Here is a 56242-nt window from a genome sequence, read left to right as displayed (position 1 = left end):
ATTCCGCTCGGATGGAATGTCACTCAGGTATTCGACAAACTCTACTTCAAAACCCGCCGGATCGACAAAATAGACATTCTTACGAAACGGCTCTGGGGCGCCGGGTTTGGCAACGGCATAACCGGCTTCGTTTAATCGAGTGACAACGGCGTCGAGGTTATCGGTCACATAGGCAAAATGGGCCAGCCCAACGCTGTGGCCTTTTAGATCACGGTTCTCCCCTTCCCCATGATCGCTTAGCGCCAGGTAGTGATCATCGTCTCCAAAGTGGATCCATTTGCGTGGCTTGCCATACCACTCGCCATGACCCTCATCGCGTATCCGCCAGTGCGGGAAGACAGCGCGGTAAAATTTCAGCATGGCATCCATATCAGCAACCACCAGATTAACGTGTTCCAAGTACATGAGACTCTCCTTGCGTTAAGTGAGATGGCAGGATAAAACCTCAACTTAACTTGAGGTAAAGCGATTTTTGCGGAAAAATGGCAAAAAAATTTAGGTGGTAGTCATGGCAGAAACTGTCTGGAGTGTTGGCAAGGTCGCCAAGCGTTGCGGGATTAACGTCAGTACCCTGCACTTTTACGAGCAGCAGGGGCTAATTCATAGCTGGCGCAATGCGGGCAATCAGCGCCGCTATAAACCAGAAGTGCTAAGGCGGATTTCGGTGATCAAAGCCGCGCAGAAAGTCGGTGTCAGCCTGGAAGAGATAAAGCAGGCCTTTGAATCTTTACCCAATAACCGCACACCGACGGTTGAAGACTGGCAGCAGCTCTCAAAAAACTGGCAGCAGATGCTTGATGGTCGGATTGCCTACCTACAGAAGCTGCGCGATAACCTGGCGGGCTGCATCGGCTGTGGCTGCCTGAGCATGACCCGTTGCCCGCTCTATAACCCAGACGACATACTGGCCGAATCGGGTAGCGGCCCGGTGCTTCTGGATCAGGCTGAGCAGCGGGCTCGGGTGGATCAATAGACCGATCAACGTGCATAACTCGGCCTTGTGCTGATTAATGTCAGAATCGTGACGCCAAAGATGGCCTCTAACGCCGCAAGCAGGGGGTTAGGTCACAACACTATGACGCAGATTGGATAATTCGAGAAACGAACGGCGGCTCTCGCGCTATACTGCACCACTTTTTATTTTCGATACCCCTCACGACTTTCTATCAGAGCGCCTTATGCCCTTTTCAAAACTGGGATTATCCAGCCCGCTTGTTCAAGCGATTACCGAACTCGGTTACAAAACGCCAACGCCCATCCAGGAACAAGCCATTCCTGCCATTCTGTCGGGTAACGACTTGATCGCCACCGCACAAACCGGCACAGGCAAAACCGCTGCTTTTGTGCTGCCTCTGCTGGAACGCTTCAGTAACGCGGAAACCTTGCGCGGCAAACGCATCCGAGCGCTGATTCTCGTGCCGACCCGTGAGTTAGCAGTTCAGGTCGAAGCCAGCGTGGCGCAATACGCCAAACACACGCCTTTAACCTCGATGGCCGCATATGGCGGTGTGGATACCGCGCCTCAAAAAGAGCGCTTGATCGAAGGCGTGGATATTCTGGTTGCTACACCGGGCAGGCTGCTTGATTTAGCGCATCAGCGAGCACTGCACTTTGATGAGCTGCAAGTGATGGTGTTGGACGAAGCAGACAGAATGGTCGATATGGGCTTTGTCGATGATATCCATAAAATCATCGTGCGCCTGCCTGAAAACCGTCAGAACCTGCTGTTCACGGCCACCATGACCAACGACGTGCGCGCCATCGCCCATGCGTTTTCAGACAGCAAGATGACCGACATGGCGGCTAACATCTCGATTACGCCCAACGTCCGCGCCGCCGCCACTATCAACCAATGGCTCATCACGGTGGACAAAGACACCAAGTCCGCCCTATTGAGCCATTTGATCAACGAACAAGCGTGGGATCAGGCGCTTATTTTTGTCGAGAAAAAACACAGTGCGGCCAAGCTGGTGGCCCAACTGGAAAAACGCGGTATTCAAGCGGATTCCATCCATGGCGGCAGAAGCCAGGCCATGCGTGAGAAGGTGTTGGATCAGTTCAAAGCGGGCGAACTGAAGTACCTGGTGGCCACCGGGGTGGCCGCTCGGGGGTTGGATATTGGTGAACTGAGCCGTGTGGTGAATTACGATTTACCCTTTCAGCCAGAAGAGTACATCCATCGCATTGGCCGCACCGGCCGCGCGGGTGCCTCCGGTGAAGCCATCTCGCTTGTCGATATCAGCGACTTTAAAAATCTGTGTGCGATTGAAAGGCGTTTGAAAAACACGATTGAGCGCAAAGAAGTTGAGGGCTTTCCGGTTAAAAAAGCCGTGCCCGCTTCTAATCTGGACCATATCAAAAAAAGCAGTCGTTAAGACTCAAAAAAAGAAGCTCGCCTCTTGAACGAATACAAGGGTGAGCTTCACCTCTACTCAGCGGGCGAGAAAGCATCCAACAGCTCGGCATTCGTGGGGTACTTTTCCAACAGCGCAAGCAGCTTCTGCGCGCCTTCTATTGGCTTAAGATGCGTTAGCGCTCTGCGCAGTGTGCGTACTTTCTCAATATCTCTTTCATCAATCAAAAGCTCTTCTCGCCGGGTACCGCTTTTGGCAATATCGATCGCCGGGAAAATCCGTTGATTAGCCACTTCCCGAGATAGCACCAGCTCCATATTGCCCGTGCCCTTGAACTCCTCGAAAATCACCTGATCCATACGGCTTCCGGTATCCACTAGCACGGTAGCCAGTATGGTGAGCGATCCGCCGTTTTCGATCTTTCGCGCAGCGCCAAACAGTTTTCGCGGTATTTCCATCGCTCGGCTATCCAGCCCACCCGACATCGTACGACCATTGCCCCGCTGCTCCGAATTATGCACACGTGAGAGTCGTGTAAGCGAATCGATCACAATCATCACATCATGCCCCTCGCCTGCTTGTTTACGCGCCGTCTCAAGGAGCTTATCGGCCATACGCACATGGTGTGTGTAGGTTTCGTCTGAAGACGATGCATGTACCTCAGCCGACACGCTGCGCTTAAAATCGGTCACTTCTTCAGGGCGCTCATCAATCAGCAAGGCATACAGCTTTATATCAGGATGAGCCTCAGCCACGGCCTGACAGATATGTTTTAACATCGTCGTTTTGCCAGAGCCTGGCGGCGCAACAATCAACCCGCGTTGACCCATCCCGATGGGCGTAATCAAATCCATCGCCCGCACCGTACGCTGCTGAGAACCAGACTCTAAATCAATGCGTGGGGAAGGATGAATAGCAACGCCATTTAAAAAACGTTTTTCGGGATCATTAGGGAATTGATCTTCGACTTCGTCGGCGGGCTGGGTGTCTACCTGCCTTTTTGTTTTCAAGCCTAGTGTTTTTCTGGTCATAATATTGGTTGATCGCCTTGAGGAACCTGGATTTATAGAATGACTGCATTATAGGCCAGCAGAACTGTCGCACCGTTGCAGTGCTTGGGATGAAGAACTGGCGGGGCGAGATGTACTCAAACAGGTAATTTACAGAGTGTTCAAAGGTGCCTGGGTAGAGCTAATCTTGGTAGTTGATCACCGCCATGGCGTTCTGATCGTAGTTATAAGCCTTGAAGCGCGGCATGCTGACCACTCCTCGTCTTTTTCCTCGATACTACCAAAGTTAGGTGTTAGTGGATTTTTCTACAGTCTCAACGCCCCAAGCTGGGGCAGATTTTCCATTTTGAGCTTTGCGAGGCAAAATCTGACTCACTATCTTGACTTGTTAAATTTTCTCATATGGCTAAAACGCCTTGCCGACTTTCTACCCGGGAACCAAAACAGAGACAGAGTTTATTTTCCGTTTTCAGGATTCTTTGCAGAACGTTTCAGGTCTCAAAATGAATCTATCTTGGTTCTCTAATTGGCAACTTACATCTGAATACTTCTAATTAGCGCCACCAATATCTGTGAAGCATTTCGCGAGATATAACATATTCCAGCTTAGCCCCGCCATTATTAAATACGAAATCACAATCAAAACCATATAAAAATAAAAAGTATCGCGACGCCCTCTCAAGTCTTCATTGATTCTTCCGTGTATTTCCTTTCTAGAAAAATACTCTCTAGTTATTTCAGACCACTTCTCAAGCTCTTTATCGGAAAGCCATATATCTCTTAAAGCAGAAGTCGACTGAAAGAAAGCGGAAACGATAAAATAAATAGCTAAGGCCTTAAAAAAAAGAACACCGGCACCCGACATAAGAACATCTGCATTAGAACCAAGCCGAGAACTTAACGAGAGCGCAACAAACACGAAAGCAGCAAGTGTATCCCTGAGCAATCCAGCTATTAACCCCCTTACTTTCTCTGCATACAAATCAGCTTGTTGTCTTAAATCTTTTAAAAGATCTCGCAATTCCTTTGCATATTCGTCTTTTCGATCTAGAATTACAAATCGATATTGGTCCTTTGATTGTTTTAACGAGTCGTCCAAATGCTGGACCAATAAGGAGATAAAACTGGCTTCATTATCTGACTCCAAACATAATCTATCTGAGAGAAGCCTTTTCCTTGTATCTACTCTTTCTTCATATACCCACGACAAAGCACTTTGTATTAAAGTTAGTGAATCTTTATCGGGTACTTCCTCAGATTTCTCCAGCAGTGGAATCTCTAGGTGCCGAACACCTTTAAGAACTATTTTTTCTTGACCATAGATCACATCAGCTAAGCCCGCTGCTGCACACATTCCGGACATTCTACGAAATAAACTAGCCAAGTCACAGCCAAAGTCACCCCATGTGAGTTCAAAAGATTGAGGAGAAAGACTAATTGGCTCAGAAGGAACTAAATGCACATGCTCTCTGAGAGTATTCTCTTGGGGTAACTCACTTTTAAATGGCCACCAGCTGTCGATAACTTCACAACTTTCAAAAGGTAAAACAGCAAGTCTGGGTCCCCCAAAGCCAGCCTTTAGCCCAACTACGAATATTAAAACGGATTGGTTTTCAACGAATAAATTATTAATGCTTTTCAATGGATCCAAAGCGGAAAGCCAAGCTTTAAAAACCTTTTCGTCAAAGAAAAACAGCATGGAAGTATCGTCGTCTTTATTTTTTAAACCTTTCGACAAAACTAGCTTACTAATATTTAAGCACCATTTCGAAAACCCATACGTTCCATCTAGGTAAGGCTCTAAATCATCGATTTCCGTATATTCTTCATCTATCTCAAGTCTGATAGATGTATGTACGTCAAGATTTTTAGCGAGAAGAATTATTTCCGACGCCAACTGTAGGAGTTCAACATCCTCCTCGCCATCAATGCGCACATCTTCAACGCCGTCTTCAGATGAAGCGGCTTTCGCATAGAGATCAAAGATCTTGTCTCTTAACTCGAAAATCAGATTCTTTTCTTTCATTTAATTCTATTTCTCGGGTTTGACTTTGTTCTAATGTGAATGTCGATCATCCCATTCTCATCGGGATCACTGATTCTAATGCCAGCGGCTTCCTCATCTCCCGACCAGATAACCTGGACATTTTTGTCCGTCACAATCTTGTTTCTCTTATCTGCATCAAGAATTGAAGCAGGCTTTGGAGAAAATCTCTGCCCAGCTACACCAGTAACTGAAAGTTCTTCATGTAGACTTTCCATAAGCCGAGCTTTTCTTTCCTCATCATCATCTTTCACAACCGTATTAATAAAAGTTGCGGTGTCAAAATGATCATGCATTTCTAAGTAGGCGATGGCTCTATCTTTATAGTAACGAGGCAACTCGGCCAGATCTTGAGTGTTGGTACGTGCCCACGTGAAAGTTGAACTCACTGCCTTCCTTGTCAGATTGCTCGCATTATCAGCCTCTAAGACCTTAAGAAAGACCCTGAAGTAGTCTGCGATACCCACCTTCTTTCGCTTCTCAAAAGCGAGAACATCCCAGTCGAAAGTATCCCCGACATCAACGATAGCGCATTTTTGAACAGCAGTTTTACTCTCTACAAAAGAATTCAGTATTTCGCTTATCTTGGCTACAGAACCACCAGCTTCCTGCTTAATTTTGTACTCTAGAACTCGGCTATGATCCATTTTGATCATAGCAACCATTGGCACCCTTTGCTCCGCTACTTCGATTGTAAAAAATGCAACAATGAAGGCACCGTCCGTCACGTTACCTTTGTGTTCTTCTTGAAAATCTGTCGCTAGGCTAATTGATTCAGCAAGAAAGTATTCATCGGGATTCTCAATGATTCGCTTGCAACGGAGTGCTGTCCCCATGTCTTTCTCTCGGAATTTAAATTGCGTCCCTTCAGCAGAATCCGCAATTCGCTGACAGAAGAACTCTCGTTGATTCGGCTCCAGATCGACCCTTGCCATTGTACGGGGCTCATCCTCGCCTTTGATAACAACGTGGAAAATGAACTTCTCAATTACTACTGACTCTTTGACTTTGTTAGATAGAGAACTCTCTTTTGGCATTTTCCCACCTTGTTTTTAGGTCGATTCCTTTGGAGGCGCTGCCTGCCAAAACACGATGTAGCCATTATCCTTCATGAAGGCAGGTTACTTCCAGATTGGCTAGCGAACAAGCCTTGCTGGTGGCACACCAACAACACTTGCTCGAACAGCGCTTTAATCTCATCAGCATGGCGGCTGACGAAGCTTGCCAGGCTGGTGAAGTGGGGCACGGTATCGCAGGAAAGCGCTTTGAAAATGATGTTGGTCTCGCAACACCATTGCATCTCGCGGTTGGAGGTGATGCCTTTTGAGTAAGCAAACAGAATGATCTTGAGCAGGATGGCCGGATCATAGGCCAGTCGACCCGTCGCGTCGTTGCGATACTTGGGATGAAAAACGGACAAGTCAAGCTTGTGCTCGATCAGGTAGTGTACGGCGTGTTCAAAGGTGCCTGGCTGGAGCTGATCCTGGTAGTTGATCACTACCATGGCGCTCTGATCGTAGTTATAAGCCTTGAAGCGCGGCATGCTGATCACTCCTCGTCTGTTTCCTCAATCCTACCAAAACTTAGGGGTCAGCGGGGTTTTTCTACAGCCTCAACGCCCGGCTCACGCGCCGTTTTGGAGCCGCGAAGCGGCGGAAAATCGGTCGCTGTGCAGCCGATTGTTAGGCAGTTGGCGGTCAAAAGAATGGCTCCTCAACGAGTTCCGATGGGCTAACCTTTACCTTTATAGAGTACTTGTCATTTATGTCATTCACCAAAGCAACGAACCAGCTTGGTGCACGAGGGGAAACAAATACCTCTTCTATAAGAACGTTAAGATCGCAGGGAGTAAGCTTCCCGGTTTTTTGACATTCAAAGTCCGAAAAAATAGCCCTGACCTCTCTTTCATGCTCAAAGGATTTCCGCTTCCTCCAGAACGCATCGTTGACTCCAGCATAATTTCTTTTCATATCTATATACTCGATGCGACCGATATTTATCGACGGATTTCTTCCTAGAGCTGTATACAGGCTTTGATATGACGTTCGTATTGCTACTGCGTTATCGATAAAACTTGAGTAAAGTCGCCACATTGCTTCCGACTCATGCTCACTTTCATGCCAGCAACTTACAAAAGTCCGCTTTCGTTGAAGTTCTCCCCCGGATTCCAAATCTCGAAGCAACTTCTGGGCTTGCTCTTCTATCTCACTTTTCGAAAGCTCGCACTCATGGCCTTCTGGTGGGTTCTTTATTGCCTCACGAAAGAATTGTAAGTAATGCTCGTCCCAGCGTGCTTTGTTCCGCCTAAGCCCCTTTGCACCCTCAAAGGTATCTTCAAAGCAATCGGCACGCGCGAAGTACAAAGCTCCCGAGGAGAGCAAGGCTGCATACTTCGTAAAATCCATATACCTCCATAGTTTGCTGGAGGGGTCGGGAACCTCATAGGGTCTGGGCATAAAATAGTGGCGTACTGCAGTTTCTTTAAGCTGCGCTGAGCAGTGGTCACATACGTATAGGGGCTTATCATTCTGGCTATACCCTAGGTGGGATGTGTCAGCCTCTTTGAACTTATAGTTGCAGGAAACACAGTGGTCGTGATGCTCGAATGCCAAGCGCCGAAGCTCTGTCGTCAACCTATGGGTCATTTTCTGCATGATATGCCTAACGCTGCCAGCAGAGGCGCGAGCTTGCGAGCGTCCTACTGACTGGCTTTGTTAAATTACTGCTCATTGGAATCAACGAGGTCAATTAACGATTCCATTCGTCTTGCAATATGCTTGTCTGAAATTTGCGCCTTTACTAATTTTCTATCTTTAGATGCGTGTACATCCTCACGAATTGTCGGTGCAAATTCTTCTACTATTTCCCTGATTATTGGTGCAGCCGTATTGCTATAAAACACATTTCGAACGTTTCCGTAGCTCGTCCGTCCTCCACGAGTTCCAATGTATGTCAGAACTAACCACAAGACGATTTCTTTACGAATATCTGCTGGGCAATATTGCAGGGCCCCGACTTCTCGAAACGAACGAAGCAATTCTCCGTGCTGATTGTATGCACCCCAATCTGTCCCCACCTGCTTCATCTGCGCAAGGACTTCTGAGTAAAAATCCTTGATTTGACTCTGCCGCAAGTAGGGTAATGTTCCGCTAGCAATAGCAACCCTGACATGCCTACGCTCAAGCTTTGCCCGGCCTATTTTTGTTTGCATGTGTTGCGCCATTTCGAGCTTGACAGCATTTTGAACATGCGGCTCTAGCGACTTTAAGACTGTAAACGAGTTTTGTTGCACGATATCTGATTTGGATTTGTCTAATGCGATAGAGATGAGAAATTTTAGGATCTCTAACTGTCTAGGCTGGGGCGCACATGCAAAATCTCCAATTAAGCTATCGGAGGGCGTGACTGGCTCTGCTTCTTCTACGATCTCTTTAACATCTGTCACTTTAAGCAGGTGTATAGGATCTCGTTCTAGTATGACTTCGATACATGTTTTGAATATGTACACGCAGTCTTCTACGCCCGCCTCGTACTCGTCATCCTCATGTTCAAGATCTCGACGAATTTCGTAGCACCGAGATACGCGGCGCCACTCAGGCCTAGTTAAGATGCCCATTCGGTAAGCAATATCAATAGCTTTGGATGTTGAATACGATTCGATATCTTCCGCACTTTCAATCGGTGGCAACTTGTATTGCTTTGCAGCCTCTCGAGCAATATCTATCCCTGCTATCACGATCTTCTCTTTTAAATCATGAATGGCGGCGTTCAATAATCTTTGACAAGCGCTGCTAGGGTCTACCTCAATTAGACGCTGCACCCGCGCAATTAAGCTTTTCGCCTTCCAGGCCGGCCTTATTTGATTGAGCATCGCGGGGACACCTGATGCCGCCACCAAGCTAGCGTTCGGGGAAATTACGGCGACCTCTGTTCGACTGCTCATGTCTTCTCCTGGAATTTAACGCAGAAGGCAGCGGCGCGCTTTAGCGCGTCCGCTGACCTGACTTGTTAACTGTTTTTTGACGCTATTTTATCCAACTCTAGAAGGTAACTCATGCCAGATTCTTGTTTTAAGGCTTCTACCTTTCGAAGTTGGTTTGCAAAATCCATTGCTGCATCGGCTCCGCCTAGCAATGAGCCAGAAACTAGTCCGGCTAAATCTGTTGGGGGTCGACCGGCAAGTACTCTTAGCCCTTTAGCAGTTGATGTTAAGATTCTTCTAAATCTATTCTTTCTCTCCATTTCTAATTTCTGACTCAAATCAATTAGCGCTGGAGTTACCGTAGCAGTAATCAATTCATCTATTTGATGCTTGATTTCCAAAGGTGAGGCGTCTGGCTCTATTTTCGAATTAACTTCTGACGAAAGCTTTAACATTGAAGACCAGAAATTGGGCAAATGATCACGCAACTGTTCTCTAGCCTCCATTATGTCATCTGGCCTCGCTGCTTTGGTTGAGGGTAGCACCATGGCTACAGAGCTCAGAGCAATGTTTGCTGCAATTTGTTTTGTATTTGGCACACCGCCCGTCTTTCTGGGAGTGAATTGGGCGCCACTCATGAATATAGGAACGCAGCCAGAATTGATGAGACCTGCCATCTCATCTTCTGATCCTGTGCATACAACCAATTCATTCCTTGTGACTTTATATAAATTTTTCTCTCCCTTTTTACCCTCCTCGATTAATTCCACGGACACGGGACCATCGTCAGGTAAAAGGCTACATTGAAATAAATCTGAAAAAAGCTGAGAGTTTCTGTAAAAAAACTCGCCACTTGCAATGAGATATTTATGGACCGTTTCTTTTTGCTCCGTTGTTAATTCACTCAGCGGATCTTCATCCGAGTTTGGATCACTGGGTGTCAAACGGATTTTCGGAAGATTTTCTTCATTATTAAGTGTTAAATGATATTTCTTCGAAAACTCAATCACGTATTCAAGCTGGTTTAAAAAATGAACCTTGTCGAAAAGTAACGAGAGAGCGGTGACGTGCCTTTGGTCTGGAATCAAGAACCCAGAACAAAATATTCCTTCGAACGTGGTTATTCTTTTCGACAAACTCATATACTCAAACACCTACGACAGTTAACGCGGAGCTAACCGGCGCCGTAGCGAAGCGGAGGGAACCAGAAGCGGCCACGCTTTTGGCGTCCGGTTGAGCGACTGGTTATACACCATTGACCTCTACCTGGACCGAAAGACCCGCAGACTGCACGCTACTCTGCTGATCCGCTTTTTGGAGAAACTCGCAGTTGCACGGATTGTTGATTCGCTTAACTGAATACCCGTGTTTAGCACTGTATCCTTTCACCCAATTCAGGGCATGCGCGAACGCATCTGATGCGCTCTGAAACTGCTGATGAAAGGAGACGTTTGATTGAAACGGCGGGTTAAATTCAGAATCGTAAACTAGAACCTCCACAGAGAACGGCGCGGCACCAGTCGGCGCGATGAGATGTAGCTTGTAGAAAACATCTTTGTCTGTGTGAATGTCTACTTCTTGCAGCGGAATCATTGTTTCTCCTTGTGTTTATAACAGTGATTATACGCCCGGCTGCATAATATCAATGAATGTGCCGACGCGTTTATTGACATTATCTAGCCAGCCACATACTCATAACCCATTGTTTTACAATGTATCAAACTGATTACTTGGCAGCATATACAAAATTCGCGTGCCCGCTTGTTTTGCTCTGTTCACTAATACTCTATTCATAAAATTGGCTTAGGTCACGCGTCGGGAAGGTAAATTTTGTAGGTGGTGTGTTTAGGGTTGGAAAGGCGAGGAAGGAAAATCTGTACAAGTGATTGTTTTCGTTGTCTTATTTAATGCTGATCGCCTAATAAATTGGGCTCCTACAACCCCCTCGACGCAGGCATTGATGACGTGATGATTTCTTAAATGGCAATGGATGGCCCCTTGCAACCCCATTGCAGAGGGCTTCTGTAAGAGCCCGACTTCGTTGGGCGATCGTTTTTGGTGGCTGATTACACTCTGATCGCCCAATGAATTGGGCTCCTACAGCCCCGCATTGCGGGCTTGGTGGCACGATGGCTGTTGGTCGTGCAATGAATTGCACTCCTGCAGGACACCGTGCTTCGCTGGGTGGGCGTATTAGGCTTTGAGGACGTAACGGAGGGTCTCGACGACTTGGTCGGTGGTGGTGCACCAGGCGTTTGCGCCTGCATCGACTTCTTTCAGCGGGTGGACGATGTCTTCGCTGTGCAGGGTGATGTAGGGCTTGGCGAGGGCGGCGCAGTAGCCTGCGTCGAAGGCGGCGTTCCACTGTTTGTATTTGTCGCCGAAGCGTACGACGACCAGATCAGCCTGTTCGATCATGGTGCGGGTGCGGATGGCGTTAACCTTGGAAGACTGGTGGTCGCGCCAGAAGCCATTTTCGGGTTTGCCGAGGTGGTCACCGGCGGCGTCCGAGGCGTCGTGATCGGTCACCGGGGCGGTGAAGACGATATCCAGGCCTGCCGCGTCGGCGCCGCGCTGGATTTCGTCGCGCCAGTCGGTGTGGATCTCGCCGGATAGATAAACGTAAAAGCTCATGGTCGCTCCTGATAACGCAGTCATTTAGTCGATGCAGTTATTTTATGGAAAAACATTCCATATTGATACCGGCGTCATATCAGCGGCTGCTTGGCCAGCAGGTAGATATCCATGATCCAGCCGTGCTGTTCGCGCAGGCGGGCGCGGCGTTGGATGATCTCCTCGCTGACCTCGCTTAGCCGGCCTTTGATCAGGCACTGTTTCTCCATGCCCAGGTAGGCGCCCCACCAGATGTAGGTATCGTCGGCGGGCAACGCGGTAAAGGACCCACCGCTGTCGAGCATGACGGCGACGGTGGCGGCGTCGCTTGGCCAGCCGCGTTCGCGTAGGCGGCGGCCGGTGGTGATCTGGATGGGCTCGGCGAGCGCATTCAGCGGTATGCGGTGTTCGGCGGTGAGTACCTGCAGGCTGGTGATGCCGGGCACCACCTCGACGTCTACCTGCCGCCCGACCGCACCCAGGCGTTCGGCGATGCGCAGGCTGCTGTCGTAAAGCGAGGGGTCGCCCCAGATCAGCATGCCAACCCGACCGCCTTCCGGCAGGTGGCGCGCCATCAGCGACGCCCACACCTCGGCAATGGCGTGGTGCCATTCATCGACGGCGCCCAGGTAATCGCCCCGCTCGCCTCGCTTAGGCAAATCGAACTCGACGATTTGAGCCTGCTCGGGCTCGCGCAGCAGGGTCTGGCACAGCAGGCGACGCAGGTCGACCAGGTCGCTTTTGGCTTCGCCTTTGCGCGGCATCAGGATCAGGTCGGCGTCGTTGAGGGCGCGCACGGCGGCGAGCGTGACGTGGTCTGGGTTGCCCGTGCCGATGCCGATCAGCGAAAGCGTCGTCATCCGTCGCGGCCCTCCTCGTCTGGCAGGTTGGCAAACGGCGAGTCCGCGGACTGTGGCCGAAAACGGCGATCGTAGCCCACGGCGTACAGCGCGCTTTCCTGGAAGTCCTGGCTCTCGAGCACCGGCCCGACCAGAATCAGCGCCGTGCGTTGCAACGTATTGGCGGCCAACGCCTCAATGGTGGATAGGCGCCCTCTGATGATTTTTTCATCGGGCCAGCTGGCTCGCCATACAATGGCCACGGGACAGTCACTGCCGTAGTACGGCGTCAGCGACGCCACCACGCTTTCAAGGTTGTGTACCGACAGGTGGATGGCCAGCGTCGCGCCGCTCTGGGCAAAGTTGGCCAGGGTTTCGTTGTCCGGCATGGCGCTGGCGCGCCCGGAGGTTCGCGTCAACACCACCGATTGTGCCACGCCCGGCAGGGTCAGCTCCTGGCCCAAACTGGCCGCAGCGGCGGCAAAGGCGGGCACGCCGGGGGTGATGGTGTAGGGGATTTCAAGCGCGCGCAGGCGCCGGGTCTGCTCCCCCACCGCCGACCATACCGATACATCCCCCGAGTGCAGCCGCACGACATCCTGCTCTGCCGCGTGGGCGGACTGGATTTCCTGAATGATCTCGTCCAGCGACAGCGGCGCGGTGTTGACGATGCGCGCGCCTGGCGGGCAATGCTCAAGCAGTTCTTGCGGCACCAGCGAACCTGCGTAGAGGCACACCGGGCTCGCGGCAATCAGGTCGCGGCCGCGCAGCGTAATCAGGTCAGGGGCGCCCGGCCCGGCGCCGATGAAATGAACGGTCATTCTGTGATTCCTTCTGGTACTTCTGACAACGCCAGGGCGGCGGTGGCCTGCCTATCCGCTGAGATTATCCGGGGCCCTAGCAGCGTTGACCCTGGGCCCGCCGCTATCAGCGCCACGGCCTCAGCCACGCTGCCCGTACCTCGGGCCTGTAAACTTTGCGCGGAATGAGTCAGCGTTGTCACCGTCGACAGCTCGGCGTCCGCTACGGTGATGACTTCAATGTTGCGCAGTCGTCCTAGCTCTTCGACTAGTGGCAGCATGGAACGAGCCGCCGCCAGCTTATCGATAGCGCCAGCGCCGCATTGGTAAATAGCCCCGTACTGCTCGGCAAGCTGATCCAGCGCCTGACCAAGGGAGGCAAGCGTGGCCTCGCGGCGAAAGCCAAATCCAACGACATGCAGCGTCTGCGCCTTCATCGAACGCCCCGCCACTGCACGATCGGATAGCTGGCCTTCCAGCCCCGTCGGGTGCCGATGGGTGCGGCGTTGGCAAGTTCCAGGCGCATCAGTTCGCCACCTGCTTTTTGTTGCCATTGCGCCAGCAGCGCTTCGGATTCAAGTGTCACCGCATTGGCGACGACGCGCACCCCTTCGGGCAGGCGCTGCCATAAATCGTCCAACAGCACTTGGGATAGCCCGCCGCCGATAAATACCGCATCGGGCAGCGGCGTATCGTTCAGTACGTCCGGCGCGCTGCCCTCTTTGACCTCAAGCCAATCAACGCCCAGGTTCCCTGCGTTGCTGCGCGCTCTTGCTGCCCGTTCTGCGTTTTGCTCAAAGCCCACCGCCTGATTATCCGGGTGAGCGAGCAGCCACTCAATGGCAATCGAGCCCGAGCCAGTGCCGATATCCCACAGCCGCTCGCCGGGCCTGGGGGACAGCGCGGCCAGGGTCATGGCACGAATGGGTTGTTTGGTGATCTGGCCGTCGTGTTCAAAAAAGCCATCGGCAAGCCCGGGCGTCAGCGGCAATGCGGGCCCCTCGCCTGCAACCTCAAGCGCTACCGCGACCGGATGCGTGATGTCATCGGGAAGCGTCGCCGCTGCCGGAAAGGCACGCACCCGTTCGTGCTCGCCGCCCAGGGCTTCCAGCACCGTTAGTTTTGAGTCTGCAAAGCCGAATTGGCAGACCCACTGGGCAAGCTCCGCTACCGCGTCACCGTCGCGTACCAACACCAGCACGCGCCTGCCGGGATGCAGGTAGGGGCGAACGCGGGTTAACGGCTTGGCATGCAGGCCCAGGCAGGTACAGTCCTGAATCGGCCAGCCCAGGCGGGAAGACACCAGGCTGAACGTGGAGGGCGACGGCAGTGCCTGCCATTCCTGGGGATCAAGGTGGCTAACGATGGAGGTGCCCGCGCCAAACCAGAAGGGGTCGCCGGAGGCCAGCATCACCACGCGGCGGCCGCGCTCGGCGAGTAGCTGGGGGATGCCGTCGGCAAACGGCACCGGCCATTCACGCAGCTTATCTTTCAGATCGGCTTGCAGGTCGGCGTTCAAGTCAGTGCTCAGGGGTTCGAGCAGGCGCAGGTGTCGGCGCGCGCCAAACACTACCTCAGCACGCGCGAGGGCCTCGCGGCTTGCCGCCGTGAGACCCTGTGTGCCACTCTCCCCCCAGCCTATTATCGTCAGCCAGGGAACCTCGTTACCGTTAACCACTATGAACATCCTGATTCTTGGCGGAACCTCAGAGGCCAGCGCCCTGGCCAGCCTGCTGGCCGAGCGATCGATCCCGGCCATCTATAGTTATGCGGGCCGGGTCAGCACCCCCAAGCCGCAACCCTTGCCGATGCGTGTTGGCGGTTTTGGCGGCGTTGCTGGCCTGGTCGACTACCTTCAGCAAGCGGGCATTACCCACCTGATTGACGCGACCCACCCTTTCGCCGAGCAGATGAGCCGCCACGCGCTGGCCGCTGCCGCGCAATGCGATATTCCCCTGATGGCATTCACCCGCCCGGCCTGGCAACCCCAGCCCGGCGATCACTGGACGCACGCTGCCAGCATCGACGAGGCAGTGGACCAGTTGGACGGCCCGCCCCAGCGCATCATGCTGGCCATCGGGCGCCAACACCTGGAAGCCTTTGCCGCGATGCCCCAGCATCACTATGTACTGCGGCTGGTCGATCACCCCGAGCAGCCGATACCGCTGCCCCACCAGACTATCACCGTCGCGCGCGGCCCGTTTACCACGTCGGGCGATCTGGCCTTGCTCAAGGACCACGCCGTTGAGCGTCTGGTGTGCAAAAACGCCGGCGGCGACGGTGCGGTGTCCAAACTCACCGCCGCCCGCACGCTCGGCCTGCCGGTGGTGATGATCGAGCGGCCTAGGCTGCCCTCACGCCGGGAATGTCACACCGCGGATGACGTGCTGGCCTGGCTTTTGGCGCCCACCGAGCGAGGGGTATAAACCCACGGTTCGCTCGGTTCATGGCCTTGCCTTTCAATGCGCCGCGTCTGGCTGGAGCCCACGATGACCAGGGTGCGCATGTCCGCCATGTCCGGCGTCGCCTCGCCCAGTGTGGTGACTCGAATCGCTTCCTCAGGGGTTGAAACGGCACGGGCGAAAATGATCAGCCTATCAGGCCCGCAGGCGTCAAGCAGTACCTCCAGGGTACGCGCAAAGCCCTCCGGCCGCGCTCTGGAGCGGGGGTTGTAGAACGCCATGGCAAAGTCGGCCTCTGCGGCCAGGCGCAGGCGCTTTTCAATCAACGCCCAGGGCTTGAGGTTGTCGGATAGATTAATGCAGCAGAAGTCGTGCCCCAGCGGCGCACCGACGCTGGCACTGGCGGCCAGCATGGCGGAAATCCCCGGCAGTACCTGAACGTCCAGCGACCGCCAACGGGCATCGCCTGCTTCCAAGGCTTCAAACACCGCCGAGGCCATGGCAAACACGCCCGGATCGCCGGAGGACACCACCGCCACGCGACGGCCGTCAGAGGCCATCGTCAGCGCCTGCTCGGCGCGCTGGATTTCTTCCCGGTTGTCCGAGCCATGGCGCACAAGCCCCGCCCTGGGCGCGACGCGTTCCACGTAGGGCACATAGCCCACCACATCGGTGGCCTCGGCAAGCACCGCCGACACCTCGGGCGTTACCAGTGTGTCGCTGCCCGGCCCCAGGCCGACGATTTTCAGCCAGCCGCTCATGGGCGCCTCCCATGGCCATGAATCAGCACAATCGAGAAGTAGGGCACGCTCTCGCCCACGTCCTTGAAGGGCTGGACCCGTTCCTGGCGCATGGCGGCGTATTCGATCAGCCAGGCTTCATCCTCGCGCCCGGCGTGGGCAAGCGCCCGGCGCAGTTTGTCCAGGTTGCGGCCGATTTTCATCACCACCAGCGCATCGGTCTCGGCAATGCGTTCGGCCAGGGACGACTCCGGCAGCGTGGCCATGACCACTGTGAGGATATCGTCGCCCCAGGTGATCGGCTGGCCGGTGGCGGTCCAGGCCGCCGACATCCCGGTGATCCCCGGCACCACGGAGACCGGCACGTGGTCCAGTAGCCGGGTATAAAGATGCATGAAGGAGCCGTAGAAGAACGGGTCGCCTTCGCAAAGTACCACCACATCACGCCCCGCCTCAGCCAGCTCGATCAGCAGCGCCACGCTGCGTTGGTAAAAATTGGCCAGCAACTCGTTATAACGCGGGTCGTCGAAGGGGATTTCCGTGGTCACCGGGTATTCCATGGCAAGCTCGGTGACCTCGGGGGCCAGCATGCCCTCGACGATGCTGCGCGCATGCCCGGTACGCCCCTTCTTGCGAAAGTAGGCCACGTGCGAGGCGCCGCGGATCAGGCGGTCGGCGCGCACGCTCATCAAGTCCTGGCTTCCCGGGCCAAGGCCGACCCCGTAGATGATTCCCCGGGTCATTCTGTTCGGTCCGCAATGGCATTGAGGGCGGCGACGGTCACGGCGCTGCCGCCCAGACGTCCCTGCACCATGCAGCAGGGGCTCACCTGGCTCTCCCAGAGCGCCTGTTTGGATTCCGCCGCGCCGACAAAGCCCACCGGGCAGCCAATAATCGCGGCGGGCCGCGGGCAGTCAGGGTCTTCGAGCATATTGAGCAGATGAAACAACGCCGTGGGCGCGTTGCCAATCGCCACCACCGCGCCTTCCAGGTGCGGGCGCCAGAGTTCAAGCGCCGCCGCCGAGCGGGTGTTGGCCATCTCTTTGGCCAGTGCGGGCGTGCGCTCGTCATTCAGCGTGCAGATAATCGGGTTATCCGCGGGCAGGCGTTTACGCGTGATGCCTTCTGACACCATGCGGGCATCACATAAAATCGGTGCGCCGGCTTCGAGCGCTTTGCGGGCGTGGCTGACCACATCGCCTGCAAAATGTATCGAGGCGGCAAGCTCTACCAGACCGGCGGCATGAATCATGCGCACGGCAATCGGCTCTTCATCGCGAGAAAACCGCCCCAGGTCTGCTTCACGGCGAATAGTGGCAAAGGACTCCCGGTAAATCGCCGGGCCGTCGGTTTCATAAATGTGGGGCACCTAAACTCTCCAAATAAGCGATTACCTCAGTCTCCGTGAGGTTTGTCTTGACCGGCGTGCTATCGGCACGGCCGTTAATTATAAGGTCAAAGCTACCGGCCTGGCCGACCACACACACGTCGGCCGGTGAGCGCCGGGCGCAGCCCTTGGCGCAGCCGGACACATGCACTGCACCCTGGGTAACCCCACGCAGGCGCTCGGCAAGCGGCTGGGTGGCGACGCTGGCCTGCTCGCAATAAGGCGCGCCGGGACAGGCATCAATCCGCAAGCGGGCGTCCTGTTCGTCGGTTATCAACCCGTCGATGACTTCGACGCTGGCGCCTGCTATCCATATACGCCGCCAGGGCGTCACCTGCAGGGCGTTGACGTCGGCAGGCATCACCGCAGCGCGCAGCACCCTGGCGGGCACCCGCCCAAACGGCAGGCCATACACCGCGCCGTGGGCGTGCTTGCCCAGAGGCAATTGGCCGCCCGTTGCAGCGGGACGTGCGTTGGCCGGGGCCCAGTCAGGCAGCGGCACATGATGGCGCCGCATGCGTTTGCTGTCCCAGCCGCCACTATCGACAAACCATGCCAGCAGGCGAATAAGTTGCGCCACGGCCGCGTCAATCGAGCGCACTGCGGTGCCCAACGAATAACCGTCGGCGCGCACCAACAGGCCGCCCGAATTGGCGCGTTCGATACGAAAGTCCGCCGAGGCATCGCCTAGCACCGGCGCCTTGCCTGCATCAATGGCGATCCCGACCTTGGCGGGCACCACCGGCAACTCTGCCCAACGGTCGACAAGCGCGCTGGCGATTTTATGGGTATCGTCCCCCGCTTGCCAGCCGGGGGCCAATAGAATTTGCGGACGACGCTCCGCTTCCGGGTCGGCGTCAATCAATTCGTGGGCGACCAGGGTCTCCATCAGGGCGGGCCAGCTCGCCTCGGTGACGCCGCGCAATTGCAGATTGGCGCGGCTGGTCAGTTCGATCAAGCCGCTGCCGTAGGCCTCCGCCGCGTCGCACAGCGCCAGCACCTGGCCACGTTCAAGCTGGCCCAGCCGTGGGCGCACGCGCACCAGTAAACCATCGCCGGTTGCCATCGGTTGCCAGGCACCGGGGCACCAGCCCTTGATGCGGGGCTCAGCCGACATCCGCCGCGACCTCCTTGGCCTCGTCCATGTCCAGCAGCAGGTCTTTCAGCGCGTCGCCCTGCTCACCGGGTGCCTGCCACATGCCTCGCTGGGCGGCTTCGAGCAGGCGTTCGGCCATTTCTTCCAGCGCCGAGGGGTTATGCTCGCGCAGGAACTGCTGATTGGCGTCATCCAACACCAGCGCATCGGCGACCTGGGCGTACTGGTAGTCGGCGACCAGGTCGGTGGTGGCATCGTAGGCGAATAGATAGTCGATGGTGGCCGCCATCTCGAAGCCGCCTTTATAGCCATGCTCGCGCATGGCGTTGATCCACTTGGGGTTGAGCACCCGCGAGCGAATCACCTTGGCCAGCTCCTCTTTCAGCGTGCGAATCTTGGGCTGGGCGGGGTTGGCGTGGTCGGCGTGGTAGATATCCGGGGTTTTGCCGCTCAGCGAGCGGCTGGCATTGGCCATACCGCCCTGGAAGGCGTAGTAGCTGTTGGAATCGAGGATATCGTGCTCGCGGTTATCCTGGTTCTGCATCACCGCTTCCAGGCCTTTAAGCTGCTGCTCGAAGGCATCCGGGGCGGCCGTGCCAGACTCGGCAAACTGCCCGTAGGCGTAGGCGCCGTTGTCCAGGTAGGCCTGTGCCAGGTCATCGGCATTTTCCCAGGCGCCGTTGTCGATCAGCCGGTTGAGGCCGGTACCGTACTCCCCGGGCTTGCTGCCAAAGATCCGATAGCCCGCCTGCTGGGCGGCCATCTCGGGGCTCAGCCCCTGGTTTTCCAGCACCTGCTGGCGGGCCATTACCGCATCGCGGATGGTATTGCTGTTGCCCGGTTCGGCATAGCTGGCCACCGCCTGTACCGCCGCATCGAACAGCCGGATCACGTTGGGAAACGCATCGCGGAAGAAGCCGGAAACCCGCAGCGTAACGTCTACCCGCGGGCGGTTGAGCAGCATCGAGGGTATCACCTCGATATCGATCACCCGCTGGGAACCCAGCGACCAGATGGGACGCACGCCCATCAGCGCAAAGGCCTGGGCGATGTCATCGCCACCGGTGCGCATGGTGGCGGTCCCCCAGATGGAGAGTCCCAGGCGGCGGGGGTAGTCGCCGTTATCCTGCAGATAGCGCTCGACAAACGCCTGGGCGGATTTTTCGCCCAGCGTCCAGGCGGCGGGCGATGGAATCGAGCGGTTGTCCACGCTGAAGAAATTGCGCCCGGTGGGCAGCGTATCCAGCCGCCCCCGGCTGGGGGCGCCACTCGGCCCCGGCGGCACAAACAGGCCATCCAGGCCTTCCAGCAGCGAGCTGATTTCCAGCTCGGCGCTCTGCTGAAGCGCGACCCAAAGCTGGTCCCGGGCGTAACGCAGCTGCTCGGCGGTCGCAGGATAGTGGGCGGCCAACGCCTCCAGACTACCCGGCGCGACCACGTACGCCTCGACCAGCTGGTGGGCCAGCGCCTCCAGCCGCTCGCGGGTGTCGTTGCCGCTGCGCCAGGCGGCGCTATCCAGCTCGCGCAGCACGTTCGGCCGGGGCCCGTTCCAGGGGTCGGCGTCGGCCATCAGCGGATCAAAGGGCGCTTGGCCTTCGCCCTGCAGGGCCAGATCATCGGCCAGGTTATGCAGCAAGCCACGCTGGGCAATGCTCTCGCCCCTCGGCAAGCGCAGCAGCGCCACCAGGGTACCGACCACTTTATCCTGCGGCGGCAGCGTTCCGAGAATGTGCAAACCGTGACGAATCTGCGATTCCTTGATGTCGCATAGGAAGGTATCCAGCTCGTTCAGGATCAGCGCTTCGTCCTGGCTGTCGACCGCCTTGGTCAACTCCTGGTCGATGCCGGTCTCGCGCAGGTGCTCAAGGATCTGCTCGCGGATTAACGCTTCGCGCCGGGGGTCCATATCCAGCGCCTGGTAATATTCGTCGGTGAGCGCTTCCAGTTTGGCCATGTCGCCATACAGCTCGGCGCGGGCCAGCGGTGGCATCAGGTGATCGATAATCACCGCCTGGCTGCGCCGCTTGGCCTGGGCGCCCTCGCCCGGGTCGTTGACGATAAACGGGTAGAAATGCGGCACCGGGCCGAGCGCTATATCCGGCCAGCAGTCGGCGCTCAAGGCGCTGCTTTTGCCCGGCAGCCACTCAAGGTTGCCGTGCTTGCCCACGTGAATCACCGCTTCCACCTGATAGTGCTCGCGCAGCCAGAAGTAAAACGCCAGGTAGCTGTGCGGCGGCGCCAGCTGCATATCGTGGTAGGACTGGGTCAGGTCGTCGATAAAGTCGCGCTCGGGCTGGATACCCACGAAGGTCTCCCCCAGCCGGATACCCGAGATCATCAGCCGCCCCTGACGGCATTTGGGGTCATCCGCGGGCGCGCCCCAACGCGTCCATACCGTTTCCTGCAACTCACCGGGCAGGGTTTGAAACCAGGCCAGGTAGTCATCAACGTCAATGCTTTGCCAGCACATGCGCTGGTCGATGACGTTGCGGTCATTGGTTACCGCCCCCTGAAGCAGGCGGATCAGGTCATCGCCACTGTCGGGCAGGTCGCTGACCGGGTAACCCGCGGATTGCAGCGCGGTTAATATTTGCAGCGTCGAGGCGGGCGTATCCAGCCCGACGCCATTGCCTATCCTGCCATCGCGGTTGGGGTAATTGGCCAGCACCAGCGCCAGCCGTTTGGCGTGATTGGGGGTGGTGCGCAGGTGGCAGAACCGGCGCGCCAGCTTGGCGACAAATTCAGCACGCTCGGGATGCAGGGCATGGTGGGTTACCGACAGCTGGCTGCGTTCGTTATACAGCGCTTCCGCCTTGAAGCCCACGGCACGGGTGATCACCCGGCCGTCCATTTCGGGCAGTACCACCTGCATCGCCACATCGCGGCTTCTCAGTCCGGCGGCCGAGGCCTGCCAGTCCTCCATGGTGCTGCTGGATAGAATCGCCTGCAGGATCACCGGTTGGCCGACAAAAACGCTCTCGGGAATCGCGCCGCCCAGCGGGTGGGTGTCGTCGGAATTGCGGTTGATCGAGAAGCTGGTGGTGTTGACCACCAGCATGGCGCCGGTCTGCTCGATCAGGTGATTGACAAACGCAATGCAGTCTGCCTCTTTCAAGGAGGCAACGGCGACGGCGAGTGGCTCAAGCCCCTGCGCTTTTAGCGCCTCGATCATGCCGTCGACGACCAGGGTATTGGCGCCCTGCAGGTGGCTGCGATAGAACAGCAGCAGGCACACCGGCCGCTCCGGCTGCTGGTTGGCCCGCCATTCGCTCAGGCTCATCACCTGACGCCCCGTCTGGCTTGCGGCATCGCTGGGCGCATAGATCACCGCCGCGGGCACCACCTTGGGTTCCTTCCAGGTGGTGGGCAACGCCAGGCACTCGCTGCCCAGGTAGCGCAGCAGCTGCTCGGCGTTATCCACGCCGCCTTCGCGCAGGTAGCGCCATACCCGATAGGCGCTGTCATAGTCAACGCTCGAAGCTTCCAGCAGCGCATCGTCCGGGGCGTCGCAGCCGGGCACCAGGATCAACTGGCGGCCGGACTTGGCATTCCGCCAGGCCAGCAGGCGTTCGTAGCCGTATTGCCAGTAGGCCTGCCCGCCCAGCATCGACACGACCACAAGCTGCGCCTTTTCCAACACCCGATCCTCGTAGAGGTCGTAGGCGGCGGGCTTGACCAGGTTCATCCAGTTGGCCAGACGCACCGACGGGTAGCGCTCGCCCAGGCGATCGATTGCCTGGGCCAGGGCCGAGAGGTTGCTGTCGGCGGCCGAGAGAATCACGACATCCGCGGGGCTTTGTTGAAGATCGACAATGCCTTCATCATCAACAAAGCCACCGGGTTTGGCGGCAAAAAGGTGCATTAGGCGGCTGTTGTTACCTCTGCTTCGGCAAGCGCGTCGCGCAGCGCGTCGCTGTCCAGCGACTTGCCAATGATGACCAGTTGGGTTTGACGCGTTTCACCTTCCGCCCAGAGGCGGTCGAAGTAGCCATCCAGACGTTCGCCCACGGCCTGGATCACCCGGCGCATCGGCTTGCCGGGAATCGCCGCAAAGCCCTTGGCGCGGTAGATTTCCTGGGTTTTGACAATGTGCTGCAGCTTGGCTGCCAGCAGGTCGCCGTCGACTTCGCCCAGACTGATCACGCAGGAATCAAAGTTGTCGTGGGCATGGTCGTGATGGGCGCCCTCAGCGTGGTGCTTATCGTGGTGGTTGGTGATCAGGTCGATGCTGGCTTCGCTGGCCGCTCCAATGCCCATCAGGGCTTCCAGTTGAACGGTGTTGGTGGCCAGGGTTTGATCGACAAACAGGTACTTCACTGATTCTGGCACACGCGCCTGAATCAACGCCTCGACCCGCGCCTTGTCGTCCGGGCTGAGCAGGTCCGTCTTGCTGACCAGCACCAGATCGGCCGCGCTGAGCTGGTCATCGAGCAATTCCTGAAGGCTGGGGTCGTGATCCAGGCTTTCATCGGCCTGGCGCTGGGCTTCTACCTTGGCAACATCGCTGGCATAGCGGCCAGAGGCCACGGCGGGGCCGTCAATTACGGTAATGATGGCATCGACAGTGCAGTGCTGGCGCACCTCCGGCCAGTTAAACGCCTGCACCAGCGGCTTGGGCAGCGCCAGGCCGCTGGTTTCGATGAGAATATGGTCGATATCGTCGCGGCGGGCGACCAGCTTTTTCATCACCGGTAGAAACTCTTCCTCTACGGTGCAGCAGATACAGCCGTTGGCCAGCTCAAAGATGCCGCTGTCGTCGCCTTCCACCGCTTGCCCGTCTTCGCAGTCGAGGGCACAGCCGCGCAGCAGGCTTGAGTCGATGTCCTGCTCGCCGAATTCATTGACGATCACGGCAATTCGCTTGCCGGTCACCTGGCGCAGAATGCTCGCCAGCAAGGTGGTTTTACCGCTGCCCAAAAAGCCGGTGACCACGGTGGCGGGTATCTTATTTAACTGCATGGGTCTCGTCCTCAGAATCGATAGGCTGACGCGCTGGCGACACTTTGCCGCTAAACAGCAGCGCGATCGCGGCCGGGTTGTTGGCAAAAAACAGGTGCAAGTAGGTGGCCGTCAATCCTCGCTCACGAAAAATGGCCTCCCCCGGCGCAGGGTGGCGCTGGCGGCGGCCGTGGGCGATGGGCTCAGGCGTTCCTTCGGCCATCGAGCGATGGTGGGCATGGCCGCGCACCGGGCCTTCGAGCAGCTCGGCGGTTTGCATCCCCTGGCAGCCCCGCCGTCCGCGCATCGCGCCCTGCCCTGGTAGCAGGCCCAGCATGGTGTGGGTGGTGTCGTCGTAGTCGGTCAGGGTTTCCAGGCAATAAAGCAGCCCGCCGCACTCGGCAAGAATCGGTTTGTCGTCGGCAAAAAACTGCCTGATCGCCGCGTGCATGGCCGCATTGGCCGCCAGGGTCGCGGCGTGAATTTCCGGGTAGCCCCCGGGTAGCCACAGCGCATCGCAGCTGGGCAAGGCGCTGTCGGTAAGCGGCGAGAAAAAGCGCAGCTTGGCGCCCATCTGTTCGAGCAGGTCCAGGTTGGCCTGGTAAATAAAGCTGAACGCGGCGTCTTTGGCTACACCAATGGTAAGCCCGGCAAGCGACGGTAACGACGCCGTGGCGACTTCTGGCGCGGCGTAAAACGTCACCGGCGGCAGAGCGAGTAGCGTTTGCGGCAGGTTTTCCGCCTCGATAACACGGGCGCCCTTTTCAAAGCGTTCTTCCAGGTCGTCACGAATCTCGTCGGCCTGCACCAGGCCTAGATGGCGTTCGGGCAGCGACAGTTCCGGGTTACGCGCAATGGCAGCCAGCAGCGGGATGTCTGTCGGCAGGGTTGTCTCGATCAGCTCGCGGTGGCGCTCGGAGCCACAGCTGTTGGCGATAAGCCCGACAATGCGGATATCATCACGAAAGCCCGCCAGCCCCGCCAGCAGGGCACCCGCGGTCTGCGCCATGCCCTTGACGTCCATCACCACCACCATGGGCAAGCCAAACCGCGCGGCCAGGTCGGCACTGGAAGGCTCGCCGTCAAACAGGCCCATGGCGCCTTCGACTAATATCATGTCCGCCGTCTGGGCGGCTTCGTAAAAGCGCTGGCGGCAGTAGGCGTCGCCCGCCATCCATAGGTCAAGCTGATCCACCGGCTGGCCAGCGGCCTGGGCTAGCACCTGGGGGTCCAGGTAGTCGGGGCCGGTTTTAAACACGCGCACCACCTTGCCCTGGTTGCGCAACGCCCTGGCCAGCGCGGCGGTAAAGGTGGTCTTGCCCTGCCCCGAAGAAGGCGCGGCAATAAACAGCGCCGGGCAGCTTGCAGTGGGTGTGCTCATCAGTATTCGATCCCCGCCTGGGCTTTAACACTGCCACGAAAGGCGTGGCGCTCGTCCTGCACCGTGCTGATGGTGTCAGCGATTTCCTGAAGCGGCGTCGCCATGGTGCGCCCGGTAATGATCACGTTTTGATGCGCGGGGCGTTGGTTAAGCGCTTCGACCACCGGCAGCGGGTCGAGATAGCCGTACTTGAACATGTAGCTCATTTCATCGAGGACGATGAGGTGGTAGTTGGGGTTTTCGAGCAAGCCCTTGGCCACCGCCCAGGCCGACTGGGCGGCTTCAATATCGCGCTCGCGATCCTGGGTTTCCCAGGTAAACCCCTGGCCCATGATGTGCCAGTCGAGGTTGGGCTGATCGCGGAAGAACAGGTACTCGCCGGTTTCACGGCGCCCCTTGATAAACTGGATCACTGCGCAGCGCTGCCCGTGACCCAGCGCCCGCGCCATAGTGCCAAGCGCCGAGCTGCTTTTGCCCTTGCCGTTGCCTTTCAGCAGGATCAACACCCCGCGCTCTTCCGTGGCACGGCTGATGCGCTCGTCGACCACGTCCTTTTTGCGCTGCATGCGGTGGGTATGGCGATCGTCACTCATGGGGTTTCCTGTCCAGAAAAAGGTGTCGCGTAGCGCGCCCCCAGTTGCTGGGCGATGCGTGCGCCCTGGCCGCGTTTGATTTTCGATGCCTCGGTATCCAGCAGGATGCAGTCGCCCAGCGGGCCGAGGTCGGCGACAGATTCGCGGGTACGGCCGTCGGTAATCAAATAGGTGCGGATGTGCAGCCCGGGCTCGCGTCGTTGCCACTGATGGATCAGGCGCTTGGCCTCGATCACCGCCTCGCGCAGCGGCGTACCGCCGCCACCCGTCGCCGCCTCCAACGCATCTTGTACACGCTTGGGCGCACGACGGCGCGACAGAAGCGGCACCACACCGCCGTTGCCAAACCCCACCACGGCGACCTGCTCACGTGCCGCGTAGGCCTGGCGCACCAGCGATTCTACGAGCCCCTTTGCCTGGCCCAGCAGGCGCTGCCCCAGAGTGGAGCCGGAGGTATCCAGCAGTACCAGGTGCGCCCTTGGCTGCCCGGCCTGTGTCTTGCGCATTTTTAGCGTTCGCCAGGGCCACTGGCCGCGGTTGGCGATCAGGGTGCCAAAGCCGTCCAGACGAGACGTTTCAGTCCGCGAGCGTCCCTTGCCTGATACCTGACCTTTTTCACCGGACGCCGGAGTCGCCGCCGTTTTCGCCTGACCAACACCGTTTGGCGTATTCGCCAGTTCAGGCGCTGCCTGCTGAATGGTTGACTGAGCCTGGGGCGGCATGGCGCCCCACTGACCCTGTTCGCCGCGCTGCTCGGGTGACCTACCGGTCGACGCACCAGTCGTTGATGACGAACCCCCCTCGCCTCCCGAAGGCGGTGCCTTCGGCGGCGAAGACGGCGGGGTTTGCTCGGGCGATTGGGTGCGCCGATGGTCCAGCACCCACGGCTCGACGGTATCGATATCCTGCTGCGCTACCTCGCTTGCACCGCGCCAGGCGGCGTGGGCACGAGCGGCGCGATGCCAGGTCACGTCGGCTCGCAACCCTTCCACACCGGCGGTTTCACAGCGCGAGGCGATGGTGTGATACACCCATGACGGGGTAATGACATCCACCAGTTGGCACTGGGCCTGATGAATCCGCTCGGTCAGTGCGGCCTGGGCCTCCTCGAAGCCACGGGTCGCCCCCGCAGGGTCGCGGTCAAAGGCTTCGCGCTGCTGGACGATGGCGATACGTTCTTCCACGCTGATGCTCGCGGCCTGGTCGATACACAGCCCAAAACGATCCAGCAACTGCGGGCGTAGCTCGCCTTCATCCGGGTTCATGGTGCCAATCAGGCTGAAGCGCGCCGGATGGGAGTGGCTGATACCGTCGCGCTCGACGATATTGGTACCGCTGGCGGCCACATCCAGCAGCAAATCGACCAGTGTATCCGGCAGCAGATTGACCTCGTCCACATACAGCACGCCGCCGTCGGCTTTAGCGAGCAGCCCGGCATGAAAGGTGGCTTCGCCATCGGCCAGCACCTTTTGCAGATCCAGACTGCCGACCAGCCTGTCTTCGCTGGCGCCCAGGGGCAGAGTCACAAAAGGAGCACGCTGCCCGTCGCTATCGCCAGGTAAAATAGCGGCCAGAGCCCTTGCCAAGGTCGACTTGGCGCTACCTCTTGGCCCACTCACCAGCACCCCGCCGATACGCGGATTAATGGCATTAAGGATCAGCGCGGTTTTCAGCGCTTCCTGGCCAACCACCGCCGCAAAGGGAAACTCACTCACCGGCACCTCCCGTGCTGGCCAAGCCCGTCAGCCGGACAATATCCGCCAGCTGATTTGATGGCTGCGAGACTTGAATATGATTCATGGCAATTAGCTGAGGGATAATAAAACCATTCATAAAGAAGTGGGAATATAAAAGGTGTCCAGTATAGAGGAAGGCATGGCGGCGAGGCCAATTTGTTACAAGCTATTAACTTTGCGAAGGCGTCTATCAGCTGACGCTAATAGTGCCGCTGGATTTTTACACGCCTTCGTAATATAATGTTATAACATTGCTTTTATGGTAGGGTTTCATAAGATCCTTAGGCTTTGTGTTGTTCGCTATCCCCCTGCCACCTAGAATGGCCAGTGTCGGTGTTCCCTCCGGAACTTAATAGAGAATCCGCCGCGGCTTGCCGCGAAACGGAACTGCCCCCGCAACTGTAGGCGGCGAGCGATGCTCCTTGATGCCACTGGACACATTGTCTGGGAAGGCGAGCTAGCCATGACCCGTCAGTCAGGAGAACTGCCGATATATTGCTTACATCGAGCGAAGTGGCTCGGCCAGTGTTTTCTGTCCGAGTACGGAGCTCATCATGCACGGGAGTGTACATGATGTTGAGATTGACCACGGCCATCGCCGCGAGCGCTGTTGGCCTTGCCCAGGCCGCTTACGCTTCCACCGACTACCCGCTTACGCTAACCAATTGCGGTGTAGAGATCAGCGTGGCGTCGCCCCCGGAGCGAACGGTGACGGTAGGCCAGTCAGCCACGGAGATCCTATATTCGCTGGGGCTCGCTGATCGAGTGAATGGCACCTCGGTGTGGTTCACCCCGGTCCTGCCCCAGTTTGCTGAGGTCAATGAAGCGATCGAGCGGATCGCCAACGACGACCCTAGCTTTGAGGCCGTGGTCAATAAACGGCCTGACCTGGTGGCGGTACAATACGAGTGGCACGTGGGTCCCACCGGCAGTGTCGCCACCCGTGAGCAGTTTCATGAGCTGGGTATTAATACCTATATTATGCCCGCCGACTGCGACACCAAGGATAACTCTACCGGCGGCGATGGCACCCGCACCGCCGCCTTCTCGACGGATTCAATCTATAAAGGAATCACCGAACTAGCACAGATTTATGATGTGCAAGATGCTGGCGAGGCTCTGGTAGCCAACCTTATCGACCGCGAAGAGCGGGCAATAGCACTGGCGAACAGCCTTGATTTACCGGACGATTTATCAGCGGCGTTCTGGTTCTCATCGACAGACCTGGGGGTTAGCCCCTTTGTTGCGGGTCAGTTGGGCGCACCGGGCTATATGATGGATAAGCTCGGTATTCGCAATGTGATCGAGTCCGATGAGGAGTGGCCCACGGTGGGCTGGGAGAGCATCGCCAGGGCTGACCCTGATGTGCTTGTTATCGCTCGCATGGATCGCCGTCGCTTTCCTGCCGACGACATTGAAGCCAAGCGTGAGTTTCTGCACAGTGACCCGGTTACCCGTGAAATGACGGCGGTTAAAAACAACCACATCATAGAGATGGATGCCCACGCCATGAGCGCCACGATGCGCACTATTTACGGCCTTGAAACACTGGCCGAGGCGCTAGCGACAATGGCATTTGACGAATGAGCATTGCGTTAACGCGGCTATCTACGGCAGGTTTTGCACTGCGCTGGTTATGGATCACGCCGCTGGTGCTCGTGGTGGCGCTGATCGCGGGCACCGCCATCGGCGAGACACCGATTCCCGTTGATACCATTCTCAAAGTGCTCGCCAATCAGCTACTGGGCGCGGATTATGCGGTTGACCGGATCGATGCAGGCATTATCTGGAACTACCGGCTTAGCCGCGCCGTGGTCGCTGCCTGTTGTGGTACCAGCCTGGCCCTGGCAGGGGTCGTGCTTCAGGCGCTGCTGCGCAATCCCTTGGCCGACCCCTACTTGATGGGCATTTCCGCTGGGGCCTCTACCGGCGCGGTGGCCGTTGCCGTCGCTGGCCTTGGCGCGGGGGCGCTTTCGCTCTCCCTGGGTGCCTTTGTGGGCGCCCTTCTCGCCTTTGGTATCGTGGTGATGCTCGCCCATGCGGCCAACAGCGGCGTGGGGGGTGGCCGCGGCGTTCAGGCAGCGGGGGCGATTATTCTGGCAGGCATCGCAGGCTCACAGCTGTTCAATGCGCTGACCGCTTTTATCATTACCAAGTCGGCGAGCGCCGAGCAGGCCCGGGGCATCATGTTCTGGCTGATGGGCAATCTTTCCGGGGTGCGCTGGGCCGATGTGACCTTGGCGGTGCCTGCCGCGCTGTTTGGGGTACTGGTTTGCCTATGGCACCGCCACTCCCTGGATGCCTTTACCTTCGGTGCCGACAGCGCCGCCTCCATGGGGATCGCGGTGCGCCCGGTGCGCGGCATGCTGATTATCGCCATGGCGCTGGTCACGGCGGTGATGGTGTCTATTGTGGGGGCGATTGGCTTTGTTGGGCTGGTAATTCCCCATGCCATGCGTTTTATCGTAGGTAGCCAACACACGCGTTTGGTTCCAGCCACGGCGCTTGCTGGGGCGGTCTTTTTGATTGGCTCAGATATTCTTTCGCGCACTCTGATCCCCGGCCAAGTGCTACCGATCGGGGTGATTACTTCACTGATTGGCGCACCTGCCTTTGCGCTCATTCTCGTGCGCGGCAAGAGGTCTTAATGCAGTTAACCGCTCAAAAACTCGATTGGTCAGTGCATGGCACGCCTCTACTGATTGACATTAACCTTGCCGTCGAGCCCGGCCAAACCTTTGGCCTGGTGGGGCCGAACGGCTCGGGCAAAACGTCGCTACTTCGCCTGTTGGCAGGCTTGAACAAACCCAAAGCAGGACAGGTGCTAATGGGAAGCCAGCCCCTGCACAACCTCAAGCAGCGGGCGATTGCACAGTCTATTGCCTTAGTCGAGCAACAGGCTGATACCACCGATAGAATTAGCGTGCGTGACGTAGTGGCGCTGGGCCGGACGCCCTTTCTTACCGCATTGCGCCCCTGGTCAACTGAAGATGATGCCATCGTGGTTCAGGCGCTGGTCGATGTCGATATGGCGCATATGGCCGACCGGCTTTGGCACACGCTTTCCGGCGGTGAGCGCCAGCGCGTGCATATTGCCCGCGCATTGGCGCAGCAACCCAAGATTCTGCTGCTCGATGAGCCCACCAACCATCTGGATATCCGCCACCAGCTGTCGATCCTTGAGCTGGTCAGGCAGCTTCCGGTTACGGTGATTATCTCGCTGCACGACCTGAACCACGCCATGGAGTGTGACCGCATCGGCGTAATGGACGGCGGCCGCCTGGTGGATAGCGGCCCGCCTAAAGAGGTACTGACGGCATTCCGGCTACGTCAGACCTTTGGTGTCTACGCCGATATCTTTGCCGACCCCATCGACGGCAGCCAGATGATGCGTTTTCGCAATGCTATTTAGCCATGACGCGCACAGCCAGGTGATCAATCAGCGGGGTTAGCCGTTGTTTGCTAAGGTGATGTGGTGCTTACCATTAACCAAGGGATACCTATGCGACTTCTATTCACCGGTGGCAGTGGCAAGGCGGGCCGCCATGCGACCGCCTATCTTCGCGACCAGGGTCACCGCGTCACCAACCTGGACTGGGCAACATCCGACGTGCCCGGCATTACCACTCTGAAGACAGACCTCACCGATGCTGGCCAGGTGTTCAACGCCTGCCACGCCTACGCCGGAATGGACGAGCTGGAACCGGGCACCGGCGTGCCGCGCTACGATGCCATTGTCCACTTTGCGGCGATACCCGCCATCCTGCACCGGCCGGACAACGAGACCTATCGCATCAACACCTTGAGCACTTACAACGTACTGGATGCCGCCACCAAGCTGGGTATTCCCAAGGTGATTTTTGCCTCCAGCGAGACGACCTACGGCGTATGTTTTGCCGACGGCGAGGTGCAACCGGATTACCTGCCGGTCGATGAAGAGCACCCCACCGTGCCCCAGGACAGCTACGCCATGAGCAAGGTGGTCAACGAAGTCACCGCGCGCTCCTTCCAGGCACGCTCGGGTATCGATATCTACGGCCTGCGCATCAATAACGTTATCGAGCCCCACGAGTACCGCCAGCATTTCCCGACCTACATGGACAACCCGGCGCTGCGCCGCCGCAATATCTTCGCCTACATCGACGCCCGCGACCTGGGCCAGATGGTCGATTGCTGCCTAAAGACAGACGGCCTGGGCTACCAGGTGTTCAACGTCGCCAATGACGATCTATCGGTGGGGCTAACAAACGCCCAGGTGATTGAACGCTTCTACTCAGGGGTACCGACCAAGCGGGAAATGGGCGAGCACGAGACCTTCTATAGCATTGAGAAAGCGCGTCGTCTGGTCGGCTTTACACCGCGCCATTCCTGGCGGGATGAGCTGGAGAAGTAAGGGTGCCGTGAACTAGCGACGTTGATTTGTCTAGCCAACAAGGAGACGACCATGGCCGATTCTCCGGTTCATCGTGTGCCTCGCTGGCTGAAGCTGGCCTTTTCGTTGTGGGTCCTGATCTGGGCACCGAGCTATGCAGTGCTGCTGGGCCCCCAGAATTTCTTCTGGCTGTGCAACGTGGCAAACTTCCTGTTGCTGGTGGCGCTTTGGACGGAGCATCGTACCCTGATGTCGATGCAGTGGCTGGCGGTGGCGCTGGTCGGTAGTCTGTGGACGTTTGACGTCGCGACGGCGGCGTTCACCGGCGTACACCCCATCGGTGGCACCGAGTACATGTTCAACCCCGAGCACCCACCCATGACGCGGGCCATGTCGCTCTACCACGTCGTACTGCCGCTGGTGGCAGGCATCGGTGTGGCGAAACTGGGCTACGCGCGCCGCGCCCTGCTGTGGCAGACCCTGCTGACCTGGGTCGTGGTGCCGTTGTCCTACCTGCTCACTGACGCCGAGCGTAATATCAACTGGGTACACGGCCCCTTTGGCCAACCTCAAGACAGCCTCGACCCGTTGTTGTATCTGCTCCTGCTGGCCTTGATATGGCCGGTAGCCGTTTACCTGCCACTGCACCTGGTGATGGTTGGCGGGCAGCGTTGGCGTGGCAAAAAGCCGGGATAACTACTTGATCAACTGCACCAATCCATGCCGTACGTACCAAACCTTGTCTGCCTGGGCGGTGGCGTCTTGAGTGAACCAGCCATTGAGGTCGCGCAGGCGGCGCTGCTTGGGTTGCATGGGCACAATACCTCGGCCAACGTCATTGGCAATAATGATCAGCGGCGCCTTTAGCTCGCCAGCACGCTGGCAGAGCCGTGTCATATCGCCCTGCCACTGTTGGCGCAGGGCATCGTTTTCCGCGTTTGCTAAAGCGGCTTCGAGCCACTCGAGCACACCGGTTATCACCAGCGGAGTGTCGGCAACCAGCGCTTGCTGGCACTCTTCCAGCCGCTTTCCCGGTGCGAGGCGATGCCATACGGCGTCGGGAAAGCGAGCCGTTACGGCGTCGCGTTTACCAGCGCAGGCACCGCCGATGAAGAGCTGCATTGCCAATCTCCTTTGCCATTCGCATCGGTTTGATAAGTGAGTGTCCAGCGCCTGCCCTGGGCCTGACTCACTGAGCCATCCCAGAAGTGAAGGGTTTCAAAACGACGGCGCAGTTCGCGAATCACACCACCATGAGTGACCGCTAGAATCTTTCGCTGGCCGTCTTGCCGGGCATTCACGGCTACATCATGCAACCAGGCCTCCAGGCGTGTGCGCAGTTGGGCGGCGGATTCACCGCCAGGGATTTGCAGCTCGCCGACGCTGTCGATCCAGGCGCGGTAATGGGGCAAATCTTTTAGTTCGTCGTAGACCTTGCCTTCATAGTCGCCAAAATCGAGTTCGCGCAGACGCGGCTCCAGCGCAACCGACACGCCCTCTTTTGCCGTCTGGATCCACTCAAGCGTCTGTTGGCAGCGGTTCAAGTCGCTTGAGTAAATGGCATCAAAACGCTCATCCACCATTGCGTCGCGCAGTGCGATCAAGCCCTCTTCAGCCTCAGGAAACAGCAGCGCAATATCGCGCTGGCCCTGGTAACGGCGCTCTAGATTCCAGGCGGTGATACCGTGGCGAACTGCCACCAGCTCCACACTAAGATCAGTAACCAAAGCTCTCCTCCTTCGATGGTGGCACCGACCATGTCACCGTTGATGCCATTAAACAGGCGCAGCATAAGCCAGCGCATAAGTCCCACAAAAACGCAGGCCGTCAGCAGCATCACCACCAGTGTGGGTGCCAGCAGGGCTATCACCGCCAGCGGTACCAGCGCCAGCGCCACATCCTGGCCGCTAAGCGACTGCTGCCAGCTCCAGGCCAAGCCCTTAGGCTGGGCGCAAGGGGTCAGCACCAGCAATGCCACACCTGCCCAGCGCCCGAGCGCGGGCACCACCAGCAGCCACCAGAGCGGCGCTTGATAGGTAAGTAATGCCCACAGCAACACGCCTTTCCAGGCGAGTAGAAACACCAGCGCCAGCATGCCGAAACTGCCGATTTGCGGGTCCTTCATGATTGCCCAGCGGCGTTCCAAGGGTTGATTGCTGCCCAGCGCATCGGCGATGTCCATGACGCCATCCAGGTGCAGCCCACCGGAAAGCGCGACCCAAAGGCTAAGCAGCGCCAGCGCGGTCATCGGCGTGGGGACGTTTTGCATGGCGAATGCCACCAGCACCAACACGCTGCCGATGAGCAAGCCGACCAGAGGATAGGCACGCACCGCCCAGCGCCGGGTTGCAGGCGTCCAGGGGCAAGCGACAGGGATCGGGATTCGGGTCAAAAACTGCAGTGCGAGCAAGAGACCGAACAGAACGTTTTTCACCGCGTGTTCTTTTACAGTACGTTCTTTTACAGTACGTTCTTTCACATCAACTTCCCGTCGTTTTTCCACTCGATGGCACAACCCGCGACCACTTCCAGCACCGAACCCGCCTCTGCCGCCACCCTGCGGTGGGCACGCTGAAGAAAGGCCAGGTAGCGCCAGGTTTCGACATCGCTGGGCGGTAACGTTTCGTTGATATCGTTAGAGACAATCACTAGATGCACGCGGCGCGCCTGGGCATCTGCGAGGGCGCCTGCCAGTAACGCCAAGCCTTCGTCTTCGCTAAGCTCACTGGCATACAGTACCTGGCTCGCCCAGAGGGTCAGGCAGTCCAAAAGCACGCTGCTGCCATCAGGCACTTTTTGCAGTGCTCGATCAATGGCCAACGGCGCTTCCAACGTCAGCCACTGCGCGCCCCTGGATTGCCGATGACGAGCAACACGCGCGGCCATCTCGTCGTCATATACGTCTGCAGTAGCTAGATAGTAACAGGTTGAACTGGCTGCCAAGTCCAGCACCCGCTGCTCGGCGATGTTGCTTTTGCCGGAACGCGCCCCGCCGCTAACGAAGACAATCATGCAGTACCTTTTTTAATACATTCAATAACCGCTGATTGTCAGGCTTGTCGCGCAGGGCCACACGGAGCCAGTCGCCGCCGAGCCCGGCAAAATTGTGGGTATGGCGCACCAGTATGCCTTCGTGTAGCAGTCGCTCAAATAGCACATCGCTGGAGACGCCTGCGGCGCGCTGCTCGGTACCCGGGCGGGTAAGGAAAAAGCAGGCCTTGCTGGGTACAACGTCCAGCCCCAGCTCGCTAAGCGCTTGGGTCATACATGGACGCTCGCTGTCTAACCAGCGTTGGGTGCGCCGGGTGAAGGCACCGTCCGCCAGCAACGGCGCTACCAGCTCCGCTGCCAGGTGGTTCACGCTCCAGGGCGGCTGGTGGGTCTGTGCTGCTTGAATCGTGGCCGTATCCGCCAGCATATAGCCTAGCCGTAGCCCTGGCAGCGTATAAAACTTGGTCATTGAGCGCAGCAGCATCAGATGCGGGTAGCGATCCAGCAGCGGTACCAGCGACACCGCATCATGCGTATCGCCGACCATATCCACAAAGGCCTCGTCCACCACCACCCGGCAGCCCGTCCAAGCCGTGTAATCCAGCAATGTCTCCATGACTGATGTATCGATAAGCGTCGCCGTGGGGTTATTGGGCCGACATAGAAACAGCACATCGATACCATTAAGTGCTGCCAACAGCGCATCAAGATCCAGGGCAAAGTGCGGTGCAGGCAGTGCGATCTCAGTGACTGAAAGCCGATGGGCGCAACACGCTCGGGCGTACTCGCCAAAGCTTGGCGTCATAATCGCCGCCCGCTGCCAAGCGTGTAGCGCGGCGGCAAGAAAAATCGCCTCAGCGCCACCGTTGGTCAGCAGCACCTGTTCGGGCTGAAGCTGGTGATGGCTGGCGATGGCCTCACGGGCAACGGAATAGTCCGGCGCCGGGTAGTGCTCAAGGCCAGCCAGCTGTTGGGTCAAGCAGTCGCGTACCCAGGCGGGGGGCCCCAAGGGATTCAGATTGGCGCTAAAGTCGTACAGCCGGTGCCCTGGTGGCAAGCCGAAGTGTGCTAATAACGCCTCGGACTGCCCGCCGTGGCTGGGCCATTCGGGTATGCTCATAAAAGCCTCGGAAGAATCAAACTCAGCCCAACCATCAAGACAGCTGACAGCCACATAAACAGCATCCAGCCACCGTGCATCAAGCGAATCGTTGCGTCGATATGGGCAACGTGCAGCGCCTCCAACGGCTCGCCCAGCGTCGCACGATGAGAGGCAACACCCTGATAGAAATTAGTGCCCCCTAACTGTACGCCGAGCAAACAAGCCACCATGGTTTCCGGCCAGCCGGCGTTGGGGCTTGGGTGGCGGGGCGCCTCGCGGCAGGTGTCACGCAAAGCGCCCCGCCAGCGCAACCGTAAAACGCCTGAAACGCTGAGCAACAGCCCTGCAAGCCACAGACACAAGGCCGTCAAGCGTGCTGGCAGCCAGTTGGCCACGTCATCCAGCTTGGCCGAGGCGTAGCCAAACTCGTTATAGCGTGCGTTGCGGTAACCGACCATCGAATCCAGAGTATTCACCGCCTTGTACGCCAGCGCCAGGGGGGCACCGCCGATCAGGGCAAAAAACAGCGGTGCGGTAATGCCATCGACGGTATTTTCCGCCACGGTTTCCACCGCCCCGCGGGTGATCCCGGCTTCATCCAGGCCCTGAGTATCGCGCCCCACTATCATGGCCAGCGCTTGCCGAGCAGCAGGCAAATCGCCTTTGGCAAGCGGAACGGCAATGGCACGCCCTGCCTCCGCCAGCCCTTTAATCGCCAGCGTCGTGGCTAACAGCCCTATCTCGGCGACAACGCCAAGCCATGGGTGCAGCGCGCTCAACAGTGCCAGCACCAGCCACGCAACGCCAAAGGTCCCCAGCACGATAACGGCGGTGAGTAAAAACCCCAACCGCCATCGACGCTTGGCGGCGCCCTGGTTCCAACGTTTTTCCAGCGCACTGATGGCTCGGCCGATGATCACCACGGGGTGCGGCAGCGATCGCGGATCACCGACGATCAGGTCAATCACGATCGCCACGGTCACCCAAACCAGCATGGCAGGAAAATAGTCGCTGAACGGCATCATTGGGAGTTGTTGTCGCTAACGCCTGCATCGGCGAAGGTCGCCATCTCATTGAGCATCCCGGCAGCCGCCTGGAGCAGCGGGAATGCCAGCGCCGCGCCACTGCCTTCACCCAGCCGCATGCCCAGCGCCAGCAGCGGTTGGGCGTCAAGTGCCTCCAGGGCCGTGGCGTGGCCGGGCTCTTCCGAGCGGTGGCCAAACACCAGATAACCTCGCACCGCCGGGCATAGGCGGCACGCCACAAGCGCTGCCACCGTGGCGATAAAGCCATCCACAACGGCGGGCAGCCGGTGAACCGCTGCGGCTAGATAAGCACCCACCATGGCAGCAATTTCCAGCCCGCCGAGTTTCGCAAGTACGTCTAAAGGGTCATCGGGGTCGGCCTGGCGTGCCTGAATAGCGCGTTCGATTACCGCCACCTTATGCGCTTGCTGGACGCTATTGATACCCGTCCCGGCACCGACTGCCTGGGCCACCGGGGTGCCGGCCAACACCGCCAGCATGGCGCTACTGGCGGTGGTATTGGCAATCCCCATTTCGCCGACGATGAGGCATTTAGCACCTGCCTGCCGAGCCCGCTCCACGGCGGCCACGCCTACCTCAATCGCCGCCTGGGCTTCCTCAGGTTGCATGGCATTTTCGAGTGCCATATTGGCCGTACCCTGACGCACCTTGGCGTGGGTCACGCCAGGCATCGTCAAGTTAGACGCCACGCCCACATCCACGATCTCGACATGGGCGTCAATCTGCCGGGCAAACACATTAATTGCCGCCCCACCGCTGGCGAAGTTGGCGACCATCTGGGCGGTCACGGCCTGGGGAAACGCCGACACGCCTTCTGCCGCCACACCGTGGTCGGCGGCGAACACCAGCACGCCGGGCGGCGTTACCCTGGGCATTAGCTCACCGGTAATGCTGCTTAGCTGAACCGCGAGCGCTTCTAGCTTTCCAAGGCTGCCCGGCGGTTTGGTGAGCGTATCAAGATAGGCACGCGCACGTTCACCTGCGCAAGCGTCTACCGGCACGATACGCGCGATCATCGACGGGGCAACATCGGGGGGCATGGTGGCTCCAAAGCGTTCAACATAAAGGAAGGGGGAATGGTAGCAAATGCAGGCCTGCTATACTTGCGGTTTAAACTTGGCAAGCGGGCACTGACCGCCACGATCAGCCAGCCCTCTTTAGCCCCGGTTGTTCAGAGCGATAGTTGTCATCAATTAGGGTAATAAAACTACAAATAGCAATTTTATTGCCGTAAAGTCTCTCCTATCGCCACCAAAAAATGTAAAATAACTACAGGTTTGACTCACCGTCTCTACCATGCAGAGGTAATTATGCCGAGCTCAACACACGCCCCTTTAAATCCCACCGTTGCCGAGGTTACCCAACGCATACGTGAGCGTTCTGCCGAACGGCGCGCCCTCTATGAGCGCCGCATGGCCGATCAGCACAAGCGCGGCGTGCATCGCGGCGAGCTCTCCTGTGGTAACCTGGCCCACGGCTTTGCTGCCTGCAACCCGCAGGACAAAAATTCCCTCAAGCTGATGAATAGCGCCAACCTGGGGATCATTTCGGCCTACAACGACATGCTGTCGGCCCACCAGCCATTCGAAACCTTCCCGGCCACTATCAAAGCCGCAGCCAGCGCGATGGGGTCCACAGCCCAGTTTGCCGGTGGCGTACCGGCGATGTGCGATGGCGTGACCCAGGGCCAGCCGGGGATGGAGCTGTCGCTATTCTCACGGGATGTAATTGCCATGGCCGCCGCCGTGGGCCTTTCCCATAACATGTTCGATGCGGCACTTTACCTGGGCGTGTGCGACAAGATTATCCCCGGGCTGTTTATCAGTGCCGCACGCTTCGGCCACCTGCCCGCGATGTTCGTGCCGGCAGGCCCCATGCCCAGCGGCCTGCCCAACAAGGAAAAAGCGCGTATTCGCCAGCTTTACGCCGAAGGCAAGGTGGGCCGCGATGCGCTGCTGGAGGCGGAATCCGAGTCTTATCACAGCCCTGGCACCTGCACCTTCTACGGCACGGCCAACTCCAACCAGTTGATGATGGAAGTGATGGGCCTGCACCTGCCGGGCACTTCGTTCGTCAACCCTGGCACCGAAATGCGCGAAGCCCTGACCCGCTACGCGACCGAGCAGGCGATCCGCAACACCGAGCCTGGCGGTGACTACCGCCCGTTCTATAAGCAGATCGACGAGCGTGCTATCGTCAATGCCGTCGTCGGGCTACTCGCCTCCGGCGGTTCCACGAACCATACCATGCACCTGATCGCCATGGCAGCAGCGGCAGGCATTACCCTGAACTGGGACGATTTCACCGACCTTTCCGCGGTCACGCCCAGCCTGATGAAGGTGTATCCCAACGGCCAGGCAGACATCAACCACTTCCAGGCAGCAGGCGGCATGAGCTACCTGTTCCGCGAGCTGCTGGGCGCTGGCCTGCTCCATGGCGATATTCCCACCGTGTTCGGTACCGACCTGACCGCCTACACCCAGGAGCCCTTCCTGGAAGACGGCAAGGTCGTCTGGCACGAAGGTCCTGAAAAAAGCCTCGACGAAGACGTTGTACGCCCGGTTTCATCGCCCTTTGCGCCCACCGGCGGCCTGACGGTGATGAAAGGCAACCTGGGCCGGGGCGTGATCAAGGTTTCGGCGGTTACCGAAGAGCACCGCGTGGTGGAAGCGCCGGTGAAGATCTTCGAAGATCAGAACGAGATGAAAGCGGCCTTCGAATCCGGCGACCTGGATCGCGACGTGATCGTGGTCGTCCGTTTCCAGGGCCCCAAAGCCAACGGCATGCCGGAACTGCACAAACTGACGCCGTTCCTGGGTGTGCTACAGGATCGTGGCTATAAAGTGGCGCTGGTGACTGACGGGCGCATGTCGGGCGCATCGGGCAAAGTACCGGCTTCCATTCACATGAGCCCGGAGGCCCTGGACGGCGGCCCGCTGGCGAAACTCCGCGATGGCGACATCGTCCGCCTGGATGCCAACGCCGGCACGCTCGACGCCAAGGTAGACCCTGTCACCTGGGGGCAGCGTGAACTGGCCATCGGCAATCTTGACCACTACCACGTTGGCCTGGGTCGCGAGTTGTTTTCAGGCTTCCGCCACTTGGCCATGCGCGGCGAGGAAGGCGCAGGTGTCTTTGGCGGCTTCGAAGCCGACGATCTCGCCCGCCAGCAAGGTCAGATCTTCGAAGAGGACGCCTGATGCGACCAGCCTTGATCGGCGATATCGGCGGGACCAATGCACGCCTGGCGCTGGTGACGCCAGGCGACATCACCCCGCACGATATTATCAATCTCCCCTGCGCCGACTACCCAGGCGTTATTGAGGCGATTCAGGACTACCTGACCCGAGTGGGGGCGACCGGTGACAACGCCCCTCGCGAGGCATGCCTGGCGTTTGCCTGCCCGGTTCACGCTGAGCGGGTGAAGATGACCAACAACCACTGGGACTTCATGAAGCGCGAGGTTCGCGAAACGCTGAACCTGTCGCTATTCAAGGTTATCAACGATTTTACTGCTCAGGCCCTGGGCGTGCCCCACGTGACGGCCGATGACCTCGTCGCGGTTCAGGCCGGTGACGGCCAGGCACATTCCACCCGCCTAGTGATTGGCCCCGGCACGGGGCTTGGCGTAGCCGGTGTCTTCCCCGGCCAGCATGCCTGGATACCGCTGCCTACCGAGGGTGGCCACGTCACCTTCGCGCCCACCGATGCCACCGAGCGCGCGCTGCTTGACGTGTTTTTACAGCGCCACCAACGTGTTAGCGTCGAGCGCATTCTGTGTGGCCAAGGCTTACTCGAGCTCTATCAGGCCCACTGCGCGCTCGACGATCAGGCACCCCGCTGCACCTCCCCCGCGGAGGTGACCCAGGCAGCCAACGAGGGCGACTCGATCGCCACCGCCACGCTGTTACGGTTCCTGAAAATCCTCGGCGATGTATGTGGCGATGCCACGCTGACCATGGGCGCCAGAGGTGGCGTTTACCTATGCGGCGGAATCTTGCCACGCCTTCTTGACTGGCTGCCGACAAGCCAACTGCGCGAGGCCTTTGTCAACAAGGGTCGCATGGACGCCTATAACGCCGACATCCCCGTTTGGGTGGTCACCCATCCCTGGACAGGGTTGCTGGGTGCCGCTGAGGCGTTGCACAACGAAGAAGTGTTTTAAGCCCACCAACAGGAACCTCCCTATGCCCGCGCCAACCTTCGACGTGCCCTTTGTCCTTGGCATGATGCGTCTCCACGAAACCACCGAGATGCATCAGGCCAACCACCTGGCTGACTGGATAGAGGCACGACTCGAGCAGGGCCTGCATTGGTTTGACCACGCTGACATCTACGGCAACGGTGCTGGCGAGACGCTGTTTGGCCAGGCACTGCGCGCGCGCCCCGCGCTTGCCAAACAGCTTCACGTGGTAACGAAAGCCAGTATCGCCAACGATAACCCGACCCCGGGGGACGGCAAGGTGAAGCACTATAACGCCAGCCCGGCCTACCTAAACCGGGCGATCGACGACGCGCTAGACCGCTTGAGCGTCGAGCGTATCGATCACTTTCTGATTCACCGCCCCGACCTGTTAATGGATGCCGAGGCCACCGGACGTGCCCTGGACAAGGCCATCGAAGCAGGCAAAATTGGCGCTGCTGGCGTTTCCAACCACCTGCCCAGTCAGTGGCGCAGATTACAAAACGCCATGCACCAGCCTTTGCGCGCCAATCAAATCGAGCTCTCCATTGCCCATAGCACGCCGCTATTCGACGGCAGCTTCGACGACCTATGTGCCGACGGCCACGCACCGATGGCCTGGTCGCCGCTCGCGGGCGGCAAGCTACTGCAAGGTGAAGTCAATCACACGCTTGGGCGGCTCGCCGAGGAACACACCAGCACCCCAGGCGCTCTGGCGCTTACCTGGCTGCGTAGCCTGCCCCATCGACCAGTGCCAGTGGTCGGTAGCGTGAAATCCGATCGCATTGCCGATATGCTCAAAGGCCCCGACACGCTGCCCAGAGAAGATTGGTACGCATTGCTCGAAGCTGCTCGCGGCCACTGCGTCGCGTAGGTGTATCTCCTCTCCATCTGACCAATAATCACAAGGACCCCATGATGACGCCGATAATTGCCTTTGGCGAAGCCCTCGTCGACATGCTGTCTAGCCGCCTGGGTGACGCATCCGGCCCCGAAACCTTCACGCCTTACGCTGGCGGCGCCCCCGCCAATGTGGCGGTTGCCTGCGCAAGGCTGGGCGCCCCCAGCCAGTTTCTGGGCATGGTGGGTGACGATACCTTTGGGCATTTCATCATCCGTGAGTTACAGCACCACGGCGTGGACACCCAGGGCGTGGTGCTCACCCAAGAAGCACGTACGGCGCTGGCATTTGTTTCCCGGGACAGCGACGGTGAGCGTACCTTTGACTTTTACCGCCCACCTGCCGCCGACCTGCTCTATCGTCTTGAACACCTCCCCCAGGGCGTTTTCGAGAACCCCGCGATTCTTCACCTGTGCAGCAATAGCCTGACCGACCCGGAAATCGCCGACGTGACGCTGGCCATGGCGACCATGGCGAAACGCACAGGTTGCCTGGTTAGCGTTGATGCCAACCTGCGCCACAACCTCTGGCCAGAAGGCGAAGCGGATATGGGATTGGTGACGCAACTGCTGGATAGCGCCGAGCTGGTCAAGGTATCGCTCGACGAACTTGATTACCTGCGCGGCGATCACCCCCAAGACGCCTGGATAGCAGAGCGCCTTGCCGCGGGCGTGAAAGTCATGCTGGTAACCGACGGTCCCAATAGCGTCGCCCTCAAGGGCGCGGGTCTCGATCAGACCATCGCGCCCCCCAGGGTTGACGCCGTGGACACCACCGCCGGTGGCGATGCGTTCATCGGCGGCCTGCTGGCCGAGTTGTCACAGCACGGTATCGAGGAAGGCTGGCACCAGGATATTGACTTCCTCTCCCGCGCGGTGGACCTCGCCTGCCGCTGTGGCGCTCACGCCGTCACGCGTCCCGGCGCCTACTCAGCGCTGCCCACCCACACCGATATCGAAACGTTGCGCAACAGTTAATAGCTATATAGTTCGGTGACCGCTGGACGGTCACCGATGTGAGTGAGGCAGTCGCAATGATAAGCTGAAAGCCACAACTCCCGATGACTGGGATGTGGTCGTTATTGCGTGGCTGTAAAGTTTTCCGCAGCGGCTTCTAACACCGATCTAGCCGATTCCGCATCTTCAAACCCTAGCCCTTCCATACCACCGTCAGGCCCTTTGTAATTGGCAAACCACAAATCAATGATCTGACTGACACCTGGATACTCGCGGTCCAACTGTGTCATGTTTTCAATATTTGCAAAAGGTGAATCCTGAGCGAGAACGGCAATGAGCTTGTCGTCTTGCTCTCCGTCATCCAGCATTTTAAGAACACCAATAACGTTCACGTCGACAATTTCACCTCGTGGAACGGCTTGGCCCAGCACAATCACATCCAGTGGGTCACCATCACCCCCCAACTCTTTTGGCAAAGCAGTGCCTGGAATAGCGCCATAATTACCGGGGTAGCCTAGGTAATTCACGACGCGCGGTTCACCGTCTTTATACTCCCAGTAAACCGCTTTGGGATCATCTTTACTGACTTCCCATTTCGCCGATGTGCCCGCGGGTATTTCAACGATGGCTCTTACCGAACCCTCTGCATTGATGGCATTCATCGCCATCAAGTCTTCTTCACCCACGATAGTGAACTCATCTGTTGCGGTCATGTTTTGGGCAATGGGCGTGGTGTCAGAAAACGCCAATCCGCCTAGCGCCTGAGCCTGAGCCTGAGCCTGAGCCTGAGCCTGAGCCTGAGCCTGAGCAAAGGATGCTAAAACCGCCATGCACGCTACGCTCGTAAGTAATAGTTTTTTCCGCATCATGTTCTCCATTGGTTTTTCAGATACGTTATCGAGGAGAGATGACGGGGTAATGACAGATTACTTTCCAAAATTGAATGCTAAACCACGGTACTTCTTTGACTGGCTAACCATTATTGACCCACATCTGTTGCAAGCTGGTGTGGGCTTTTTTGATTGGAGACGTCTTCATCGGCCGCTAGAGACGCCCATGGCACGACTTGTTTAAATGTCAGACATTTACTAGAATAGACTACATCCAATAAAAGATAAGAGATCACTGATGCCGCTGGACGCTCTACCGGCCCACCAGGGCGGCGCTGAACAATTAGCCCGTTTACTCGCCCAAGCCCTGCTGGCAGGCCACTGGCAGCCGGGTGACATCTTCCCCAAGGAAATGGACATCGGCACGCACTTCGATGTGAGCCGTAATCAGGTGCGTAATGCGCTGGCCCGCTTGACCTCCGCTGGTCTTTTAGACCGTACCGCCGGGCGTGGCACGCAAGTCCGCGTAATGAGCGACTGGCACCTGCTGGATCCGCTGATGAGCGAATGGATGACGGGGCTTACCGACCTCGACCCGCAGCTCACGCGCGCCATCTATGCGTTTCGCTTTTCGGCCGAGCCCGTCGTGGCGGGCCTTGCCGCCGAAGCGGCCGATGCGGACGATATCGCCCGGCTGGAAGCCGCCTTTGAAGGCATGCAGAAAACTGCCCAGTCAGCCGCCGCTCGCGCCCAGCACGCCGAGTACGACGTCATGTTTCACGATGCCACCTACCAGGCCAGCCACAATTTGGTGTGGCGGCAAATGGGACACCTGTTGCGCCCTTCGATCATGGCCCTGGTACATGGCTCTCAGCACCGAACCGACACCTTCGACGACAGCCTGTCACGGCATCGCCGCGTTCTTGAAGCCATTGTGCGCCGGGATGCCGAGGCGGCGTCTTTCGCCGCGCGGGAAGTGCTTCGCCGCACAGCGATCGACCTGGGCATCGTCAATTAACCGGCCATCGACCACTGACTAGGATCTGACCCTATGAAAATTACCCGACTGAAAACCTGGCAAGTCCCCCCGCGCTGGCTGTTTCTCAAGATCGAAACCGACGAAGGCTGCTACGGCTGGGGCGAGCCGGTCATCGAAGGCCGCGCGGCGACTGTCGAGGCTGCCGTTCATGAGCTTTCCGACTACCTGGTTGGCCAGGACCCGCACCGTATCGAACACCTGTGGAACACGCTGTATCGCGCCGGGTTTTACCGCGGCGGGCCAATCTTGATGAGCGCCATTGCGGGTATCGACCAGGCGCTGTGGGATCTTAAAGGGCGCGATCTGGGTGTGCCCGTGCACCAGCTACTGGGCGGCGCGGTGCGCGATAAAATGCGCATGTACGCCTGGACCGGCGGCGACCGTCCTAGCGACGTGGGTGCAGGCGCCAAGGCACTGGCTGACAAGGGCTTTACCGCCTTCAAGATGAACGGCACACCCGAGCTGCAAATCGTCGACTCACACCGCAAGGTAGACGAAGCGGTCGCCCGGGTGGCCGAAGCGCGCAATGCGGTCGGCCCGGATGTGGGCATTGGTATCGATTTTCATGGCCGTGTGCACCGCCCCATGGCCAAAGCACTGCTGCGCGAGCTGGAGCCCTACCACCCGATGTTCGTCGAGGAGCCGGTTGCCCCCGAGCACTTGCCCTGCCTGAAAGACATTGCCGGTGGCCTTGGGTACCCGCTCGCCACCGGCGAACGGCTGCATACCCGCTTTGAATTCCGCGACCTGCTTAAAGACGGCATGATCGACATTATTCAGCCGGATATCTCCCACTGCGGTGGCATCAGCGAGGGGCTTAAAATCGCCGCCTTGGCGTCCGCCTACGATGTCGCCCTGGCGCCCCACTGCCCGCTTGGTCCCCTGACCCTGGCCGCGTCGCTACAGTTGGACGCTGTCAGCCACAATGCCTTTATTCAAGAGCAGAGCATGGGCATTCACTACAATCAGGGCAACGACGTACTCGACTATCTGGTCGACAAATCGGCGCTCAGCATTGAAGACGGCTTCTGTGCGATTCCCCAGGGGCCAGGGCTAGGTGTGGAGATTGACGAAGCCTTCGTTGAAGAGCGCGCCAACGTTGGCCACCGCTGGCGCAACCCGGTATGGACCCATGAAGATGGCTCTATTGCCGAGTGGTAAACCAAGCGACTAACCGGGAGATAGCCCTATGGGCGCGAGTGAGTTAACACATCCTTTAGCGTGGATTGCGGTGGACTGGGGGTCAAGCAACCTGCGCGCCTGGGCCATGGATGCCCAGAATCACGTCATGGCGAGTGCCTCCAGCCCTCGCGGCATGCTGTCGCTGACCGCCGCCGAGTATGAGGCCGAGCTGCTTGGGATCGTCGACGCCTGGTTGCCCGATAACGGCCAAACGCCTGTGATGGTATGCGGTATGGCGGGCGCACGGCAGGGCTGGCAGGAGGCCGCTTATCTGGCGACGCCCACGCGTCTCGATCAACTCTCTCGTGGCGCGGTGATGCCGGCTCTCGCCGACGCTCGCCTGCAGGTTTACTTGCTGCCTGGATTAAGTCAGTCCGGGAGCAATACGCATCTCTACGATGTGATGCGCGGCGAAGAAACCCAGTTAGCGGGCCTTCTGGCCGATTCGTACCGCTTTAACGGCCTTGTCTGCCTGCCCGGCACCCATGCCAAATGGGCACGCTTAACCGATGGTGCCGTTACCGAGTTTGCAACCTACTTGACTGGCGAGCTGTATCAATTGCTTGCTCATCAATCCGTATTGAAGCACTCCGTAGGGCAGGACGACCTGCATCAAGACAGCTGTCGCCAGGCGTTTACCCAAGCGGTCAAGGCAACCTATCAGGCGCCCGAACGCTTCAGCCAGCGGCTATTCGGCGTCCGCGCTCAAGACTTGCTGGATAACACCTTGCCGAGCGGTGATGCCCGAGGTGCCGTGTTTGCCGCACATCTCTCGGGGTTGGCGATCGGTCTGGAACTGGCCGGTGCCTGCCACGAGCTGACAACCGGGGAAAGCGTGACCCTGATCGGCAACGAGGCGCTCAACCACCGCTACGCACTCGCCCTGGAAGCCCTCGACATCGGCACCCAGCGCGTTGACGGCGACACAGCGGTATTGGCAGGACTGACCCTCGCCTACCAAGGCACCCGGTAATAAGCATCAGCTAAACAAGGAGAGCGCTATGACACTGCCTTTAATTGGCATTTTACGTGGGGTAACGCCCGATGATGCGGTGGCCGTTGGCGGCGCCTTGCTTGATGCGGGCATCACGCAAATCGAGGTGCCACTTAATTCCCCCGACCCATTCACCAGCATCCAGCGCCTGGCGGACGCCTTTGGCGACCAGGCGCTGATCGGTGCGGGAACGGTATTAAGCGCTGAGCAGGTACGTGATGTTCATGCTGCAGGCGGTCGATTGATCGTCTCGCCCAACTGCCGCCCTGCCGTCATTGAAGAATCCTATCGCCTCTCAATGGCCAGTTGGCCAGGCATTGTGACGCCTTCCGAAGCCTTTGATGCCCTGGATGCTGGTGCGACCGGGCTAAAGCTCTTCCCGGCGGTACAGGTGGGCATCGCGGGCATGAAGGCTGTCCGCGCCGTGCTGCCCCTTAACACCTTGCTATATGCGGTGGGAGGTATCGGTATCGACAATTTTGCCGCCTGGCGCGCCGCGGGCGTGGATGGCGCAGGCCTGGGCAGCGCGCTTTACCAACCGGGGCAAACGCCTCAGCAAGTCGGCAAGCAGGCCCAGGCGCTGGTAGACGCCTGGCAAGCCGCAGGAGATCGTTTATGAATCACAACAAGATGGCGGAACTGGCGGTGGATTGCCGCTGCGAGCTGGGCGAAGGCCCCCAGTGGGACGCCGGGAGCGGACGGCTTTACTGGTGCGATATTCTGGGCAAATGCCTTCACTGGCTGTCACTTGAAAACGGCGAGCATGGCCATTACCCGCTTGAGCAAAGGGTATCGCTCGCCACACCACTGAACGATGGCCGACTAATGCTGGTCGGCGAGCACAGCCTGAGCCTGTTGAATCCGGCGACGCAACGCCTTGAGCATTTTGCCGACTTTGAAGCCGACAACCCCGTTACGCGCAGCAACGATGCCCGCGTGGACCGCCACGGCAGCCTCTGGCTTTCCACCATGGGCAAGACCGCCGAATCCGAAGCGGGCAGCCTCTATCGGTTGCATCGTGGGGAGCTGACTCGGCTGCGCAGCGGGCTGACCATTCCCAATGCCGTCTGCTTTTCACCCATGGGTGACGCGGCGTATTTTACCGACACAGCCACCGGCATCGTGATGCGCTGGGCATTGGATAGCCAAGGCTGGCCAGTGGGCGAACCGGTTGCCTGGGCGGACTTCACGGCGCTTGAAGGCAACCCGGACGGCGCGGTGATCGACAGCGAAGGCTGCCTGTGGCTTGCCCTCTGGGGCGCGGGTAAGGTCGTGCGGCTCGATACCGCGGGTCAGGTGATTGACGAAGTGCATGTGCCGGTCAGCCAGCCCTCCTGCCCGGCGTTTGCAGGCCCTGGCCTTGAAACGCTCTATATCACCACGGCGCAGGAGGGATTCAGCGACGCACAGCGCCGCGAAGAGCCGCTGGCAGGCGGGTTATTCAAGGCCAACGTAGGCGTTCATGGCCTCGCCGATCCGTTACTGACGCTTGAGTAAAAAAGCCCCGGCGCAAGTCCGGGGCGATTCAGGTTAGTGGTGGAAGCGTTCGGCGGCCTGGCGGGCCAGTTCGCGGATGCCGTCCCAGTCTTCCGCCTCGACCATCGCCTTGGGCGTGACCCAGGAGCCGCCCACGCACATGACGTTCGGCAGCTTGAGGTACTCTTCAGCGTTATCCACCGTGATACCGCCAGTCGGGCAGAAGCGTGCTTCCGGAATCGGCGCGCCAAACGCCTTGATCGCTTTTGAGCCACCGCTGGATTCGGCGGGGAAGAACTTGAACCGACGATAGCCGTACTGCCAGCCGGTCATCAGCTCCGAAATGGTGGATACGCCAGGCAGCATCGGCACCGGGCTTTCCACGCCGTAGCGATAAAGCGCCTCGGTCGCTCCTGGGGTTACCACGAAGTCAGCGCCGACCTGCTCGGCCTGGCGATACTGGGCAGGAGTCAATACCGTGCCTACGCCGATACTCGCCCCGGGCAGGGCGTCTTTCATGCGCTTGATGGCGTCCAGCGCGCACTCGGTCCGCAGGGTAATCTCCAGCACGGTCAGGCCACCTTCGACCAGGGCACGGCCCAATGGCACGGCGTCTTCCAAGCGGTCGATGGTAATCACCGGGATCACTTCGGCTTTCAGGCAAATGCTGTCCAGCTCTGCGGTGCGCGTCGACGGCAGCTGTTTATCGATGGTCATGCGTGATTCTCCAAGCAAATTATTATCTGTAAAACCTGGCGCTAAGGCGCCCAGTAAATCGCCAAGGGGCAGGATAGAAAGGCACGAATGGGCAGTTGACGCATGTCGTCCCCGCTCAGTGCCTTGGCCAACACGGCCCGCTTATCGTCGCCGGTAATATGTAAAATGTGACGGCGCGCCTGATGCAGCCGGTCTGCCGAAAACGTGATGCGTGGCTGCGGTTGGCTGGGCGTTCGCACGGCGACCAGCGGCTCCTCCGTGGCGAGCGCCAGGCCAAGCTCCAGGCTGTCAGGAAACAGCGAGGCCGTATGGCCGTCGCCGCCCATTCCCAGAATCACCACGCTTGCCGGCCAGCTAAGCGATAGCGCACGCTCGCTGACATCAGGCACGCCTTCTTCAGGAGTGCCTGCATCGCTGGTCAAGGGTTCAAAATGGGCCGCCGCCGCTGCCCCCTGAAGCAGGTGCTCGCGGACCAGTTTCGCGTTGCTGTCATCACTCTGTGCATCCACCCAACGCTCGTCCGCCAGCGTGATCTCCACCCGCTCCCAGGGCAGCGGCTTGGCCGCCAGGGCTTTGAAAAAGGGGACTGGCGTCGAGCCGCCGGAGACCACCAACAAGGCGTTTTCCTGGTGTTCCAAGTCGTCGTTCAAGGCTTGAAAAACGGCCTCGGCCAGCTGTTCGGCAAGCTGTGTGCGTGCATCGCTCATGTTAATAATCCTCGTACCAGCTGCGACCATCCTGGGTAATCATGGCAATGGAGGCGACCGGCCCCCAGGAACCTGCCGGATAACGCCGCGGTGGGGTTTCCCGGGCCTTCCAGCCATCAATCAGTTGATCGCACCAGCGCCAGGCGTGCTCGACTTCGTCACGGCGCACGAACAGGTACTGCTGGCCTTTCATGACTTCCAGCAGCAACCGTTCGTAGGCATCGGGAATGCGCGATTTGGGGAAGGCGTTGTTGAAATCCAGATGCAGCGGGCCGGGGCGCAGGCGCATGCCTTTGTCCAGGCCGCTGTCCTTGGTCAATACCTGGAGCGCGATACCCTCTTCCGGCTGCAAGCGGATGATCAACTTGTTGGCCGCGATATTGCGCTGATCCGGGTCAAAGATATAGTGCGGCTGCTGGCGGAAGTGGATCACGATCTGCGACAGCTTCTCCGGCATGCGTTTACCGGTACGCAGATAGAACGGCACGCCCGCCCAGCGCCAGTTGGCGACCTCGGTTTTCATCGCCACAAAGGTTTCCGTCTGGCTCTCGGTGTTGGCGCCCTCTTCTTCCAGGTAGCCCGGCACCTGCTGGCCGTCGCTGGTGCCTGCCGTGTACTGGCCGCGCACCACATCGCGACCCAGGGCTTCGCCGGTAAACGGCTTGAGCGCCTTGAGCACCTTGACCTTTTCGTCGCGAATGGCGTCGGCGTCCAGATTCGAGGGCGGGTCCATGGCAATCAGGCAGAGCAACTGCAGCAGGTGGTTCTGCACCATGTCGCGCAGCTGACCGGCTTCGTCGAAATACCCCCAGCGGCCCTCAATGCCGACTTTTTCGGCCACGGTGATTTCCACATGGGAGATATGGTTCTGGTTCCACTGGGTGCCGAACAAGGGATTAGCAAAGCGCAATGCAATCAGGTTCTGAACGGTTTCTTTGCCCAGGTAATGATCGATGCGATACACCCGCGACTCGGGGAAGACGTCGCCAATGGCGTCATTAATCTCCTCGGAAGACGCCAGATCGAAACCGATCGGCTTTTCCACCACGACGCGCGTGGCATCATCCAGGCTGCCGCTTTGCTGAAGGTTTCGACAGATATCGCCGTAGATTTTAGCGCCCACCGACAGATAGACCACCATCGGGCGCGGCGAACCCTCACGCCATTGTCGAACGGCATCAAAGCCTTCCACGCTGGTGAAATCCAGCTTCAAGTAATCGAGGCGATCTAGAAAGCGCTCCATGCTCTCTTTATCCTGCTCATCCTTTTTTAACCGTTTTTGCAGCGCACCGCTAACCAACTGACGAAACGCATCGGGTTCATGCTCTTGGCGTGCCAACCCCAGAATGCGCGTGCTTTCGGGCATTAATCCTTCACGGTCGAGGTGGTAGAGCGCAGGAAACAGCTTGCGCATCGCCAAATCGCCCAGCGCGCCAAACAGCGCTAGGTCGATGGCGTTATTCGGATCGCCCAACGGGGCACCCTGGGAAGCAGGTGACGGGCTCATCTCAGCTCCTGTTGACCATTAGATGATCTAATGTTGTTAGATTACCTAAAATCTATCTGAAAAAAGGTATTATACGCAATATTTCGTGTAATTTTACTACAAAAAACCTTCAAGCGTTACCTCAACGCTATTATGGTGTTGCACTGTTGCAATATGATTAGCTGTGGCTGCGCTTTGCATGTGCGAAGCGCATCTAGCCCCTCGCAATACTCCTGAGACTACGCCTGAAAATACCAGATGGCACCGATCTACGTATCTCGGGTTAGCAACAGCTCTCCTCAATAATCGACAGCTATGAAGAAACTCGCGACGCAGGCAACCATTACGGCATCCTAAAGCGACAAGTAAAGCAGGTTCGTGTCACTGCGAGACACCAAGAATAAATGACGATTTTTACGGACTTTTTATACGAGTTCGTGATGTGATAAGCCATGCTAAAAACGATTAACTAGCGAGCTAAGAAATGGCATACCTCACGCCCTGGGTTTATCGCAGCCGACACACCTATCGCCAATGGGCTCCCGTGGTCAAAGTACTATCGGTGCTTTGGCTGATTCTTGCATTATTCATGATGGTACCGCTGGCGGTGCTGTTGGTCGAACGCGACCCCGATGCCTTGGCCTTCGGGGTGTCGGTGCTGCTGGTACTTGCCGCCGTGGCGAGCGCCTGGCTGCTTACCTATCGCGCCACCCTCGAACTAAAACCCTGGCAGATGTTCATCCTGACGGCTGCGAGTTGGGTCAGCATCAGTGGCTTTGCCAGCCTTCCGCTGGTGCTTGGCGCCCCGCAACTCAGCTTTACCAACGCCGTCTTTGAGTCAGTGTCTGCTATCACCACAACCGGCTCGACGGTACTGGTAGGCATTGACGGCCTCTCCGACGGACTCAAGCTCTGGCGGGGAATCATGCAGTGGATGGGGGGCATCGGCATTATCGTCATGGGGATCGCCATCCTGCCGTTTCTGAAAGTCGGCGGGATGCGGCTTTTCCATACAGAATCGTCCGACTGGTCGGACAAGGTCATGCCCCGAACCGGGGGCATCGCCAAGGCAACGCTGAGCATTTATGTGACGATGACGCTACTGGCCATGCTGAGCTATTGGCTAGGCGGTATGGATCTATTGGACGCCATCGTCCACGGCATGACGTCGCTTGCGACCGGCGGTTTCGCGAACTCAGACGCTTCGTTTGGTGCCTATGCCGATCAGCCCTGGCTACTGTGGATAGCCAGTCTGTTCATGCTCAGCGGGGCCTTGCCGTTTGTGCTCTATATCCGCTTTCTTCGCGGTTCCAGAAGCGCCCTTTGGAAAGACCAGCAGGTCCGGGGGCTATTGGGCGTGCTATGCATAGCGATTGGCCTGCTCACCCTTTGGCGGATCATGAATGGTGGCGCCGGGTTTGAATCGCTTACCCACGTCACCTTCAACGTCGTCTCCATTGTCACGACCACCGGCTATGCCTCGGACGACTACACGCAATGGGGCGCACTGGCCATTGTCGCGTTTTTCTACCTGACCTTCGTGGGCGGCTGCAGCGGTTCCACCAGCGGCGGCATGAAAATCTTTCGTTTCCAGATCGCCATGCTGATGCTGCGTGACCAGCTCCGCTACCTGATTCATGCCAATGGGGTTTTCACTACTCGCTATAACGAACAAATGGTGACCAGCGACATATCCCGAAGCGTAGTGGCTTTTTCGTTCTTCTTTTTTATTACCATCGCGGCATTGGCACTGGGTTTATCGACTCTGGGCCTCGACCTGGTGACATCCCTTTCCGGTGCAGCAACAGCGGTAACCAATGTAGGTCCAGGTCTTGGCGACATCATCGGCCCCGCCGGTAATTTTGCCTCCTTGCCCGACGCCGCCAAATGGCTGCTGTGTATCGGCATGCTGATGGGGCGATTGGAAATTCTTACCGTCATTGTGCTGCTGACGCCCATGTTCTGGCGACGCTAGCGTAAGCTAAGGAGAGGACACCTATGTCATTGATGACTCCCCTGATTGATCGCCTCCCACGGTTTGCGCAACGCTGGCATTGGCCAACCCTGCGCGAGGTTGCCACGGCACTGATCACGACCATCGTCGCGCTGCTTGTTGCCTGGGGCCTATACGCCTGGATGGCGCTGGCCAATCTTTCACTGATTTTTTTGACGGCGGTGCTGGCAAGCGCCGTGATGGCGGGCAGCTCGGCGGCGCTGATCAGCGCCGTGCTGGGCTTTCTGACCTTTAACTTCTGCTTCACGGTGCCGCACTTTTCCCTGGCCGTCGAAGAAAGGGAACAGCTCATCACGCTATTGTTTTTCCTCCTGGTCGCCTTGGTGGTCGGCAAGCTTGCAGGAGACAGCCGTCAGCGGCTGCTGGACCTGAATGCGGCGCGCCTGGCCGAAGACCGCGAGCGTTTACGTTCGGCGCTGCTGTCATCGGTCTCCCATGATTTTCGTACGCCGCTGGCATCCATCATTGGCGCCACCAGTTCCTTACGCACACTTGACGCTCAGCTTAGTCAGGAAGACCGTTTCGCGCTGCTCGACAGTGTCTTGAGTGAAAGCGAGCGGCTAAACCGCTATATCCAGAACCTGCTGGACATGACCCGGCTGGGCCAAGGCGATTTAAAAATCGAGCGTGACTGGATCGCCTTCGACGACCTGGTGGTATCGGCCCGCAAGCGTCTCGGCAGTGCCCTGGGGCATTGTCATTTCGTGCAGCATTGGCCTGACGACTTGCCGCTGCTCCATGTCCATCCGGCACTCATCGAGCAGGCGCTGGTCAACGTCCTCGACAATGCGGCGCGTTTCTCTCCACCCGGCGGGCAGATTGCCATTCATGCCGAATCGCCGCCCGGCGCGACACAGCTGATATTCTCCATCACCGACCAGGGGCCAGGCATTCCCGCTGAGCTGCGCGAGCGCGTCTTCGATATGTTCGTGACCGGCAGCGACGGTGATCGTGGCCCCCATGGCAGCGGGCTGGGCCTGGCCATTTGCCAGGCCATGCTCGGTGCCCACGGCGGCCGGATCAGAGCCTGCGACGGTCCCGATGGCCTGGGCACCTGCATGGAGATGTCGCTTCCGCTGCCGCCGCCCCATCAGGAGCCACCCCATGACGACTGACCATCACCGGATCCTGGTTATCGATGATGAACCCCAGATCCGTCATTTCCTGCGCATCAGCCTGACATCGCAGAATTTTACGGTGACCGAAGCGGCGACCGGTCATGAAGGGCTGGCGCGACTCGGCGCCGGTCCCACTCGCTATGACCTTGTCCTGCTCGACCTTGGCTTGCCGGATATGGACGGTCAGCAGGTACTCAGTGCCATTCGTGAGCATCACCAGGTGCCCGTCATTGTCGTCTCGGTCCGCGGGCATGAGGCTGAGAAGGTACGCGCCCTCGACAGCGGCGCCAACGACTATGTCACCAAGCCGTTCGGCATCCAGGAACTACTGGCGCGTATTCGCGCCCTGCTGCGCCGCCAGACACTTGGCAGTCGCGAAGGACGTTACCAACACGGTGGCCTGCGGATTGATCTGACCACCTATCAGGTCAGCGTCAATGGAACGCCCGTGCACCTCACGCCGAAAGAATTTGCCGTGCTCGCCCCGCTCGTTTCCCACGCCGGCCGCGTGATTACCCAAACCCAGCTGCTGCGTGATATATGGGGGCCCAGCCACCAGGACGACACCCATTACCTGCGCATCATCATCAGCAAGCTGCGTCAAAAATTAGGCGACGACCCCCAGTCCCCCAGCATATTGCAGACCGAGCCGGGGATTGGCTACCGCCTTGCCTTTGAGCCAGACCGAGAGGAAAGCACTCTATGAAAATCATCATTCTCGGCGCCGGCCAAGTCGGCGGCACCCTTGCGGAATACCTCGCCCGTGAGGAAAACGACATCACCGTCGTCGATACCGATGCCAAAAAGCTGCGCGAGCTGCATACCAAGCTCGATATTCGCACGGTCACCGGCGCGGGTTCCTACCCCATTGTACTGCGTCAGGCAGGCTGTGAAGACGCCGACATGCTGATTGCCGTGACCAGCAGCGACGAAATCAACATGATCGCCTGCCAGGTCGCGCACACTCTGTTTCGTACCCCGACCAAGATAGCCCGGGTGCGCTCCTCGGCGTACCTGACCCGCAAGGGGCTGTTCGCCCACGAGGCGATTCCCATCGACGTGCTGATCAGCCCCGAGCAGGTGGTCACCGACCACGTGCGCCGTCTGATCGAACACCCCGGCGCGCTGCAAGTGTTGGAATTCGCGGGTGGGCTTGTACAACTGGTGGCCGTCAAGGCGTTTTACGGCGGCCCGCTGGTGGGACAGGACCTGGCTTTTCTACGCCGCCATATGCCCAACGTGGATACCCGGGTGGCAGCGATCTACCGCCGCA

General features: G+C 58.5%; 54 protein-coding genes, 1 pseudogene and 1 riboswitch (1 of these 56 cut by a window edge). Of the genes and pseudogenes, 21 read left to right on the top strand and 34 right to left on the bottom strand.

Features of this window, described 5'->3' with window-relative positions; translation table 11 throughout:
• Nucleotides 1–405, bottom strand: partial view of a VOC family protein gene (locus QC816_RS15280; RefSeq protein WP_230447939.1) — the 5' portion only. 21 nt of this gene lie to the left of the window's left edge; 405 of the gene's 426 nt are visible here — the first part of the coding sequence; it begins with the start codon at nt 403–405; its stop codon lies beyond the left edge, outside the window.
• A gap of 103 nt (nt 406–508) precedes the next feature.
• Here QC816_RS15280 and soxR point away from each other — a divergent pair, with 103 nt between their 5' ends.
• On the top strand, nt 509–973 hold the full coding sequence (gene soxR, locus QC816_RS15275; protein ID WP_085919514.1) for a redox-sensitive transcriptional activator SoxR: 465 nt from the start codon (nt 509–511) through the stop codon (nt 971–973).
• 205 nt (nt 974–1178) lie between these two features.
• The gene (locus QC816_RS15270; RefSeq protein ID WP_309783180.1) at nt 1179–2375 is read left to right on the top strand and encodes a DEAD/DEAH box helicase; all 1197 of its coding nucleotides are present in this window, start codon (nt 1179–1181) and stop codon (nt 2373–2375) included.
• A 53-nt stretch (nt 2376–2428) separates the two neighbouring features.
• Here QC816_RS15270 and rho read toward each other — a convergent pair whose 3' ends face one another.
• The 13 genes and pseudogenes from rho to cbiE all read right to left on the bottom strand — a co-directional run bounded on the left by rho (nt 2429) and on the right by cbiE (nt 15269).
• Nucleotides 2429–3385, bottom strand: coding sequence for a transcription termination factor Rho (gene rho / locus QC816_RS15265; protein ID WP_309783178.1), 957 nt, complete (start codon nt 3383–3385; stop codon nt 2429–2431).
• A 529-nt stretch (nt 3386–3914) separates the two neighbouring features.
• Nucleotides 3915–5390 carry a hypothetical protein gene (locus QC816_RS15260; protein WP_309783177.1) on the bottom strand — a complete coding sequence of 492 codons (1476 nt, stop codon included), beginning with the start codon at nt 5388–5390 and terminating at the stop codon, nt 3915–3917.
• Complete coding sequence (locus QC816_RS15255; RefSeq protein WP_309783174.1) at nt 5387–6445, bottom strand: nucleoid-associated protein; 1059 nt, start codon at nt 6443–6445, stop codon at nt 5387–5389. Before QC816_RS15255 ends, QC816_RS15260 begins: the two co-directional genes overlap by 4 nt.
• Nucleotides 6446–6540: 95 nt before the next feature.
• Nucleotides 6541–6951 (bottom strand): annotated as a pseudogene (locus tag QC816_RS15250) (transposase); the annotation flags it as partial.
• Nucleotides 6952–7105: 154 nt separating this feature from the next.
• Nucleotides 7106–8062 (bottom strand): hypothetical protein, encoded by a 957-nt coding sequence (locus QC816_RS15245; protein ID WP_309783169.1) that lies wholly within the window; start codon nt 8060–8062, stop codon nt 7106–7108.
• Between the two features lie 65 nt (nt 8063–8127).
• Entirely contained in the window at nt 8128–9351 is a 1224-nt protein-coding gene (locus QC816_RS15240) for a hypothetical protein (RefSeq protein WP_309783167.1), read from the bottom strand.
• Nucleotides 9352–9416: 65 nt separating this feature from the next.
• The gene (locus QC816_RS15235) at nt 9417–10472 is read right to left on the bottom strand and encodes a hypothetical protein (protein WP_309783165.1); all 1056 of its coding nucleotides are present in this window, start codon (nt 10470–10472) and stop codon (nt 9417–9419) included.
• A gap of 103 nt (nt 10473–10575) precedes the next feature.
• Complete coding sequence (locus QC816_RS15230; protein ID WP_309783162.1) at nt 10576–10923, bottom strand: hypothetical protein; 348 nt, start codon at nt 10921–10923, stop codon at nt 10576–10578.
• 600 nt (nt 10924–11523) lie between these two features.
• On the bottom strand, nt 11524–11964 hold the full coding sequence (locus tag QC816_RS15225; RefSeq protein ID WP_309783359.1) for a YtoQ family protein: 441 nt from the start codon (nt 11962–11964) through the stop codon (nt 11524–11526).
• A 74-nt stretch (nt 11965–12038) separates the two neighbouring features.
• On the bottom strand, nt 12039–12803 hold the full coding sequence (cobF, locus tag QC816_RS15220) for a precorrin-6A synthase (deacetylating) (protein WP_309783160.1): 765 nt from the start codon (nt 12801–12803) through the stop codon (nt 12039–12041).
• The gene (gene cobM / locus QC816_RS15215) at nt 12800–13603 is read right to left on the bottom strand and encodes a precorrin-4 C(11)-methyltransferase (protein ID WP_309783158.1); all 804 of its coding nucleotides are present in this window, start codon (nt 13601–13603) and stop codon (nt 12800–12802) included. Before cobM ends, cobF begins: the two co-directional genes overlap by 4 nt.
• Nucleotides 13600–14019 (bottom strand): cobalamin biosynthesis protein, encoded by a 420-nt coding sequence (locus tag QC816_RS15210; protein WP_309783156.1) that lies wholly within the window; start codon nt 14017–14019, stop codon nt 13600–13602. Before QC816_RS15210 ends, cobM begins: the two co-directional genes overlap by 4 nt.
• Nucleotides 14016–15269, bottom strand: a complete 1254-nt coding sequence (gene cbiE / locus QC816_RS15205) for a precorrin-6y C5,15-methyltransferase (decarboxylating) subunit CbiE (protein ID WP_309783154.1) — start codon at nt 15267–15269, stop codon at nt 14016–14018. The genes QC816_RS15210 and cbiE overlap by 4 nt, the downstream gene beginning before the upstream one ends.
• Here cbiE and QC816_RS15200 point away from each other — a divergent pair.
• On the top strand, nt 15262–16008 hold the full coding sequence (locus QC816_RS15200; protein WP_309783152.1) for a cobalt-precorrin-6A reductase: 747 nt from the start codon (nt 15262–15264) through the stop codon (nt 16006–16008). The two genes, cbiE and QC816_RS15200, sit on opposite strands and share 8 nt — an antisense overlap.
• Here QC816_RS15200 and cobJ read toward each other — a convergent pair.
• From cobJ to QC816_RS15155, 9 genes are read right to left on the bottom strand one after another with little or no spacing between them, the layout of a single operon-like run.
• Nucleotides 15951–16745 carry a precorrin-3B C(17)-methyltransferase gene (cobJ, locus tag QC816_RS15195; RefSeq protein WP_309783150.1) on the bottom strand — a complete coding sequence of 265 codons (795 nt, stop codon included), beginning with the start codon at nt 16743–16745 and terminating at the stop codon, nt 15951–15953. The two genes, QC816_RS15200 and cobJ, sit on opposite strands and share 58 nt — an antisense overlap.
• A complete protein-coding gene (gene cobI / locus QC816_RS15190; RefSeq protein ID WP_309783148.1) occupies nt 16742–17467 on the bottom strand; it encodes a precorrin-2 C(20)-methyltransferase in 726 nt (241 codons plus the stop codon). Before cobI ends, cobJ begins: the two co-directional genes overlap by 4 nt.
• The gene (locus QC816_RS15185) at nt 17464–18093 is read right to left on the bottom strand and encodes a precorrin-8X methylmutase (RefSeq protein ID WP_309783145.1); all 630 of its coding nucleotides are present in this window, start codon (nt 18091–18093) and stop codon (nt 17464–17466) included. The genes cobI and QC816_RS15185 overlap by 4 nt, the downstream gene beginning before the upstream one ends.
• Nucleotides 18077–19228 (bottom strand): cobalamin biosynthesis protein CobG, encoded by a 1152-nt coding sequence (locus QC816_RS15180; RefSeq protein ID WP_309783143.1) that lies wholly within the window; start codon nt 19226–19228, stop codon nt 18077–18079. The genes QC816_RS15185 and QC816_RS15180 overlap by 17 nt, the downstream gene beginning before the upstream one ends.
• The gene (gene cobN / locus QC816_RS15175; RefSeq protein ID WP_309783142.1) at nt 19218–23069 is read right to left on the bottom strand and encodes a cobaltochelatase subunit CobN; all 3852 of its coding nucleotides are present in this window, start codon (nt 23067–23069) and stop codon (nt 19218–19220) included. The genes QC816_RS15180 and cobN overlap by 11 nt, the downstream gene beginning before the upstream one ends.
• Nucleotides 23069–24166, bottom strand: a complete 1098-nt coding sequence (gene cobW, locus QC816_RS15170) for a cobalamin biosynthesis protein CobW (RefSeq protein WP_309783140.1) — start codon at nt 24164–24166, stop codon at nt 23069–23071. The genes cobN and cobW overlap by 1 nt, the downstream gene beginning before the upstream one ends.
• Nucleotides 24153–25526, bottom strand: coding sequence for a cobyrinic acid a,c-diamide synthase CobB (locus QC816_RS15165; RefSeq protein ID WP_309783138.1), 1374 nt, complete (start codon nt 25524–25526; stop codon nt 24153–24155). The genes cobW and QC816_RS15165 overlap by 14 nt, the downstream gene beginning before the upstream one ends.
• The gene (gene cobO / locus QC816_RS15160; protein ID WP_309783137.1) at nt 25526–26119 is read right to left on the bottom strand and encodes a cob(I)yrinic acid a,c-diamide adenosyltransferase; all 594 of its coding nucleotides are present in this window, start codon (nt 26117–26119) and stop codon (nt 25526–25528) included. Before cobO ends, QC816_RS15165 begins: the two co-directional genes overlap by 1 nt.
• Nucleotides 26116–27834 carry an AAA family ATPase gene (locus QC816_RS15155; RefSeq protein ID WP_309783134.1) on the bottom strand — a complete coding sequence of 573 codons (1719 nt, stop codon included), beginning with the start codon at nt 27832–27834 and terminating at the stop codon, nt 26116–26118. The genes cobO and QC816_RS15155 overlap by 4 nt, the downstream gene beginning before the upstream one ends.
• 336 nt (nt 27835–28170) lie before the next feature.
• Nucleotides 28171–28361, top strand: a riboswitch (cobalamin riboswitch).
• Between the two features lie 64 nt (nt 28362–28425).
• Between QC816_RS15155 and QC816_RS15150 the strand changes: the two genes are divergently transcribed.
• From QC816_RS15150 to QC816_RS15130, 5 genes are all read left to right on the top strand, one after another.
• A complete protein-coding gene (locus tag QC816_RS15150; protein ID WP_268902224.1) occupies nt 28426–29442 on the top strand; it encodes an ABC transporter substrate-binding protein in 1017 nt (338 codons plus the stop codon).
• Nucleotides 29439–30503: a FecCD family ABC transporter permease gene (locus QC816_RS15145; protein ID WP_309783131.1), complete on the top strand. Its 1065-nt coding sequence runs from the start codon at nt 29439–29441 to the stop codon at nt 30501–30503. Before QC816_RS15150 ends, QC816_RS15145 begins: the two co-directional genes overlap by 4 nt.
• Nucleotides 30503–31267 carry an ABC transporter ATP-binding protein gene (locus QC816_RS15140; protein WP_199285161.1) on the top strand — a complete coding sequence of 255 codons (765 nt, stop codon included), beginning with the start codon at nt 30503–30505 and terminating at the stop codon, nt 31265–31267. The genes QC816_RS15145 and QC816_RS15140 overlap by 1 nt, the downstream gene beginning before the upstream one ends.
• A 90-nt stretch (nt 31268–31357) precedes the next feature.
• On the top strand, nt 31358–32248 hold the full coding sequence (locus QC816_RS15135; protein WP_309783128.1) for an NAD-dependent epimerase/dehydratase family protein: 891 nt from the start codon (nt 31358–31360) through the stop codon (nt 32246–32248).
• Between the two features lie 51 nt (nt 32249–32299).
• The gene (locus QC816_RS15130) at nt 32300–32923 is read left to right on the top strand and encodes a hypothetical protein (RefSeq protein WP_309783126.1); all 624 of its coding nucleotides are present in this window, start codon (nt 32300–32302) and stop codon (nt 32921–32923) included.
• On the opposite strand, the gene QC816_RS15125 is transcribed toward QC816_RS15130, so the two are convergent.
• The 7 genes from QC816_RS15125 to cobT are packed head-to-tail and all read right to left on the bottom strand — an operon-like array spanning nt 32924 to nt 38406.
• A complete protein-coding gene (locus QC816_RS15125) occupies nt 32924–33349 on the bottom strand; it encodes a bifunctional adenosylcobinamide kinase/adenosylcobinamide-phosphate guanylyltransferase (protein ID WP_085919861.1) in 426 nt (141 codons plus the stop codon). It abuts the gene before it with no gap.
• Entirely contained in the window at nt 33301–33954 is a 654-nt protein-coding gene (locus tag QC816_RS15120) for a histidine phosphatase family protein (protein WP_309783123.1), read from the bottom strand. The genes QC816_RS15125 and QC816_RS15120 overlap by 49 nt, the downstream gene beginning before the upstream one ends.
• A complete protein-coding gene (cobS, locus tag QC816_RS15115) occupies nt 33891–34661 on the bottom strand; it encodes an adenosylcobinamide-GDP ribazoletransferase (protein ID WP_309783358.1) in 771 nt (256 codons plus the stop codon). The genes QC816_RS15120 and cobS overlap by 64 nt, the downstream gene beginning before the upstream one ends.
• Before the next feature lie 41 nt (nt 34662–34702).
• On the bottom strand, nt 34703–35239 hold the full coding sequence (locus QC816_RS15110) for a bifunctional adenosylcobinamide kinase/adenosylcobinamide-phosphate guanylyltransferase (protein ID WP_309783121.1): 537 nt from the start codon (nt 35237–35239) through the stop codon (nt 34703–34705).
• Nucleotides 35223–36338: a threonine-phosphate decarboxylase CobD gene (gene cobD / locus QC816_RS15105; protein ID WP_309783119.1), complete on the bottom strand. Its 1116-nt coding sequence runs from the start codon at nt 36336–36338 to the stop codon at nt 35223–35225. Before cobD ends, QC816_RS15110 begins: the two co-directional genes overlap by 17 nt.
• Nucleotides 36335–37345 carry an adenosylcobinamide-phosphate synthase CbiB gene (gene cbiB / locus QC816_RS15100; RefSeq protein WP_309783118.1) on the bottom strand — a complete coding sequence of 337 codons (1011 nt, stop codon included), beginning with the start codon at nt 37343–37345 and terminating at the stop codon, nt 36335–36337. Before cbiB ends, cobD begins: the two co-directional genes overlap by 4 nt.
• Nucleotides 37342–38406, bottom strand: coding sequence for a nicotinate-nucleotide--dimethylbenzimidazole phosphoribosyltransferase (gene cobT, locus QC816_RS15095; protein ID WP_199285149.1), 1065 nt, complete (start codon nt 38404–38406; stop codon nt 37342–37344). The genes cbiB and cobT overlap by 4 nt, the downstream gene beginning before the upstream one ends.
• 270 nt (nt 38407–38676) lie before the next feature.
• On the opposite strand from cobT, the gene edd reads away from it, so the two are divergent.
• From edd to QC816_RS15075, 4 genes are read left to right on the top strand one after another with little or no spacing between them, the layout of a single operon-like run.
• On the top strand, nt 38677–40566 hold the full coding sequence (gene edd / locus QC816_RS15090) for a phosphogluconate dehydratase (RefSeq protein ID WP_199285148.1): 1890 nt from the start codon (nt 38677–38679) through the stop codon (nt 40564–40566).
• Nucleotides 40566–41531: a glucokinase gene (gene glk, locus QC816_RS15085; RefSeq protein WP_309783114.1), complete on the top strand. Its 966-nt coding sequence runs from the start codon at nt 40566–40568 to the stop codon at nt 41529–41531. The genes edd and glk overlap by 1 nt, the downstream gene beginning before the upstream one ends.
• A gap of 22 nt (nt 41532–41553) precedes the next feature.
• Complete coding sequence (locus QC816_RS15080; RefSeq protein ID WP_309783111.1) at nt 41554–42423, top strand: aldo/keto reductase; 870 nt, start codon at nt 41554–41556, stop codon at nt 42421–42423.
• Nucleotides 42424–42467: 44 nt separating this feature from the next.
• Nucleotides 42468–43427, top strand: coding sequence for a carbohydrate kinase family protein (locus QC816_RS15075; protein WP_309783109.1), 960 nt, complete (start codon nt 42468–42470; stop codon nt 43425–43427).
• A gap of 101 nt (nt 43428–43528) precedes the next feature.
• Here QC816_RS15075 and QC816_RS15070 read toward each other — a convergent pair whose 3' ends face one another.
• Nucleotides 43529–44275 carry an inorganic diphosphatase gene (locus QC816_RS15070; RefSeq protein WP_309783107.1) on the bottom strand — a complete coding sequence of 249 codons (747 nt, stop codon included), beginning with the start codon at nt 44273–44275 and terminating at the stop codon, nt 43529–43531.
• Nucleotides 44276–44534: 259 nt separating this feature from the next.
• Here QC816_RS15070 and QC816_RS15065 point away from each other — a divergent pair, with 259 nt between their 5' ends.
• Genes QC816_RS15065 through QC816_RS15045 form a run of 5 tightly spaced genes read left to right on the top strand, consistent with a single transcriptional unit; the run spans nt 44535 to nt 48948 of the window.
• Nucleotides 44535–45254, top strand: a complete 720-nt coding sequence (locus tag QC816_RS15065) for a FadR/GntR family transcriptional regulator (protein ID WP_309783105.1) — start codon at nt 44535–44537, stop codon at nt 45252–45254.
• Nucleotides 45255–45287: 33 nt separating this feature from the next.
• Nucleotides 45288–46436 carry a galactonate dehydratase gene (gene dgoD, locus QC816_RS15060; RefSeq protein WP_085919872.1) on the top strand — a complete coding sequence of 383 codons (1149 nt, stop codon included), beginning with the start codon at nt 45288–45290 and terminating at the stop codon, nt 46434–46436.
• A 28-nt stretch (nt 46437–46464) separates the two neighbouring features.
• Nucleotides 46465–47430 carry a 2-dehydro-3-deoxygalactonokinase gene (locus QC816_RS15055; protein WP_309783103.1) on the top strand — a complete coding sequence of 322 codons (966 nt, stop codon included), beginning with the start codon at nt 46465–46467 and terminating at the stop codon, nt 47428–47430.
• A 28-nt stretch (nt 47431–47458) separates the two neighbouring features.
• Nucleotides 47459–48070 (top strand): 2-dehydro-3-deoxy-6-phosphogalactonate aldolase, encoded by a 612-nt coding sequence (locus tag QC816_RS15050; protein ID WP_085919874.1) that lies wholly within the window; start codon nt 47459–47461, stop codon nt 48068–48070.
• Nucleotides 48067–48948, top strand: a complete 882-nt coding sequence (locus QC816_RS15045) for an SMP-30/gluconolactonase/LRE family protein (protein WP_309783101.1) — start codon at nt 48067–48069, stop codon at nt 48946–48948. Before QC816_RS15050 ends, QC816_RS15045 begins: the two co-directional genes overlap by 4 nt.
• A 33-nt stretch (nt 48949–48981) precedes the next feature.
• Here the strand turns inward: QC816_RS15045 and QC816_RS15040 are convergent, their stop codons facing one another.
• Genes QC816_RS15040 through zwf form a run of 3 tightly spaced genes read right to left on the bottom strand, consistent with a single transcriptional unit; the run spans nt 48982 to nt 51858 of the window.
• Nucleotides 48982–49644 carry a bifunctional 4-hydroxy-2-oxoglutarate aldolase/2-dehydro-3-deoxy-phosphogluconate aldolase gene (locus QC816_RS15040; RefSeq protein WP_085919876.1) on the bottom strand — a complete coding sequence of 221 codons (663 nt, stop codon included), beginning with the start codon at nt 49642–49644 and terminating at the stop codon, nt 48982–48984.
• 41 nt (nt 49645–49685) lie between these two features.
• Nucleotides 49686–50351, bottom strand: coding sequence for a 6-phosphogluconolactonase (pgl, locus tag QC816_RS15035; RefSeq protein ID WP_199285141.1), 666 nt, complete (start codon nt 50349–50351; stop codon nt 49686–49688).
• A 1-nt stretch (nt 50352) separates the two neighbouring features.
• Nucleotides 50353–51858, bottom strand: a complete 1506-nt coding sequence (gene zwf / locus QC816_RS15030; protein ID WP_309783099.1) for a glucose-6-phosphate dehydrogenase — start codon at nt 51856–51858, stop codon at nt 50353–50355.
• A gap of 463 nt (nt 51859–52321) precedes the next feature.
• On the opposite strand from zwf, the gene QC816_RS15025 reads away from it, so the two are divergent.
• The 4 genes from QC816_RS15025 to trkA all read left to right on the top strand — a co-directional run.
• Complete coding sequence (locus tag QC816_RS15025; RefSeq protein ID WP_264827071.1) at nt 52322–53812, top strand: TrkH family potassium uptake protein; 1491 nt, start codon at nt 52322–52324, stop codon at nt 53810–53812.
• 23 nt (nt 53813–53835) lie between these two features.
• A complete protein-coding gene (locus QC816_RS15020) occupies nt 53836–54966 on the top strand; it encodes a sensor histidine kinase (protein ID WP_264827069.1) in 1131 nt (376 codons plus the stop codon).
• Entirely contained in the window at nt 54956–55675 is a 720-nt protein-coding gene (locus QC816_RS15015; protein ID WP_309783095.1) for a response regulator transcription factor, read from the top strand. The genes QC816_RS15020 and QC816_RS15015 overlap by 11 nt, the downstream gene beginning before the upstream one ends.
• Nucleotides 55672–56242: Trk system potassium transporter TrkA (gene trkA / locus QC816_RS15010; protein ID WP_309783093.1), on the top strand; the 571-nt coding region annotated here is incomplete at its 3' end. The genes QC816_RS15015 and trkA, both read left to right, overlap by 4 nt.

The sequence above is a fragment of the Vreelandella janggokensis genome, from assembly GCF_031451615.1.
Taxonomy (GTDB): domain Bacteria; phylum Pseudomonadota; class Gammaproteobacteria; order Pseudomonadales; family Halomonadaceae; genus Vreelandella; species Vreelandella janggokensis.
Note: the sequence above shows the minus strand (reverse complement) of the source record. Positions and strands in the feature narration are given on the sequence as shown.

Excerpts from the sequence above, each read along its gene's own strand:
- soxR (WP_085919514.1), top strand. The coding sequence starts at position 509 with ATGGCAGAAACTGTCTGGAGTGTTGGCAAGGTCGCCAAGCGTTGCGGG.
- QC816_RS15270 (WP_309783180.1), top strand. The coding sequence starts at position 1,179 with ATGCCCTTTTCAAAACTGGGATTATCCAGCCCGCTTGTTCAAGCGATT.
- rho (WP_309783178.1), bottom strand. The coding sequence starts at position 3,385 with ATGACCAGAAAAACACTAGGCTTGAAAACAAAAAGGCAGGTAGACACC.
- QC816_RS15260 (WP_309783177.1), bottom strand. The coding sequence starts at position 5,390 with ATGAAAGAAAAGAATCTGATTTTCGAGTTAAGAGACAAGATCTTTGAT.
- QC816_RS15255 (WP_309783174.1), bottom strand. The coding sequence starts at position 6,445 with ATGCCAAAAGAGAGTTCTCTATCTAACAAAGTCAAAGAGTCAGTAGTA.
- QC816_RS15245 (WP_309783169.1), bottom strand. The coding sequence starts at position 8,062 with ATGCAGAAAATGACCCATAGGTTGACGACAGAGCTTCGGCGCTTGGCA.
- QC816_RS15240 (WP_309783167.1), bottom strand. The coding sequence starts at position 9,351 with ATGAGCAGTCGAACAGAGGTCGCCGTAATTTCCCCGAACGCTAGCTTG.
- QC816_RS15235 (WP_309783165.1), bottom strand. The coding sequence starts at position 10,472 with ATGAGTTTGTCGAAAAGAATAACCACGTTCGAAGGAATATTTTGTTCT.
- QC816_RS15230 (WP_309783162.1), bottom strand. The coding sequence starts at position 10,923 with ATGATTCCGCTGCAAGAAGTAGACATTCACACAGACAAAGATGTTTTC.
- QC816_RS15225 (WP_309783359.1), bottom strand. The coding sequence starts at position 11,964 with ATGAGCTTTTACGTTTATCTATCCGGCGAGATCCACACCGACTGGCGC.
- cobF (WP_309783160.1), bottom strand. The coding sequence starts at position 12,803 with ATGACGACGCTTTCGCTGATCGGCATCGGCACGGGCAACCCAGACCAC.
- cobM (WP_309783158.1), bottom strand. The coding sequence starts at position 13,603 with ATGACCGTTCATTTCATCGGCGCCGGGCCGGGCGCCCCTGACCTGATT.
- QC816_RS15210 (WP_309783156.1), bottom strand. The coding sequence starts at position 14,019 with ATGAAGGCGCAGACGCTGCATGTCGTTGGATTTGGCTTTCGCCGCGAG.
- QC816_RS15200 (WP_309783152.1), top strand. The coding sequence starts at position 15,262 with ATGAACATCCTGATTCTTGGCGGAACCTCAGAGGCCAGCGCCCTGGCC.
- cbiE (WP_309783154.1), bottom strand. The coding sequence starts at position 15,269 with ATGTTCATAGTGGTTAACGGTAACGAGGTTCCCTGGCTGACGATAATA.
- cobJ (WP_309783150.1), bottom strand. The coding sequence starts at position 16,745 with ATGAGCGGCTGGCTGAAAATCGTCGGCCTGGGGCCGGGCAGCGACACA.
- cobI (WP_309783148.1), bottom strand. The coding sequence starts at position 17,467 with ATGACCCGGGGAATCATCTACGGGGTCGGCCTTGGCCCGGGAAGCCAG.
- QC816_RS15180 (WP_309783143.1), bottom strand. The coding sequence starts at position 19,228 with ATGTCGGCTGAGCCCCGCATCAAGGGCTGGTGCCCCGGTGCCTGGCAA.
- cobN (WP_309783142.1), bottom strand. The coding sequence starts at position 23,069 with ATGCACCTTTTTGCCGCCAAACCCGGTGGCTTTGTTGATGATGAAGGC.
- cobW (WP_309783140.1), bottom strand. The coding sequence starts at position 24,166 with ATGCAGTTAAATAAGATACCCGCCACCGTGGTCACCGGCTTTTTGGGC.
- QC816_RS15165 (WP_309783138.1), bottom strand. The coding sequence starts at position 25,526 with ATGAGCACACCCACTGCAAGCTGCCCGGCGCTGTTTATTGCCGCGCCT.
- cobO (WP_309783137.1), bottom strand. The coding sequence starts at position 26,119 with ATGAGTGACGATCGCCATACCCACCGCATGCAGCGCAAAAAGGACGTG.
- QC816_RS15150 (WP_268902224.1), top strand. The coding sequence starts at position 28,426 with ATGATGTTGAGATTGACCACGGCCATCGCCGCGAGCGCTGTTGGCCTT.
- QC816_RS15145 (WP_309783131.1), top strand. The coding sequence starts at position 29,439 with ATGAGCATTGCGTTAACGCGGCTATCTACGGCAGGTTTTGCACTGCGC.
- QC816_RS15140 (WP_199285161.1), top strand. The coding sequence starts at position 30,503 with ATGCAGTTAACCGCTCAAAAACTCGATTGGTCAGTGCATGGCACGCCT.
- QC816_RS15135 (WP_309783128.1), top strand. The coding sequence starts at position 31,358 with ATGCGACTTCTATTCACCGGTGGCAGTGGCAAGGCGGGCCGCCATGCG.
- QC816_RS15130 (WP_309783126.1), top strand. The coding sequence starts at position 32,300 with ATGGCCGATTCTCCGGTTCATCGTGTGCCTCGCTGGCTGAAGCTGGCC.
- QC816_RS15125 (WP_085919861.1), bottom strand. The coding sequence starts at position 33,349 with ATGCAGCTCTTCATCGGCGGTGCCTGCGCTGGTAAACGCGACGCCGTA.
- QC816_RS15110 (WP_309783121.1), bottom strand. The coding sequence starts at position 35,239 with ATGATTGTCTTCGTTAGCGGCGGGGCGCGTTCCGGCAAAAGCAACATC.
- cobD (WP_309783119.1), bottom strand. The coding sequence starts at position 36,338 with ATGAGCATACCCGAATGGCCCAGCCACGGCGGGCAGTCCGAGGCGTTA.
- cbiB (WP_309783118.1), bottom strand. The coding sequence starts at position 37,345 with ATGATGCCGTTCAGCGACTATTTTCCTGCCATGCTGGTTTGGGTGACC.
- cobT (WP_199285149.1), bottom strand. The coding sequence starts at position 38,406 with ATGCCCCCCGATGTTGCCCCGTCGATGATCGCGCGTATCGTGCCGGTA.
- edd (WP_199285148.1), top strand. The coding sequence starts at position 38,677 with ATGCCGAGCTCAACACACGCCCCTTTAAATCCCACCGTTGCCGAGGTT.
- glk (WP_309783114.1), top strand. The coding sequence starts at position 40,566 with ATGCGACCAGCCTTGATCGGCGATATCGGCGGGACCAATGCACGCCTG.
- QC816_RS15080 (WP_309783111.1), top strand. The coding sequence starts at position 41,554 with ATGCCCGCGCCAACCTTCGACGTGCCCTTTGTCCTTGGCATGATGCGT.
- QC816_RS15075 (WP_309783109.1), top strand. The coding sequence starts at position 42,468 with ATGACGCCGATAATTGCCTTTGGCGAAGCCCTCGTCGACATGCTGTCT.
- QC816_RS15070 (WP_309783107.1), bottom strand. The coding sequence starts at position 44,275 with ATGATGCGGAAAAAACTATTACTTACGAGCGTAGCGTGCATGGCGGTT.
- QC816_RS15065 (WP_309783105.1), top strand. The coding sequence starts at position 44,535 with ATGCCGCTGGACGCTCTACCGGCCCACCAGGGCGGCGCTGAACAATTA.
- dgoD (WP_085919872.1), top strand. The coding sequence starts at position 45,288 with ATGAAAATTACCCGACTGAAAACCTGGCAAGTCCCCCCGCGCTGGCTG.
- QC816_RS15055 (WP_309783103.1), top strand. The coding sequence starts at position 46,465 with ATGGGCGCGAGTGAGTTAACACATCCTTTAGCGTGGATTGCGGTGGAC.
- QC816_RS15050 (WP_085919874.1), top strand. The coding sequence starts at position 47,459 with ATGACACTGCCTTTAATTGGCATTTTACGTGGGGTAACGCCCGATGAT.
- QC816_RS15045 (WP_309783101.1), top strand. The coding sequence starts at position 48,067 with ATGAATCACAACAAGATGGCGGAACTGGCGGTGGATTGCCGCTGCGAG.
- QC816_RS15040 (WP_085919876.1), bottom strand. The coding sequence starts at position 49,644 with ATGACCATCGATAAACAGCTGCCGTCGACGCGCACCGCAGAGCTGGAC.
- pgl (WP_199285141.1), bottom strand. The coding sequence starts at position 50,351 with ATGAGCGATGCACGCACACAGCTTGCCGAACAGCTGGCCGAGGCCGTT.
- zwf (WP_309783099.1), bottom strand. The coding sequence starts at position 51,858 with ATGAGCCCGTCACCTGCTTCCCAGGGTGCCCCGTTGGGCGATCCGAAT.
- QC816_RS15025 (WP_264827071.1), top strand. The coding sequence starts at position 52,322 with ATGGCATACCTCACGCCCTGGGTTTATCGCAGCCGACACACCTATCGC.
- QC816_RS15020 (WP_264827069.1), top strand. The coding sequence starts at position 53,836 with ATGTCATTGATGACTCCCCTGATTGATCGCCTCCCACGGTTTGCGCAA.
- QC816_RS15015 (WP_309783095.1), top strand. The coding sequence starts at position 54,956 with ATGACGACTGACCATCACCGGATCCTGGTTATCGATGATGAACCCCAG.